Below are 55,482 nucleotides of genomic sequence, written 5' to 3' on the forward strand. Positions count from 1 at the left end.
ATGGGCACTGCGGTGTATCGCCCTTCACATTCTCGAGGTGATCCCCATGTTTCTCATCGCATTCCTGGGCGGCATTTTGACCGTCCTCAGCCCCTGCATCCTCCCGGTCGTGCCGTTTCTGTTTGCCGGTGTTAAACGCACGCGCTCTTCGATCCTGCTCACCCTCGGCGGCATGGCCCTGACCTTCGCCCTGATCTCCAGCCTGGCCGTGGTCAGCAGCGATTGGGTGGTGCAAGCCAACAACACCGGCCGCCATGTGGCGCTGATCGTGATGGTGCTGTTTGCCCTGTCGCTGATCTCCGCTCGCATCGGTGGCTGGCTGGCGCGCCCGTTCGTGCTGTTGGGCAATCGCCTTGATCCCAACACCCGCAAAATGTCTGGCCCGTCAGGCTCGGTGATGATCGGCGTCGCCACGGGTCTGCTCTGGGCGCCGTGTGCCGGGCCGATCCTCGGGGTGATCCTCACTGGCGCCATGCTGCAAGGCGCCAACGCCCAGACCAGTCTGCTGCTGGTGGCGTACGGCCTGGGCAGCGCGTTGTCCCTGGGCACTTTGATCTTCGCCGGTCGCGGCCTGGTCAATCGCTTGAAACCGTCGATTCCGCTGACTGGCTGGCTGCGTCGCGGCACGGGGGCTGCGGTGTTGGTCGCTGCAGCCGTTATCTCCACCGGCGCTGACAACAAGTTGCTCGCCAGCACCTCATCCGAAGGCGTCACCACGGTTGAGCAGCGGGTGCTGGAAACCGTACCGAAAGTGGTCGATTACTTCATCAGCAAGGTCAAGGCCGACTCGACCATGGACGCGGCCAAAGGCGCGATGCCGTCACTTTCCGGCGCAGTCGAATGGCTCAACTCGTCGGCGCTGAGCAACGATTCCCTGCGCGGCAAAGTGGTGCTGGTGGACTTCTGGACGTACGACTGCATCAACTGCCAGCACACCTTGCCCTACGTGAAAGACTGGGCGAAGAAATACGAGAAGGACGGCCTGGTGGTGATCGGCGTACACACCCCTGAATACGGTTACGAACGCATCATCGACAACGTCCGCGATGAAGTGAAAAAACTCGGTATCACCTACCCGGTGGCGATCGACAACAACTATGCGATCTGGCGCGCCTTCAATAACCAATATTGGCCCGCTCACTACCTGATCGATGCCAAGGGCCAGGTGCGTTATACCCACTTTGGCGAGGGACGGTACGAGACTCAGGAACAGATGATTCGGCAACTGCTGGAAGAGGCCAAAGCGCCTGGCGCTTGACCCGTTTTTGGCGACGCAAGCCAATCTGTTAATGCGGCGTTACAGATAGCTGACCACGCATCGGAGAATGCCATATTTCGTGAATTCTCCGGACGATCGGCAGGACGCCGGCGTATCCGGGAGCGATAGTTTGTGGACGACGGGATCATTGCCGACTCTGTCATCACCATCAAGAAAAGGAAGTTGCCATGCCTAAATACATTATTGAACGCGAGCTTCCGGGCGCCGGCGCACTGCCGCAACAAGAACTCAAAGCGATCTCGCAAAAGTCCTGCGATGTGTTGCGCGAGATGGGGCCAGAGGTGCAATGGCTGGAGAGTTACATCACTGGCGACAAGATTTACTGCGTGTACATCGCGCCGAGCGAGGGACTGATCAGGGAGCACGCCAAAAAGGGTGAATTTCCCATCAACAGCGTTTCCCGGGTCATGAACATCATCGATCCCACCACGGCGGAGTGAGCCGGGACGCGTCCCAACCCGCAACGGAGCAGACTTCATGAGCACACCCATTGACCTCACTGCCCTGAAAAACCGCCAGATGGTCACGTGGGCCAGCGGCGACTACGCCGTGATCGGCACCACCTTACAGATCGTCGGCGAACAACTGGCCGAAGCCTGCGACTTGCTCTGTGATGAGCAGGTGCTGGACGTCGCCGCCGGCAACGGTAACGCAACGCTCGCTGCCGCGCGCCGGGGCTGCAAGGTCACGTCCACCGACTACGTGGCCAAGCTGCTTGAACGCGGCGAAGACCGCGCACGGGCGGAACACCTGGACGTGACCTTTCAGGTGGCCGATGCCGAGGACTTGCCGTTCGAGGACGCCAGTTTCGATGCCGTGCTTTCAACCTTTGGCGTGATGTTTACGCCCGATCAGCCCAAGGCTGCAGCGGAACTGGCGCGGGTGTGCCGTCCTGGCGGGCGGATCGGCCTTGCCAACTGGACGCCTGAAGGCTACATCGGCCAGGTCTTCAAGACCCTGGGCCGCCACATGCCGCCACCGCCAGGAGCGCAACCACCTTCGAACTGGGGCACCGAAGCCTGGTTAAACTCGCACTTCGATCAGCGCGACTTTCAGCTCCAAGTGACACGGCGGCTGTTCAACTTCCGCTATCGCTCGGCCGCGCACTGGATCGACACCTTCCGTACCTGGTATGGACCGGTTCACAAGGCCTTTGCGACCCTGCCACCCGAAGGGGGCTCCGCCCTGGAAAACGACCTGACCGAACTGCTGAATCGCCTGAACCGGGCGGGGGAGCGGTCACTGGTGGTGCCCAGTGAATACCTGGAGGTGGTGATTACACGGCGTTGAAACGGCAACACAAATCCCCTGTGGGAGCGGGCTTGCTCGCGAAGGCGGACATTCAGTCAACATCACTGTTGAATGTAAGGTCCTCTTCGCGAGCAAGCCCGCTCCCACAGGGGTATGTGCAGAATTGACTATCTGACTAGCCCGATCACTCATCCAGCCGCTCGGTGTACACAACCCACACACTGCACGGCATTTTGTACAGCAGATGTTCCACCGTGCTGCCGAGCAACCGGCCCATGCCGCGATGGCCGACCCGGCCCATGACAATCACGTCGACATCATAAGTATCGGCATAGCGGGTCAGCACTTTGGTCGGGCTGCCCATGAGCATGTGCCGTTGCTCCGGCGCGATGCCGTTGCGCGCGGCCAACTCGTTAAAGGCATCCTCCTGGAAGTCGAACAGGGTCTTGGCCTTGTCCGAAGCGAAAAACGCCGAACCGTTTTCGAAGCTGAACTCGTCCGAACTGATAGACGAAAGGTCATAGGCGTAGACCACGTCGAGCTCGGCATTGCAGGCGCTCGCCAGTTTTGACGCTTCGTGCAGAATCCGGTCGTTGAAGCTTTTGTAGTGGTCATCACGATGGAAGGGGTCGACCGCCGCAACGATCTTGCGCGGCAACGCATGAATGGCATGGCTGACGAAGTGCAGCGGCACCGGGCATTCGCGCAGCAAATGCACGTCGAGAGGGGTAAACACCAGCCGCGACAGCCGTGATTGGTGCTCCAGCGCCTTGATCAGCACGTCCATCGGCTGCTCTTTGAGGTGAGTCAGGATTTCCTCCAGTGGATTCTCGACCCAAGCCACCTCGGTGGTGACGTGCACACCGATCTTGCGCAGGGGGCGGGCCTGTTCCTCAAGCCATTGGCGGTGGCGCTCGACGTACCCCAGACGCATCTGCTCCAGGGCCTTTTCGTTGACCAAGCCGGCGGTCGCCAGGCCTTCCAGATAGTCGAAAGCCACGATGTGCAAGGCCGCATCTTCAGCCTTGGCCAGCGCCGCGGCACGGTCGAAGGCGGGGCTGTGTTCCATCAAGGGCGAGGCGACCAGCATGAAACGTGCTTGACCAGACATGACAAACCTCCCGTGAGTAAACGAGCAGACGGTGGTCGTTTAATACATCTCAATCCCTTAATTATTGACCATGATCAGTCTCTGGGGGGCTTGGCCGCTCGAACGGGCCGTACAAGGCAGTGCAATGCCCCAATGCAAGTAGCGGAATCGGCGGTGTTCATGCGATGGGGGCACGCCGGAGTTCTAATGTGGGACGGGCTTGCTCGCGATGACGGCCTTCCAGTTGATAAAGGTCCGGTCTGACACACCTCAAGCAGATGCAGCCTTTACGAGTAACCAATGGTCTGCTCCATGACAATCGTGCGCTCGGCACCGTGAAACTCATCGCGAACTTTTCGAAAGCCCAACTTGAAGTAAAAGCCTTCTGCGGTAATCGAGGATGGGACACGTAACACCTCGATTTTCTTATCGATGGCGACGGTTCGAATCATTGCCATCAATTGCCCGCCGATACCGTTGCCTTGATGCTGTGGGTCGACGAAGACGCTACGCACAACGTCGCGATCAAGGCTGGCGGTGGCGACTACACGATGATCGATGGTTGCTACAAAGACCTGGCGTTGAGTGAGTAAGGAAAGAATGGCCTCGGTTGAAAAGCTTTTCTCCACCTGAGTAATCACTTCGGCTGGGTAATCCTGGGCATTGGAGCGGCGTAGCGACTGAATGATGACCCGGCTTATGGCTGGCGCATCCTCGGGGGTTGCGGTTCGAATCTGGGTGTTCACTTGAAGACCTCATTCCTTGTGTCTTGACTGGGCGCTGTGCGTCCGTGGTTGCATTCCTTGGCTGCGAGTGGGAACGACCAAACACCGCAATCGAATGTGGGAGCGGGCTTGCTCGCGAAGACGGAGTATCAGGCAGCATTTCTATCGACTGAAAGACCGCCTTCGCGAGCAAGCCCGCTCCCACAAGGGATTTTGGGTGTTCACCCTATCTAAACAACCTTTGCGCCCCGTGCCTCCAGCAACTCCCGTAATACGGAGCGGTGGCAGTGTGCCTCTTCTTCGCAATAGCACCCCACGGCCAGCGATGTTTGATGGGAGAGGGCGGCCAGCAGGTCGAGCATCTGGCTGGGTGCGGGATGGTTCATCTCGGCCTTGAATTTGCGCTTGAAGGCGTTCCAGGCTTTGGCATCTTCTGCCGCTTTGGCTTCGGCCACCAACTCGGGGCTGGGGGACAGCAGCGGTTGCCACACGTCGTAAAAATTCCGGCTGGCAAATTCGGCCTTTGGTACGCCCCGAGGCGGGCGGCGTACCGTGCCCAGGCGCAGCCCTTCATTCGCGGTGCGGGGTGAGCCGAGTTGCACGATGTGGATGGGCATGATCGCTGTGCCTATTTGAGCCGCGAGCTGTCGAACCATTCCAGCGCCGTGCGCCAGAAGCAGATCCCCAGGAAGTACGCCGACATCAGCAGCCACAGGCCCATCACCAGTGGGTTGATGACCGGGTGGTTGACCACCAGCGACATGCTGCACAACAGCCAAATGGCCGTCACGGCAATGTTGATCGGCATGAACCGCCGCACACGGAATGGGTGCAGGAATTTCATTCGGGTCACGGTCAGCAGCGCCAGGCCGATGACGCTGAGAAAGGTGATCCATGGCGATGGATCGATGATGTACAGGCACAGCGCAACCACGTTCCACGCGGCGGGGAAGCCCTGGAAGTAGTTGTCTTTGCTCTTCATGTTGACGTTGCAGAAGCAAAACAGCGACGACACCAGAATCAGCGACACGGTCAGCAGCAGGGTGTAGTCCGGCAACGGGATGTAACGGTAGATAAACAGTGCCGGGATAAACACATACGTCAGGTAGTCGATTACCAGATCGAGGATCGAACCGTCGAAACTCGGCAGCACCGATTGCACATTGACCTTACGTGCCAGCGCGCCGTCCAGACCGTCGACGATCAGCGCCACGCCCAGCCACAGCAGGCAATTGGTGGGCTGGTTTTCCAACAAGGCGAGGGTCGCGAGGAAGGCTGTGACCACGCCAGTGGCGGTAAAACCATGGGCGCCCCATGCTTTGAGCCTGGCAATGTGTACAGTGGATATCACGGGGGCGTTCTCCAGAAAGTGAAGCAAGCCAGTTATCACCCTCTTGTTGAGGGCGTCGGCAAACCGGGTCGGGTTGCAGGTATCGACCGGATTTTCGGGAATAAGGTTCACCACCTTTGAATCTTAGCCTCCACGCAAAAAAATACCCCGGAAATATCCGGGGCACGTGTTGAGCGCGGCACATCTGTGCCTGACCGATGCCGGGACGAGTGTCAGCGCAGCGAGGGGTGGAACACGCGCAGCCGATGGTTATCCGGGTCAAGCGCGACGAAAGTGCGACCGAAGTCCAGCTCTGTCGGCGCTTGCACCATGGTCAACCCGAGCGCGCTCCAATCGGAAAACAGCGCATCGACCTGCTCGGCAGACTCCACCGGGAACGCCAGCTCGGTCCCACCGCCCGTCACTTGCGCTGCCGGTTCGGCGGTATGCCGTGACCAGAGCCCCAGTTTGTAGCCGCCCTCCAGGACAAATAGCGCGAAGGTCGGCGACTCTTCCACGGGCTTGCGCTCCAGCAGGAACTCATAGAACCGCGCACTGACGGCGGGGTTTTCCACGAAAAGCAAAATATAACGGGGAGTGATCATAGGGCTGCTCCATTCAAGGTGGGCGCAGCATAGAAGGAGGCGGTGTCAGTTTCTGTCAGGAGTGTGAAGGGCGAGGGCAGCACCCATGACGTCAGCCAGACGGAGTTGGCGGAATGTCGGGTGAGGACTATCGTTGCCTGACCGAGTTTCTGCCTATTGATGAGGACGTCGTCATGAACACCAGTGATTTGCTTGAGCAATTACTGCGGGCCAGCCAGGGCTCGCAGTCGCAACAAGGTGGCGGTGCGGCGTCAGCTCCAGGAGGCCTCGGCGGGTTGCTTGGTGGTCTATTGGGGGGCGGTGCGGGTGGCGGCGCAGGCGCCGGAGGCCTGGGTGGTTTGCTCGGTGGTCTGCTGGGTGGCAATTCACCCGTGGGCCGTTCAACCCAGACACGTTCGGGTGGCACCAACTACGCGGCGTTGGCTTCCTTGGGGATGATGGCGTTCCAGGCATATCAGGCTTGGCAACGCAGCCAGGCCTCGGCACCGCAACAGGCACCGCGCACCGTTGACCTGTTGTCTGGTCCGGAAATCGAAGACCACAGCCACGCCATCCTTCGCGCCTTGATCGCCGCCGCCAAGGCCGATGGTCGCATCGATGATGCCGAGAAACAGATGATCAGCACCGAAATCGGCCGCCACACCGACGATCCGCAACTGCAGCAATGGCTCGATGACGAAGTCGCCCGGCCGCTGGATGCCGCCGATGTGGCGCAGTCCGCCCAAGACCCGGGCATGGCCGCCGAGATGTACCTTGCCAGCGTGATGTTGGTGGACGATCAGCAGGACGCCGAACGCAATTATCTGGATGAATTGGCCGCTGCGTTGAAGATCGATCCAGAGTTGCAGGTGCATCTGGAGCAGCAGGCCAAGGGCGGCGCTGCCTGAACGTTCCCCTGTAGGAGCTGGCGAAGCCTGCGATCTTTTGATTTTCAGCGGTTTTGAATATGCCAAAGATCAAGAGATCGCAGGCTGCGACAGCTCCTACAGGGATGGTGTGGCCGGCGTAGGCGCTGGCGTACCGCGGCGCTGCCCCGTCTGTCCGGCCAATTTCAACGCCAATGGAATTTTTTTCAGGCACCGCCGCTCTGCTGATAGAGACGTGCTGATCCAGCGTCCTGCCACTGGCCGCAGAGCGAGACAATTATTCCATGACTGCCCTGACACGACTTGAACCCCGGCCTGCCCACGAACACGCGATGAATGCCGCTGGGGGCGTAAAGTCGCTCTATCAACAGTTGTTGCTGAGCGACGATGATGCGCAAAAACACGCGCTCGCCCAGCGCTTCCTGCAAGAGCAATTGCAGCAAGCGGCGCACCTGCCTGAACAGATGCCACGGGATCTCTCGGCGTTGCAAAACTGGGTCGAACAGCACAGCGTCGACGTGGCCCGGCAATACGCCGATTACCTTCAGCAACGCAAGGCGGGTGGGGCGCGACAGTTCTTCAGTAATAAGGCCCATGCGCTGTTCTTCCTGCAAGCAGTTGCCCCGACCAAACTGGTGGATGGCGCCTGGCTTTATGGCCTGTTGCGGCACTGGCGCGACCCGCGTTTCGACGGTCTTTTGTGCACCTATCTGGAAGAATTGGGCGAGGGCCATCCGGCGCAGAATCATGTGGTGATCTACCGCAAACTGCTGGCCGAACATGGCCTGCAAGACACCGCAGCGATTGCCGATGAGCGCTACCTGCAAGGCGCGATTCAACTGGCGCTCGGCTATTGCGCCGATGAGTATTTGCCGGAAGTGATCGGCTACAACCTCGGCTATGAACAGCTGCCGCTGCATTTGTTGATCAGCGCTTATGAACTCAGCGAACTGGGCATCGATCCGCTTTACTTCACGCTCCACGTGACCATCGACAATGCCAGCACCGGGCATGCCCACAAGGCGGTGCAATCGGTGCTGCAGTTGCTCCCGGTGGAAGGCGATCGTGATGACTTTTTGCGGCGGGTGGCGCTGGGTTATCGGCTCAATGACCTGGGGCTGGGCAGCCGGGCGATCATCGAGTCGTTCGACCTCGACAGTGAAGTACTGAGCATGCTTGAACGCAAACGCCCGTTCGGCCAGCACATGCATTCCGATTACAGCCGCTTTGAAGGCAAGACCGTCAATCAATGGCTGTCTTCACCGGAGCAGTTGCCAGGATTGCTGGCGGCCCTGGAAAACAAGGGCTGGATCAAGCGCCACCAAGACCCGAAGGCCAGTCGTTTCTGGCAATTGATCGACGGCGCTGGCGCGGCAATGTTCGGCGTATTCAGCCCTTACGAAAAACAGTTGCTGCATGACTGGATTGCCGGCGGCTGGAAACCGGAGCATCCGGTCGCTGCGGTACGGCGCGGCAGCAGCGTTACGGCGCAGATGCCAGTGCCTGACAGCGATCCGGATATCCAGCGCCTGCAAACCGCGCTGAACGGTCTGAGCGGGCACGAGCAGATGCCGGTGTTGATGCCGTGGCTCTCGCCCCATCGGCATGCCCATCCTGCCGGTCTGTTGGCGACGCGCCGGTTTATCGAGCTCAAATCCAGCCTTCTCTAAAACGCCTTTTTATCAACGGGAGCGGTTTATGAGTCAGGAAGAACAACTGTCTGCCGCCGACCTGGCGCTGGTGCAACTGGGACGGCGCTTGCAGGCTGACGGTTACCGATTCATCACGCCGACGCCGCTGACGCATCAACGCGTCAATACCCGCGCCGAAGCCCGGCGGGCCGAGACCTTGCGCGATGTTTTTGGCTGGTCGCGGCCATTTGAACCAGGGCTGTTGTCGGCGGATGAACAACGCCAGTTGCAACAGGCGCAGGTGCTGGAGGAGTGCAACGGGCGACTGATAAGTCGGGTGCGTTGGTCCAGCCTCGATGACTTGTTGTTCGTGCATTCGGCGTTTCCGACGGAGGCCGCCGATTCAGTGTTCTTCGGCCCCGACACGTATCGGTTCGCCCAACTGATTCACGCCCATCTGCAGCAGAACTTCGCCCCAATCAGGCGCGTCGTGGACATCGGTTGCGGTGCCGGTGTCGGTGCCATTCTGATTGCCCGCGCCCGTCGCGAAGCCGAGGTGTTGGCGCTGGATATCAACCCGGAGGCGCTGCGCATGACGGCCATCAACGCCGCGCTCGCCGAAGTGGCTAACGTCAGTGTCGAGGCCAGCGATTTGCTGCAGGATGTCGACGGATACTTCGACCTGATCGTCGCCAATCCACCCTACATGGCTGACCCCGCCGAGCGTGCTTACCGGCATGGCGGTGGCGCGTTGGGTGCGGAGCTGTCACTGCGGATTGTCGAGCAGGCACTCGGTCGGCTTGCACCCGGCGGCTCATTGCTGCTGTACACCGGCGCAGCGATGGTCGATGGTCGCGACCCGTTTCTGGAGGCTCTCGCTCCGCGTCTGGAGGCCCCGGGGTTCGGCTGGACGTATCGCGAACTTGATCCCGATGTGTTCGGTGAAGAGTTGTCGTCACCCGGTTATCAACGGGTGGAACGGATCGCCGTCGTCGCGCTGACCGTAACGCGTCTCGGCCCAGGCATTGGGGAAAACGTTGATGAGCAGGCGCCTGAACTTCGGCATTGAAGAAGAATACTTCCTCACCGACCTCGTCACCCGGCGCATGCCGGGGCAGCCCTCGGCCCAAGCGATCGAGGCGTGCAGGGCGGCGCTGGGCCAGTCGTTCGCCTATGAGATGTTCCAGGGGCAGATTGAAGTCGCCTCACCGGTGTTCAGCAGCTTACCGGAGGCCGCCGATTATCTGGCAGCTACCCGCAGTGCCCTGAGACGTGCTCTGGAACCGTTCGGCCTGGGCCTGCTCAGCGCCGGCAGTCACCCCTTGGCGGATTGGCGAATTCAGTACCCGACAGATCAGGCGCATTTCCACCTGCTGTTCGACGACTACCAGCGAGTGGCCCGGCGCAGCCTGTTGTCCGGGTTGCACGTGCACGTCGAAGTGCCCGGTCATCTGGATCGTATTAGGGTCATGAACGAAGTCTTGCCGTGGATGCCACTGTTGTTGGCGCTCAGTACCTCTTCACCGTTTTGGGAGGGTGAGGACAGCGGTTTCATGAGCTATCGCCAAGTCGCCTGCGATGAGTGGCCGCGCATGGGCATTCCGGAGTTTTTCGAGGATCAGGATGCGTTCGACGATTACGTCGCGCTGATGACCCGGACCGGCTCGGTCCGGCAGCCCAGCGACTGTTGGTGGAGCGTGCGCCCGGCCGCGCGGTTTCCCACGCTGGAGCTGCGCATCACCGACGCCTGCCCACGGCTGGACGATGCGCTGTGCATCGCTTCGCTGTTTCGCCTGATGGTCGCTGACGCCATCGCGCAGTCGCTGCCTGGGGCGAACTTCAACCGGACGGCTTACTGGATCCTCAAGGAAAATCGCTGGCGCGCCAAGCGTTACGGCATTCACGGCACCTTCATTGGCCAGGACCACGAACCGACGATCTCGGTCGAGCAATGGCTGGCCCTGGCGCAAGTGACGTTTGCCGAAACCGCGCAGCAGCTGGGCGTGCAAGACGTCTTCAAACAGGCCCGGCGCATGCTGATCGAAGGCACCAGCGCGGATCGGCAACGGTGCGCGGTGGAACAGGCATTGCGCGACGGACGCTCGATGCCCGAGGCGTTGGCGCGAGCTGTCGATCAACTGCTGATGGAAACCGGCGGGCAACCTTGCGCCAGCCCGGTCCCGCAACGGAGCTATGACACCCAGTTGAAATAGTTGATTATCTAGCCACGGCGGTACCGGTGAGGCCGTTGCTAAAGCGTAAGACGATGACACCACCAATCGCCGCCAGAAACGAACCGATCAATACCCCAACTTTAACTTCATCGACCAGATGAGGTGAGCCAGGGAACGCCAAATTGCCAATAAACAGACTCATGGTGAAACCGATTCCGCACAAGAGCGCCACGCCGTATAGCTGCAACCAGTTGCTGTCTGCTGGCATCTTGGCCAGCATCATTTTAGGTTCACAGGGTAACGGTTTCCTGGCGGGAATCTTTCTGGGGTCCGTTGCCACCAAGGTGATTCAGCTCTCTAGCATTCCAATCACTTTAGTAAAATAAGAAATCGTGAATGGCTTGATATCCTGGCGCCGTGCCCGTGATCAAATTGAAGCCGTCCGACGGTCCCATTGCTAGTTGAAGCTATGACGTGGGGCCAATAGTCGAAAATGGACTAATCGTCGCGCCTGAATCGCCCGTGGCTGACTCAACTACGCTTTAGGTGAAGGTTGAAGGCTGTCGAACCCGCAACTGGGAGGATCCCGTGAATAGTCACTGGTGGTGCCGCCTGCTCTTGCTGATGATACTGGTCTGGGTACCGACGGGGGCGACGACGGCTTCGGGCAGTGTCGTGGTCCTGACTGTCAACGATGCTATTGGTCCGGCCAGTGCCGATTACGTGGTGCGCGGCCTGACGCGTGCGGTCACCGAAGGCGCGCAGTTGGTGGTCATCAACCTCGATACCCCCGGCGGGCTGGACACTTCGATGCGCTTGATCATCAAGGCGATTCTGGCCAGTCCCCTGCCAGTGGCCAGTTTCGTCGCCCCCAGTGGCGCACGCGCGGCCAGCGCCGGCACCTATATTTTGTATGCCAGCCACATTGCCGCCATGACCCCCGGCACCAACCTGGGCGCTGCTACGCCGGTGCAGATCGGCGGTCTGCCCGGCACCGCACCCGAACCGCCGGGCCCACCCGACGCACCCACCACCGACAAGAATTCTGCGCCTGAGCCGCGGGACACCTTGACTCGAAAACAGATCCACGATGCGGCGGCTTACATCCGTGGCCTTGCGCAACTGCGCGGACGTAACGCCGACTGGGCCGAAAAAGCGGTACGCGAATCGCTCAGCCTGTCGGCCGACGAAGCACTCAAACTCAAGGTGGTCGACTATGTGGCCAATGACGTGGCCGACCTGCTCAAGCAACTGGACGGCAAGAGCCTCAATGTCGCCGGTCAAACGCTGAAATTGAGCACCGCCGGGGCTGTGCTCATCGACCATGCGCCTGATTGGCGCACGCAACTGCTGGCGGTGATCACCAACCCCAGCGTGGCGTTGCTGCTGATTATGTTCGGGGTCTATGGATTGATATTCGAATTCATGAACCCAGGGTCGGGGGTTGGTGGGGTGCTCGGTGGCATCTGCCTGTTGCTGGGGCTGTATGCCCTGCAACTGTTGCCCGTGAATTACGCCGGGGTCGGACTGATTCTGCTAGGGATCGCCTTCATGATCGCCGAGGCGTTTCTACCAAGTTTCGGTGTGATCGGTTTCGGTGGGGTGGTTGCTTTTGTAGTCGGCGCAGTGATTTTGATGGACACCGATGTACCGGGCTTCGGCATTCCGTTGACGCTGATCATCGGCATGGCACTGATCAGCGCCCTGTTGTTGATGGCTTTGGTCGGCATGGCGCTCAAGGCTCGACGCCGTGCTCTGGTCAGCGGCGATGCAGGCTTGGTCGGCAGTCTGGCCACGGTGACGGGGCTGCTGCCGGGTCTGCCCATGAGCGGCTGGGTGCAACTGCAGGGCGAAAAATGGCAGGTTCAGAGCAACTTGCCCCTGCACTTGGGCCAACAGGTCCGAGTGGTGGCGCGCACCGGGGTGATGCTGGATGTCATTGCGCTGGATGAAACGCCACCGCTAGAAAGTTAATTCAAGTCCTTCGAATCGGATTTTGGCGCGCTGCCAGCCCTGCGCTTGTGTGGGTGTACCCGGCCTTCCGGATTTCGCGCGAATCCGAGCGCGGGTTGGTGTTCCGACTCGGGGGGTGGCGGTCTGGGCGACGGAGAAAAATGCCTGCATGCATCCGCCAAGAGGCGGCGGAACCTTCCCATACCTAACAAGGGTCACAAGCAAATAGCAGATCGAATTTTGTCTTCACTCCCGTGGAGCTCACATGGAAAAGCCACTCGAAAAGTACCGTGACATGAGAGACTTCGACGAAAGTCCCGAACCCGCCGGTATTGCCAAACCTGCGAGAGGCAAACGCAAGGACCAAGCGCACGCGCTACAGTATTGCATTCAAAAGCATGACGCCTCGCACCTGCACTACGACTTTCGCCTGGAACTCGACGGAGCGCTGAAAAGTTGGGCCGTGCCCAAAGGGCCGTCGCTGGACCCCAAGGTCAAGCGCCTGGCCATCCACGTCGAAGACCATCCGCTGGATTACGCCACGTTCGAGGGCACCATTCCCGAAGGGCATTATGGCGCCGGCGATGTGATCGTCTGGGACCGTGGGGTGTGGATTCCCCAGGACGATCCGGCCAAGGCGTACACCAAGGGCCGGCTGAAATTCGAGCTGAAAGGAGAGAAGCTCGGCGGCCTGTGGAACCTCGTGCGCACGCACATGCCGGGCAAGCAGGAGCAATGGTTTCTGATCAAACATCAGGACAGCGCCGCCAGACCTGACAGCGAATACGACGTGGTCGCCGCCGAGCCGGACAGCGTGCTCAGCGACCGCACCATCGTGGAAAAAAAGCACGGTACTGAAAAGCCTAAACCGATAAAGAAAGCGCCGGCCAAGGCGCGTAAGGAAAAGTCGGCACAACTGACGGGCGCTCGCAAAGCCAAGCTGCCGGAGCTGCTCAAACCCGAACTGGCAACGCTGGTCGAATCCGCGCCAAGCGGCGAATGGAGCTATGAGATCAAGTTCGACGGCTACCGGGTCATGGCGCGCATCGACCACGATGAGGTCAAACTCTTCACCCGCAATGGTCACGACTGGACCCACAAATTGCCCGGGCAAGCCGAGGCACTGGCAGCGCTGGGCCTGGAGTCGGCCTGGCTCGACGGCGAAATGGTGGTGGCCAACGAGCAAGGCGTTCCGGATTTTCAGGCGCTGCAAAACGCGTTCGATTCCGGCCGAAGTGCCAGCATCGTTTACTACCTGTTCGACTTGCCCTACCTCAACGGCGTGGACCTGCGCGAAGTGCCTGTCGAGGAGCGCAGGGCGGCGCTGTCGACCGTGCTCAAGCCCAATGAAAATCCGCTGTTGCGATTCTCCGACGCCTTTGGCGAATCCCCGGAGGCCTTGCTCAACAGTGCCTGCGAAATGAAGATGGAAGGGCTGATCGGCAAGCGCCTGGGCTCGCCTTACGTGTCTCGGCGCACCAGTGACTGGATCAAACTCAAGTGCAAGCATCGGCAGGAATTCGTCGTCGTCGGTTTCACTGACCCCAAAGGCGCACGCAGTGCCTTTGGCGCATTGTTGCTGGGATTGCACGACCGCGACAGCGGTGAATTGCGTTATGCCGGCAAGGTTGGCACCGGGTTCAACGAGGCGACTCTCAAGCGTATTTACGAACAATTGAAACCGCTGCAGACGAAAAAGCCGTCGGTGGTCAATCCGCCCAGCGGCTTCGAAGCCAAAGGTGTGCATTGGCTCAAGCCCACACTGCTGGCAGAAGTGGCCTTCGCCGAAATGACCAAGGACGGCTCGGTGCGCCACGCCGTGTTCCATGGTTTGCGTGATGACAAGCCTGCCAAAGAAATCACCGAGGAGTTGCCGACAACCGTGAACACTTCAGCCTCGAAAACATCAGTCTCGAAAACCGCCGCAGCAAAATCCACAGCGAAGAAGAAATCCGCCGCTGAGATACCTGACACCGCCGATCCAAAAGCTGCCCAGTCGACTGTCGCGCCGTCGCAGATCGGCCTGGCCAGCGGCAAGGTGCGCATCACGCACCCGGACCGGGTGATCGACGCCAGCAGCGGCACCACCAAGATGCAACTGGCGGAGTACTATGCCAGCGTCGCCGAATGGATTTTGCCGCAACTCAAGGACCGGCCGGTGGCGCTGGTGCGCGCGCCGGACGGCATCGCCGGCGAACTGTTCTTTCAGAAGAACGCCGAACGCCTGGCCATTCCGGGGATTGTTACCCTGGACAAAGAACTGACAGGCCAACCGGTGATGATCATCAACAACGCCAAAGCACTGATCGGCGCGGTGCAGATGAGCACGGTGGAACTGCACACCTGGAATGCCACGTCAGTCGATCTGGATAAGCCCGATCGCTTTGTTCTCGATCTCGACCCGGATCCGGCGCTGCCCTGGAAAAGCATGATCGAAGCAACCCAGCTAACGCTCACAGTGCTGGATGAGCTGGGGCTCAAGGCGTTTCTCAAAACCAGCGGCGGCAAGGGGATTCACCTGGTGGTACCGCTGACCCGCAAACAGGGTTGGGACGAGGTCAAGGACTTCAGCCATGCCATCGTCAGCCATATGGCCAAATTGCTACCGGATCGCTTTTCTGCGGTGTCCGGACCGAAAAACCGTGTAGGGCGTATCTTCATCGACTACCTGCGCAACGGTCTGGGCGCCACCACTATTTGCGCTTACGCGGTGCGCACCCGCGAAGGGTTGCCGGTATCGGTGCCGATTTTTCGGGAGGAGGTGGCCGAGCTCAAGGGCGGCAATCAATGGAACGTGCACAATGTGCATGAACGCCTGGCCGAGATCGGTGACGAACCTTGGGCCGAGCTGAAGAAAACCCGACAGACGATTACTGCCGAAATGCGTCGGCGGGTCGGGATGAAAAAGTAGGGAATGAGAAGGAAAGTGGCGAGGGGGCTTGTCGGAACGCCGCATCGCCCCGTTTGAGTGCGTAGCACTCACAAGATCTTTGGCACATCAGAGATTTTGGGGCCGCTTCGCAGCCCAACGGGGCGATGCGGCGTTCCGACAAGCCCCCTCACCACAGGCTCGCCGCCTCGACGACTATCGCTTGCCGAGCGCGGCAGCCAGCAGCGGCGCCGCCTGCTCATCGGTCAATGCGGCGTGGACTTCCATGCTCATGAGGTCGCTCCATTCCAGCACCCACTTCTGAATCGACACCGGATCATCGGCTTCTGCAATGCCAAAACCACTCGAGCCACCGACGGCATGCCAGCGCCCCAGCATGTTGACGCCTGCGGGTGGCGCGCCACCGGTCTTGAGAAAACGTTCGATTGCGCTGTTGCGATGTTGCGGACTGATGGACCAACGGACGATGAATAGCATCTGCCACCTCCTGCTACGGATGGGCACCTTTATCTTCGCGCACCTGGCTGGCGCCGGGGCCACGGTCACGCTTGTGTTTCCAGCTCCATCCTGGCAGGCCTGAAACCCTTTCTCCCATGAAAAGGCATAGCAGCGGCCCGCGTTTTGCGTACGACCGCTGATCCTCTTTCAGGCATTTGAAATGAACATATCGGGATAACAGTGCAAACCATCAGGCATCACGCAACAAGTCGTTGGCATTGAGCAGCTCGTAGGCAATCTCCGGGCGCTTCTCCAGCCCTCGACGAATCGCCGCCGGAATCGACTGACGGGTTTTGCGACACAGGCCCGGCAAATCGCCGAGGGTGATGTTGATGCCGCGCATGGTGCGCACTTCATTGAAGCCCGGAACGATCTCCACACGCAGACCCAACTGCTCATACATCCGGCGTTGCAGACGCTCCAGGTCGCTCAGGCTCTGGAGATTTTCCAGGCGTTCGATCAGGCGCTTCTCCTCCGACCGGGTCAGGCTCAGGATGCGCAAATCCGCGCCGGGGGTTTCCAGCAACGGCTCACGCTCGCAGATGCAGGCTCCGGGCGGGCAGGGTTGGCGGATCGGAAGAGAGGTCGTCATGGGGTTCAATCATAGAGCGCTATGATCGGGTTTGCCCATGGGGTTGTTGTGCCGTTGAGCGCGATGTCTACATTCCTCTGCCGATCGCTTCTTCGACGAGCATTGGTAAGTCGAATGTAAACGCTACTCAGCACTAAAGTGACTTGTGATGGTCAATAAAATCCCGCAACGACCATCAGTAGTCGTACTGCTCGGAACCGACCGAATCCGCATCGGTATTTTGATCAAGGACAGTGAAAGCATGTTTGCCGCAATTTAATCAGCAACCGCCTCCATCTGGTTCCGTGAATCGGGACTCGTCGTACGTTTATCCCTCAATCCAATTCGAAGATTTAAAGCATGCACCTACGCAAAATTGCAGTTGGGCTGTCGGCCCTTGTTTTGCTCTCGACCGGGGCAGAAGCCCGCAGTCTGCTGGATCTCATCAAGCCGCCCACCCAGCATCAGGAACAAGTGTCCCGCTCGGGATCGGTCAGCCAGAACGCGGCCCTGGGTCTCTATTCAAACAAACAGAAACAGGCATCGTTTGACGGCTGCGCAGAGCTGTTCCCGGCTGAGAAACCCATCAACATGGCCTCTGTGCCTGCAACAATGAAACCCCTGGCCCTGTGTTCCGACAACTTTGCGGTGCTGTACTCGCAAACCAGCAAGACGCCATTGGTAGTGGTCGAACGCCTTAATGCCGCCCAGTTACAGGATGCCAAAGGCGAGGAGCGCACCAACCAGTTCTACCCGGACCCACGCATCCCCAAGAGTGGACGGGCAGAGTTGAGCGACTACCGTAGCCAACATCCGGCTGTGGACCGCGGCCATCAATCCCCGGCAGCCGATGCTCCGAACCCCAATGCAATGGCCCAATCCTTTGCACTGTCGAACATGGTGCCGCAAGACCCAACCAACAACCGGAAGATCTGGAGTAAGGTCGAGTCCGATGTCAGAAAGTTTGCCAAGCGAGCCGATGGCAATGTTTTTGTCTTTACCGGCCCGCTCTTTGACTCAGGCCACACCACCATCGGCGACAACAAGGTCTGGGTGCCGACGCGCCTGTTCAAGCTGGTTTATGACGCATCGTCCAAGCGTGCCTGGGCCTACGTACTACCCAACGCTGAAACTCGCATTGAGAGACCGATGGACTATGACGCTTTCGTGAAGAGTACCGGGCTCAAATTGCTGGGGAATCTACCGGTCACAGGTTCCGTAGGACGCTCTTGATGGCTTGATGAATTGCACCCCAAAGGCTGGATGCAACCGATGGGGTGTTTCATTCTGGCCCGATATTTTAAGCTGATATCATTCAAGAGCTTACAAACCGAGTAGAAAAATATGAATCGTCGTAAAAAAATAAAGCAGTTATTAAAGGCTCACGCCAAAAAGGCTAGTGCCAAATTGGCACCGCCAAGCAAGTCCAAATACATTAGTAAAGCTGACCGATTGAAGCTGGCTGCTGAATCCAGTCACGACTCAATCATTTCTTCTGAAAGCTGATCTATGTAGCTTGAGCACCATTGCTCGGCTATCGGTCCAGCAGAGGTGCCAGCAATGCACACATGCTGCGCCAGTGCGAACCCTCCCAGTAAATCCGTTGGCAGTTGTCGCAGCGCAGGAAATGCGAATAGAGGACACCAACGCGGGGCGGTACCTGCTGTCGGGCCAGTTCCGTGCTGATCTCGTGCAGCGGCAGGTTGCAATGAAGGCACAGGCTGAATGGCCGCGCGCTACGCGCCAGGTCGAGGCGTTCGTACAATTCGCGCAGCTGCAGCGACGGTTTCAGGGCATGCACGTAACAGCCGTGGCTGATGATCCGCCGCTTGAGCAGTTCGCGATCGCGGGTTAGCACGATGCGTCCTTGCTGCGCTGCGATCTCGGCGATCTCGCTATCCTCGAAGCCATTATCGTAGAGGGTGTCGAAGCCGCTCATGCGCAGCAGATTGGCCAGCCCGCCAAGGTGCGCATCAGCGACGAAGCGCAGCACCCGTAAAGGTTGCGCACGAACCTTTAGCAGCGGGCTGATGTCTAGCGCTTCGAACTTGGGATACACCGCCAACCGGTCACTGTCGAAGATCACGCGCTCGAAGCCCACCGACTCGCCGTTGAGCAGCACCAGCTCGACCTCGGTGTGCGGGATCCCGAGCGCCTCGATCATATGCTTGACCGTCGCCCCTCGCGCGCACTCGCAAGTGAAGGACTGCCGCCGCCGTTCGGCCGGCAGGAAATCGTTGAGCTCCTCGTAGAAGCGGAAGGTTGCACGGGTCATGCTGAACAGTATGGCAGGGCTACAGGATGAGTGAGTCTAGTCCGGACATCTTCTCCGGGAGGCCTTCCACCTGATCCACCATCTCTTTTCTGCCATTCCGTACTGGAACTTCAAGAAGGCCTACAGGATCGCTGCTGAGCGATTCACCGCCAGCAGTGTCGCCGTCATCAAGACCGTACTGGGTTGCGTGCTTCTCTCGATCTTATTGTTTTTCCTCAAGCGCCCGGCGGCGTCGACCAAATGGACTCAGGCGGCTATCTGCGCCTTCTTTGGCATCTTTGTGCTGTTCCACTTCGAAACGTCCGCCTATCGACATTACGCTGCAGCAGGTGTGGTGGTAGTGCTGATGGCCAGTGCCTCAATTTCCTCGATCATTCTGGGGCGCATTTTTCTCAAGGATGCCATTACCGCGAACGCGACCGTGGGCGCCGCACTGGCTATCGCCGGGATCGCGGTGATCTACAAGCTCCAATGACAAAGCTACCATTAGAGTAGCTTCTGCCAGCGACAACCTATTTTTTTGAGGACTTGCTAGGTTTCAAGTCGGGATTATTTCCTTGCGTGTCTTTATTGTCACGACGACGTTTATCAACTTCGCCGGTTGATTTAGCAATTGGCTTTGGGCCTGGTTTAAGCGCCATAAGATTTCTCCTTTATTTTAATATTGATTTTGGTGTTGCAGAATCATCTTATTGGTACTGGCGGATACTTCAATAGACATGAGATGCTTGATTTTAGCCATGTGAAAAATTGAGTTAGCTTTGGCAGCATCTACCGACCTACTGCCGCACAGGTGGATGCCCATCTAACGGTGCAACCTCTGACGGGGCACCGTATCAAGATTTGCCTAGTCGCCCAAATTAACGGCATTACCGTTAATCCGGACATAATAATTATCGAATTCACCGCTTTCGACGAACACAAAGCCATGGCGAGTGTAAAAACGATTTGAAGCGCTTTCCTTGAGAGCACCAACCTTGATGGGGCGCCCGATCTCATCAGCCTCTCTGAAAATCTGAGTAAGAACTTCAGAACCGATTCCTGCTCCTTGAGCACTGGGTATCACATACAAGTGGTCAAGCAGAAGCTCGCTCTGATGGTCTTTGATAACGACAAAACCGACCAGATCACCTGATACTTCTATGCGGCGTGGGCTGTTAGCGTCGAACCCACCAAGAAATCGTTCGCGCGCACGATCTGGGTTAAATCGTCCAAGCCGTTCAAGGCTCTCGCGCATGGCCTCAATCCTGATGGCTACCAGATCTTCCAGGTCGTTATTGGAAGCTGCGCATAAAACGACAGCGGAGTTTTGATCAGCGGAGGCTGGCATAACAAGCACCCTAAACATGGCCGGTCAGTCATTATAGAAAACAGAATCCGCACAACCACTACTGCCTCGGTTCAATGGAGGCGATGGCTCCATATCAGCTTCAGGGGGATGTGTTCGCGGGACGCTTACTGCGTATTTAAGGGGCGTGTTCACGCGACTGCCAATGCAGCGGCCGAGCGAGATTATTGAGTAGCTGCCGCGTAGATGGGCGCCCGTTTAACCACGCAAGGTCTTTTGGGCGGACGCTTACCGTCCAGGGCCTGGCTACAAGGTTTTAGAAAATGCGTAAGTGATGGGCTTGAAACTGGAGGCAGTCTGCAGCTTCCGTTTCCCAGATGCTGACAGTTCAGTTGGAAGAGTTGCTCAGCTGCTGAAGCTCAAGTTGCTTGGCAGCACTGGCTTCGAGGGTTGCACGCTCTTCATCCAGATACCGATAAATGCTTTGGAGGTTGGCGATTTTCTGTTTGATTTCTGCCATCTTCTTTTCAATTAGCTTCGCGCCGTCAGCACAATCGATCAGCTTGTTCCGCTGCGCATCCAGAATCTCGCCTATTTCCCCCAGGGAAAACCCCATGCTTTGCGCGCGCTGGATAAAGTCCAGATCCTGCAGAGTTTGCACTGTGTAAACGCGATAGTTGTTAGTTTGCCGCAGCGGTGAGATCAGGCCGATTTGCTCGTAGTAACGCAGCGTATGGCGGCTGGCGCCGCTGCGGGCCTCAAGTTCGCCGATTTTCATGAAAACACCGCTTGACTATAGAGCTGGGTCGATAGTTTACGCTTGATTTCTCACCTTAAACAAGGAGCAGGGAAATGAGCGTGGAGTGCTTTGTCACGGGGGGTACCGGCTTCGTCGGTCAACATTTGGTGGCGTACCTTAGTGCAAAAGGTCACACCATTCGGGTGTTGATGCGTCGCCCAGAGCGACTAGCTGTACTGCGGGAGCAAGTCGATAATTTGGGAGGGTGCGCAACCCGGGTATTTGCCGTAGCTGGCGATCTGGAACGGGACAACCTCGGGCTGAGTCTTGCTGACCGAGAAGTGCTAAGGCACGCCAGAGTCATATTCCACCTAGGCGCCCACTTCGCATGGGGACTTTCAGTGGAGCATTCTCGTGCGGTGAATGTGGAAGGGGCAAAGCGCGTGGCGCTGTTGGCGGCTGAGCAAAAAAGCCGTTTAGTGATGATCGGCGGCTACATGCTGAAAAATCATGAACATCTGCAACGCATCGGAATTGATCCTCGTCATCCGGAGTTGACGAATTGGCCTGCCGTCTACCGACATGTCGGTGGTTACGAGGGAAGTAAGCTGGAGGCGCATTTTGCGACCCTGGAGGTCATGTCCGCCAAGGGCGGGGAGATTACCGTTGTCCACCCTGCGACTGTCTGTGGCCACAGCCGCACGGGGCATATCCTTGACGGTCAGCCGCTGGTGGAGCTGATACGCAACCTTGTGCAGGGAAAGCTGACTGCAGTGCCCGGTACCGCCGAGCACTGGCTGCCACTGGTCACCGTGGATTACCTGGTTGAGCTGGTGGCAGTTTGTGCTTTTGATCCTGCCATGGTGGGCCAGGAACTGCTGGCGCTTGACGACCAAACTCCAAACTTGCGAGAACTCCTGATACAGGTGGCACAACCTTTGGGCTTAAAGTCTCCCAAGCATCACATTTCACTCCGATTGCTGAAGTTGCTACTGAGTATTCCTCCCGTCGCGTGGTTTTTGAATACAAAACCCGAAGCCTTGGACTTTATCCAGACCACTCGTTTTGATACAGCGGCGGTCGAGCAATTTGCCAACAGGCATGGAATAGCCAAACCGGATATACGTCAGTCTTTGCAGCACACTGCAACGTTCGTCAATTCATATTGCATAGCCAAGCGCTAGGCCCTCTGACCTCTCCCTTGGCGGCGACAAGAAGGCGAATAGCATCCTGCTGGGCGATCCAGCTTATGCCACAATAAATACTGGGGTAGGTGGGATCTTCGTATCCTCAAACTTTGCGCCGTCGATATAGGGCGGCATTCTATCGAACGACAATTCAGCGACAGGGATCGTCATCAATGCAATCTACTTTCAGCAAAGGCGTCATATTTGCACTCTCCGCTGCGGCACTGAACGCAACGATCGGTGTACTCAGCAAAATACTCATGAGTAATGGTTTCACCGCTAGCAGTGTCGCTGTCATCAAGACCGTACTGGGTTGCGTGCTTCTCTCGATCTTATTGTTTTTCCTCAAGCGCCCGGCGGCGTCGACCAAATGGACTCAGGCGGCTATCTGCGCGTTCCTTGGCATCTTTGTGCTGTTCCACTTCGAAACGTCCGCCTATCGACATTACGCTGCAGCAGGTGTGGTGGTGGTGCTGATGGCCAGTGCCTCAATTTCCTCGATCATTCTGGGGCGCATTTTTCTCAAGGATGCCATTACCGCGAACGCGACCGTGGGCGCCGCACTGGCCATCGCCGGGATCGCGGTGATCTTCGGCGCCGACCTGCAGCAGGGCTTTACCCTGCAAGGTGCTGCGCTAGCCTCCATGGCCGGCTGCGGCTATGGGGCCTTTTCGGTAGCCATGAAGCGGATGGGCGTGTCGGGGGGACTGCACTTCACCCGGCAATTGCTGTTCTTTGGCAGCCTGTATCTGCTGATGCCGGCTGCGGCCGATGGTTTCGTGATCGGCGAGCTGTCGCCATTGGCGATCGCCGCACTGCTGGCGCTGGCCGCGCTGCCGACCATCCTCGGCTTCTTTTGCACCACCAAGGCCATCGAGTATCTCAAGCCATCCCAAGTGCAGGCGCTGGAGCTGACCGAGCCGCTGTTCGCCGCGCTGCTGGCGTTTGTGGCGCTCAATGAAGTACCGCGCGAAAGCCTGTACGCGGGGGCGGCACTGATCATCGTCGGGCTGTGTTTCTCCAATGAACTGATCCGCTTGGGCAGCAAAGCGTCCGTCCCGTCGACCGGGTGAGCTATTTTCGGATCCTGATTGCTTTAGCAATCAGTGGTTTTTAAGTGTTTTGAGCGACTGACCGCTTCTGGCCCAGAGTGTGTAAAAACGCTAGATCCCGTTTCGATCTTCAAGGCTGAGCGACTGTCCGGCTTAGTAGCCTGATCAAGGCACGATGTCCCTTCCTGATGAGCTAACCGCCCCAGCAACGCGCCAGATCATCGGGACACGTAAAAACAGGCCGGTTTTTAGGCTGTTGGCGCTTTCATCAAGTGATGGGTACCGATGATTTTCATGACCCGTTTCAAGTTGTAGGCGAGCACATTCAAGCTCATCTCCGTACTCACCCCGGCCAGCTTTCGCGTCAGGAAGTGCGTCGCACCCATCCATTGTTTGAGCGTCCCGAAGGGATGTTCAACTGTCCGTTTTCGGACTCGCATCATCTCTGGCGCTTTGCTCAGCCGAAGCTGCATCTCCTCCAATACGTCTTTATGTTCCCAGCATCGAACTCGTCGTTCCGTGCTCGGGGTGCATTGCGACTTCAACGCGCAATCCTGGCATTTCGAACTCCAGTAACGATGCAACTTCAGGCCTTTTTCAACGTAGGAATAGTGCCAGGTCAGCGCCTCTCCAGCCGGGCAAATGTATTCGTTTTTTGCCGCGTCATAGATGAAGGCATCGTTATTGAAACGCCCGTCAGCCTTGGCTCCAGAGGTCATTGGCTTGGGCACATAGGCGGTGATACCTGCATGGTGACAAGCCAGGATTTGTTCGCTTTTGAAGTAACCTCGGTCAGCCACTACCGACAACGTATCTGACGCCATCGCCTCGCGGGCTTGCTTGGCCATCGAGCTGAGTTGATCGCGGTCGGAACCGACGTTGGTCACCTCATACGCAACGATCAAATGGTGCTGCGTATCGACCGCTGTCTGCACGTTGTAGCCAACGATTCCCGTGCCGCGCGTCATCATGGAGCGGCTGTCTGGATCGGTCAGTGAGACCTGTTTGTCCGGCGATTCATTGAGCTGGATTTCGATCGCCTGAAGCTCCTTCATTTGAGTTTTGAGCTTGGCGATTTTCTCTTCCAGCCGTACGGCGCTGGGCTCGGAAGCTGTTGGTTCTTGCCGATCAGCAGCATCGAGTGCCGTCAGGTAACGGTTGATGCTCGATTCAATTTCTTCCATTCGCCGCTTCAGTTTGGCGCTGGTGAAATTGCGGTCGCGGTTGTTAACCGCTTTGAATTTGCTGCCATCGATGGCGACCGATGTTCACCTTGGATGAAGCGCTTCATGGGCGATCCTTGCGATGAAATCCTCAGAAATCATAGCAAGTGTTCGCGAAGACGTTTTTACACACTCTGGGCCGCTTTCTGCCTAATGCGATGGGCCGCTATGGGTCGTCCTTTGCCGGTGCTGTTTACTGAGCGTTGAAGTTCGATGCAAACGCTGGGTTAGTTAAATGCGAACGGGTGGTCAAGTCAGTGCAATTGATCATTAAGCGATGGCCTCAAAAAGGCGTGTTACCGGACGCTTACAATATTCATGACTGCCTGACGTTTAGGTTAAGGAGCCGCGGTACGCGGTCCCAGAGAGCGAAGCGAACGGCTTGTTATACGTTAACCCTGTAACTCAAGGTTGCCTCATCGCCTGTGATCCCTCGGAATCCCCAGCAATGACTTGGCTGCTCAAATATTGTGATTTCAACGTCAACCGGATTTATAGCCAAGTTTCGCTCAAAGGCTGTAAATATTTGCTTTATGAGCTTCTTTTTTGTTTCTTCCGTTCGCCCAGAAATCATGCTTATTTCGATTACTGTGTATTTTTCAGATCTACCGTCGGGGTAATAAAAATTAGTTTTATCTAGCGGGACGAAACGGTGAGCACGCTTGTCTTCGGGTAACCCAAGAACAGTAGTCATGCAATTATGTAGCACATCGGACATCTGTGCTTTTTTGGCATTTAAATTGTAGTCAATTCCATAGACGGTGATCATTGCGATTCCTTGCAAGCGTATAACTACTAATTAGATGACATGCCATGTCGCGATGGCGTGTCGTATAACGTTCCTTGTCGTCCTGTAAGTCCTTGTCTAGCTTAGAGGTGGTCGCGGTAAATGCGACATTGCTCAGGGAGAAACGCGACATGGATGACGGCAAGCCCTGCTGCCCTCTAGAGTCGAAAGCAGCATCCGTGACACTACTCATTTGCCATCACCATGTCCACCGTCCACTTTTGGCCGATAGCGGTCTGTCATCAGCAGCTCCTTTTACCATCAGGATTTCCGGGGCCGCGATCATCTCGGCGAGCGACGACATTAGTGATGCGCAGAGTAGTGCCGCAGGAACGAATAAGGGGGACTCGGTACCTTTGGCGGTCGTGCCCTTCGCCTATATGTCGACACCGCTTGATAATCGTCTTTCGATAGGTCTGGGTCTCTATGCTCCGAGTGGCCTGATCAATGATTACGAGGGCTCTTTTCAGGGCCGCTACCATGGCTCCTACAGCACGACCAAGGAAATAACCCTGCAGCCCACCATTGCCTATCGAATCAATGATTACGTGTCCATTGGTGGCGGACCGACCATAAACCGTTTCAATGCAAAGCTTCAGAATTACCTGGCCACCGGCGCCCTGAACAACGGCCAGGACACACTGGTTACCATCAAAGGCGATGACACGGCACTTGGTTACAATGTCGGCGTCTTGTTTGACTTGAGTGATGCGACCCGTTGGGGGATTAACTATCACTCGAAGGTGAGCTATGAACTCAAAGGGCATACTGAGGTTTCCGGCTCCCCGAGCGTTATCCCGCTGGACGGAAAGTATGACAACAAGTTAGACCTGACTATGCCCGAATCAGTGGATACGTCCATCACCCATCATTTCAATAGTCGCTGGACGGGTTACCTGGGGACCACTTGGAAACGTTGGAGCCGGATCCAGAAGGTCGAGGCAGTCAACAGCGGTCTTTCCCCCCTGGGTCAGGCGGCTGGCCTGGGACGTGTGACCGAAGAAATGAACTGGCGCGACACTTGGTCCACCGCAGTTGGCGCATCCTGGCAGTTGAACCAACAATGGCTGCTGCGCGCAGGCTACGCCTATGATCCGTCGCCCATCAGAAATGCCGATCGCAGCGTGCGCGTTCCGGTCGGGAATCGCCAGGCCGTGACTTTGGGCGGCGCTTACTCACCGAATTCCGATCTGACGATAGACTTTGCTTACGGTTATCTCTGGGATTCCAAAGCCTCAGTAAAGCAGTCGAACAACTCCGGTCTTCAACCGGAATACAGTGCCAACTACGAAAATAGTGCGCATGGAATTTCAGTGCAGGCAACCTATCGGTACTGATCGCTGGTGACGTTTCTGAAGCGGACAAGAGGCGTGTTTACCAGAACTTGGCGACGGATCTGGCTCGGATAGAAGATGCCTTCGCGACCTACCGTGCCACACCTCTGGCGGTGGATGAGCGAGCAGCGGGGGACAAGTATGAAGATGTAATGACTGCGGCGGTCGAGGACGCCTGAGCGCTGTCTTATGCAGATGTACTAATTTATGATGCTGCATTGATAAATTTGGATACGGCATCATGAGTACACGTTCCGACCTTCTGACCACCGCTGAACTATTGTTGCGTACAAAGGGCTATGCAGCTTTCAGTTACGCCGATCTCGCAGCTGACATCGGCATCAAGAAGGCGAGTATTCACCATCATTTCCCGACCAAGGAAGGTCTGGCAATTGCCATTGTTGAGAGCTACCTGTTCCGATACAAGAAGCAGCTGGAGGTTATCAATGATGAATATTCCGGCATTATTGAACGTCTCGATGCCTTCGCCCTGATGTTTGCGCAAAGCAGTGAGAACGGCATGTTGCCGCTCTGTGGCGCCTTGGCCGCGGAGTTACTGGCATTGCCGCAAAGCCTAAAGGAAATGACGCGGGACTTTTTCGAAATCCATCTCGACTGGCTTCAGGCCAATATCGCTCTAGGCCAAGCGGCAGGGGAGCTCAAAGCTGAGCTGGACGGCGTGAAGATCGCCAGAGTCATCCTGAATACGCTGGAAGGTGGCAGCTTTGTAGCCTGGGCATTGAACGACAAGTACGACCGTTCTTCTGGATTCGATTTCATTTTAGATGGACTTCGGGTGGCCGAACCGCACCACTAATGCCCGATCCGCTTTTTTTGCTTTATGAGACGACCGATTCTGCCATCGCCAGCTCGGTCTGCTGTTCCTGCCAAGTAAGTAGCTCCATCCGCTTATCGCTCACCTCCTGAATTTTATTCCCGCGTACTGGACTGACGAGAGCCTATCTCGTCTCCCGGTTGTGCTGCGGATATCTGGCCATGCCTATGGCCTGAGGTGGAAAGGCTATAACCAATAAGATGGCAAGCCCTACATTTTAATAATGATGTCTGCGTATTCCAGACAGGCCGGGTCGCGGGTGCATTTGTTCGGCAGCTGGGGGATGGGTTTAAAGATCTCTTGAATGGCTGCCTACTAGTTGGTAGGGTTGTATCTCTTTCGGGCGGCCAAACGCCCTGTCCACAAAGAGGATTGAATAAATGAGCAACAACCTGAATGGTATCGACGTAGCCGCACTCCAGCAGTTTGCCCAAGGCGTTGCTGAGGATGTGACCAAGCGCAAGGCAAGTTTCAACGTCAAGACCCAATGGGAGTACCAGACTCGCTCAGTCGCGAAAGTCAGCCGTTACAGCTTGGCAGGTGAAACCTACTCACGCGATTTTGAAATCGTGGCCGATGAACCAAATGAATTGCTGGGCCAGAACACCGCGCCTAACCCCCAGGAACTGTTGATGGCAGCACTCAATGCCTGCATGTCGGTCGGTTATGCCGCCAACGCCGCAATGATGGGTATCAAGATTCATAGCTTGGAAATCGAGACGGATGGCACCCTCGACTTGCGCGGTTTTCTGGGGATTGAAGAGAGTGTCAACCCGGGCTACGACGAGGTAAGTGTGGTTATTCGCCTGCACACCGATGCTTCCCGTGAGCGCGTTGAAGAGCTGCACAAAGTGGTGCTCAAGACGTCGGTCAACTACGCAAACTTCTCGAAAGCCATCCGTATGGTGCCCACCCTCGAAGTTCGTGAAGGCTGATTTCGACTCTCCACGCACCAGCAGGCGATGAGTCGTCTTGGTGCCAAGTTTTAAATCTTGATCAGAAGGACTGATGAAATGAGCGATTTCTTTAAAGGTCAGAAACTGTTAGTCGTCGGTGGTACCAGCGGAATGGGCTTGGAAACGGCCCGCATGGTTCTCAAGGCGGGCGGTAGCGTGGTGCTTACCGGAAGCAAGCAGGATAAGGCCGAGGCTGCACGCCGTGAATTGAGCCCGCTGGGTTCTGTGTCCGTAATCGTCGCCAACCTGATGACTGAAGAGGGCATGAATTCCGTTCGGCAGGAAATCAATACCCACCACAGCGATATCAGCCTGATGGTGAACTCTGCCGGGATTTTTGTTCCCAAGCCGTTCACTGAGCACGACGAAGCTGAGTACGACATGTACCTGTCGCTCAACCGGGCGACCTTTTTCATTACGCAAGCGGTGGTCAAGAACATGCTTGCCGCCAAGCGCGAAGGGGCGATAGTCAACGTCGGCTCCATTGGTGCACAGGCAGCATTGGCCGGTTCACCGGCATCGGCCTATTCCATGGCCAAAGCGGGGCTGCATGCATTGACCCGCAACCTGGCCATTGAATTGGCCCACTCCGGAATCCGGGTCAATGCAGTCTCGCCAGGGATCGTCCATACCTCGATCTACGAGGGTTTCATGGACAAAGAGGCGATCCCGGAGGCAATGAAGTCGCTTAACGCTTTCCACCCACTCGGGCGAGTCGGTGTTCCCGAAGATGTGGCTAATACCATCCTGTTCCTGCTTTCCGACAAGGCGTCCTGGGTGACCGGTGCTATCTGGGATGTGGACGCCGGTGTCATGGCGGTACGTGCCTGACCACATCAGCAAGCGCGACCTTATGAAAGTCCCCCGTTGGGGGGGCTTTCTGTCGTCACTCCAACTATTTGCTTGAAACGCCGGCAACGCGGTCTCTATTAATTTTGGTGCAGGATGAATTATGCAAACCCCTTCAAAAAAATATGCAGTGGATATCTGGTCTGATTTTGTCTGCCCCTGGTGCTGGATTGCCAAGCGCCGCTTCGAAAAAGCGCTGGAGCGTTTTCCTGAAAAAGACAGTGTGCAGGTCAATGTCAGGGCCTATCGTCTGGCGGCGAATCACGCGCCAGAGCCTATGGTTGCGGCTCTTAAGCGCAAGCTTGGAAACCCGGACTCCGCCGACGCGATGATGAGCACCGTCAGTAAATATGGCAAAGCCGATGAGCTGAATTACCGTTTTGACACCATGCTGTTTGGCGACACCGCTGATGCCCACGTATTGGTCAAGGCGGTTGAAGATCCGACAGCGAAGAAGCGGCTGGTAGAGGCGCTGTATGAGCAGAGTACGACCCATGGTAAGTCGCTGTTTGATCGCAGCAGCCTGAAGACCATTGCCAAGGCAGTAGGTGTATCGGATGAGTCAATTCAACTGGCGTGGTCATCCGTTGAATTGCGCGCAGAGATGGAGGAGGACGAACATATCGCCACGCAACTGGGTTCGGGTGTTCCTTTGTTTGTATTCGACAATGCCTTCTCATTATCCGGCGCTCAGCCTGAGGCCGCGTTTCTTGAAGCGCTGAACAAGCTGCAAACGAAGTCAAAGACTGAGGATGACGCGTTCATCGGCCAGATCTGCGGTATAGATGGCTGCAAGACTTGATCGGCAGAAGGTGTGCGGCACTGAGTAGTGCCGCTTTCCAGTAGCATAGAAAACGAGGCAAAAATGAGCCGTATCGTTGAGTTGAGTGCCCCACAGTTCGCCCGTTTTGTTGCCAAAGGCAGCAGCGTCGTGCTGTTTTCCGCGTCGTGGTGCAAGCCTTGTCAGGAGATGAAGCCGGTCTTTCATGCCTTGGAAGAAAAGCTCCACGCCTTGGCGGTTTTTGGAAAGATCGATGTGGCGGTGTCTCCGACGATCTCGCAGATGTACGGCATCCGTGCAGTGCCATCCTTGGCGGTGTTTCACGAGGGTCGGTTGCTCCGGGTCATGCCCGGATCCCGTTCAGTTGCAGCGCTGAAAAAAGCGGTTCTTGCGGAGTTGGAAGAGGCCGTGTAACCAGGCTCCTCTGTTCAGCATTGAACGCCACTTTCTGGATATCAGGCTTCGCCCGCGGCATATGCCGGATAGTCGGTATAGCCCTTGGCAATCGTTTCGCTCACCCCGTAGTAGGTCGCGCGATCACCCTCAGCCAATGGCCAGCCGTACTGCATGCGTTCCGCCAGATCGGGGTTGGCGATATAGGCGGTGCCGAAGGCGATCAAATCGAGCTCGCCCTTAGCAAGTTCCGATTCAGCGAGCGCTTGGGTAAACCCGCCGGCCGCCATCAACGTACCTTTGTAGGCTTCACGGAACGCTGCACCGAAACCAGGCGGCGTCTGGGCAGCGAGGATGGTCGGTTGATAGTTCAGGTGAACGTACGCCAGCTCACGTTCGTTGAGCGCTGCCGCCATGCTCATCCAGGTTTCTTCTTCGCCTTCGTACACACCAAAGTCATAAAGGCGGCCAAATGGCGAAAAGCGCACGGCAACGTTCGAACTGCCGATTTCATCAGCAATCGCGTCAATGGTTTCGAGCAGGAAACGCTGGCGATTGGCGATTGAGCCACCGTACTGGTCAGTGCGGGTGTTCAGGGTGCTGCTGAGGAACTGGTCGAACAGAAAGCCGTTGGCCGCCATGATTTCGATGCCGTCAAAACCTGCTTCCATCGCCAGCCGCGCAGACTTCACAAAGTCGGCGGTGACGCGTTTTACTTCGTTCGTCTCCAACGCACGTGGCACGCTGGGTGGCACGTGGCCGGACTTGCCCGGTTCGATCCATGCGTAAACCGTGGTGTCGACCGCCGACTGCGTACCTGAAGAAACCGGGACCGCGTTATCCGGGTGTACCGATACATGGGACATACGGCCGACGTGCCACAACTGCGCGAAAATCTTCCCACCCTTGGCATGCACGGCATCGGTGACCTGACGCCAGCCTGGCAAATGTTCATTGGCGTAAATACCCGGGGTGTACAGATAGCCGCGGGCTTCTTCGGAAATCGGCAGACCTTCGGTGATGATCAGGCCGGCGGTTGCGCGCTGAGCGTAATACAGCGCGGTGAATTCATCAGGGATGTTTTCCAGGGTTCGAGTGCGGGTCATCGGAGCCATGACAACACGGTTGGCCAATGCGGTACCGGACAGATCGTAAGGGGTGAACAACTTATTCATGATTAAACTCGACGTCGTTGACAGGTTGAAAGCCAGCGTTTGATTTATGACTTATCGAATGCGTCCAGCACGTGTGTGCTGTAGACCAGCGCGGCGCCGGCGTTCATGTTGATGGCTACGCCAAGCGCTTCACCGATTTCCTCGCTGGTAACACCGACTTTCTTCGCTTCGGCGGCGTGGAAGGCGATGCAACCGTCGCAGCGAGTGGTCACGGCCACGGCCAGGGAAATCAATTCGCGGGTCTTTGCGTCTAGATGATTGGTCTTGGCGCCTGCGGCGCCGAGTGACGCCATGCCTTTCATTGTTTCCGGAGAAAGGCCGTTAAGCTCTACCAGACGAGTGTTGATGTCTTTACGAGTTTGCTTCCAGTCTTGCATGGGATTCTCACATGGATATGGATGGTGGTGGTTACAGTGATGTTTGAAACTCGATAACAAGCTACCATCCAGTTGGTAGGCTAACAATGAGTTCGTGTTGATTGTTACTATCAACACAATCGAAGAAAGGGGGCGGCCTCGTCTTTGGCAGCAGAACGCGGCCAATACCGCGCCGTCGACAGGCGACAAGGCTGCAGCGGCTAGGTCTGCTAGCCTTGAGGGCTTTGGGGGCTATAGAAGGGCTGATAAAGTTGCAAGGTGGGAAAGGGCTGGGCAAAGCTGAGCTGTCTGAGCTGGAACGATATGCTGCCTCCCAGGGGCGCGTCGGTGCACTTGTTAACTCAAAGCGCTACTGGATTTTTTACAACCACTGGGTATGAAATTTTCGATAGGGATGAAGCGCCGCTCGCTATTCGTCAAACCGCCCAGTTCAAGCATTTGTGTCCTGCGTCGGCAACCTATTTACGAAAGTCGTTAGGCACCTCGGTGGTTTCGGAGTAACCCGTTCAGGGAAATGACTTCGTCCCCTTTACCACGGCATCAAACCAAGATTTCCGCGAGAGCGGAGCCTATGTGTGTTCCGAATGGAATTGCGCACAAAGGTGCAGTACCTTGTATTTGTAGCATCCTCGTGTCCCAGTCCTGTCCAGGTTGAGAGGTGGCCTTCATGAACAACATCATCTACATCGTTGGAGTAGTTGTGATCGTCGTGGTTATTCTGTCGTTCCTCGGGTTTGCATAGCTTCGAAGACCCACTGAACGATTGCCCGGCACCGAAAGCAGTCAAGCTTTGACCCAGCGTTGACGGCTCCAGCTGCTCAACGTATCGACGGCGAGTACCAGTAACAGCATGGCCAGAATAACCGTGCTGGCTTGCGCTTCCTGGAACAGGCTGAGGCTGACATAGAGCATTTGCCCCAAACCACCTGCGCCGACGAAACCGAGCACACTGGCCATGCGGATATTGTTTTCCCAGCGATACAGGATGTAGGCCAGTAGCTGTGGCAACAGGTTGGGCAGGGTGCCGTAACAGAAAGCCGATACGGCGTTGCCGCCTTGCAGGCGGATGGCTTCGGCCGGCTCTGGTGGGGTGTTTTCCAGCGCTTCGGCGAACAACCGACCAAGTACGCCGGTGGTGTGCAGGGCTAATGCCAGGGTGCCGGCATTGGGGCCGAGACCGGCAGCAAGGACCATTAGCGCAGCCCACACCAGTTCCGGAACCGCGCGCAAGGCGTTGAGCGCCAGGCGCGACGCACTCTGCAATGGCCAGCCGAAGCGCCCGGCCGCAGGCAATGCCAATAACAGACCGAATACCGCCGCGAGCAGGGTGCCCAGGGCCGACATGGCAATGGTTTCCAAGGCGCCGTGGCCGATGGCTTGCAGATGGCCCGAACTCAGGTCCGGGCTGAGAAAACGCTGCGCATAAGCGCCCATCTGCTTCAGGTTGCCGGTGCCGCCGAGCTCGCCGAGGTCGATGCCCAGGTAGATGAACGAGGCGATCACCGCTGCGCCGATGCAGAGCAGCAGTGCCAGGTTGATCAGGCGATTCATGCCAGCCTCCAGCGCAACAGGCGGCTGAGTTGATCGGCGAGCAGTACCAGCACGAGAAACGTCAGTAACAAACTGGCCACTTCACCACCGGCGAACATGCGCAACGACAGATCCATTTGCTGGCCCAGACCGCCGGCACCAACAAAGCCCATCACCACCGAGGCGCGGATGGCGCATTCCCAGCGGTACACCGTGTACGACAGCAGCTCCGCCGCGACATTGGGCAGAATCCCGTAGAAAAAGGCTGCGAGCCGACCGCTGCCCGATTGCAGTAGCGCGTGGGCAGGGCGCTGGTCGACCGACTCGAAAATTTCCGCGTAAACCTTACCCAACATGCCGCTGTAGGTAATGGCAATGGCCAGCACCCCGGCCGTCGGGCCGAGGCCGACGGCGCGCACGAACAATAGAGCCCAGACGATTTCCGGCACGCTGCGCAGGAAGATCAGTAAACCGCGTACCGGCCAGCGCAGCAGTTGGCCCCAATAGCTCGGGTGGCCGGCACGGGAAGCAGCAGACAGCGACAGAGCACGGCTGGCCAGCAGGCTGGCGGGTACTGCCAACAGCAACGCCAGGGCCATGCCGGCCGTGGCGATGGCCAGGGTCTGCAGGGTGGCTTGCAACAGCAGTTCAATGAACGCCTCGCCATGGGCCGGTGGCCAGAAGGCGGATACAAACCGGCCTATCTCGCTCTGACTGTCACTCGCCACCAGCACGCTGAGGTCCAACTCGCTGAAGTGGATGCCCGGCCACAGCAAGGCAAGGGCCAGCAAGGTGAGCAGCAGGCGGGGCCGGGTGGCCGGATCTCGGGTATCACGGGTCAGCATCGGGGAATCTGCACACTCAAGGGCGCCGGAGCAATCGGTGGGGACAGCAGTTGTTCGTTGGCGTAGAGCTTGTCGAGCAACTCACGGTCGACTTCGCTGGCCTGAAGGTCGAACAGGATCTGTCCGTCACGCAAGCCGATGATGCGCGAAAAGTGCGCCAGGGCCAGCTCCACCGCATGCAGGCTGGCGACCAGGGTGACGTTGTGCTGCCGGGCATGGCTACAGAGCACCGAAAGCGTGTGTTGGGCCAACACGGGGTCCATGGCCGATACCGGCTCATCGGCCAGCAACACCTCGGGCGCTTGGTACAACACGCGGGCAATGCCCACGCGCTGCAACTGTCCACCGGACAGTTGCTGGCATTGCGCGAACAACTTGTCACTCAGGTCCAGTCTGGCCAATGCCGCGCGTGCGCCCGGAATATCCAGTGGATGCACCAGGTTCAACAGGCTCCTGCCCAAACCCCACTGACCCAGCTTTCCGGCCAGAACCGCAGTGATCACGCGCTGGCGCGGTGGCAGGGGAGGCGACTGATGGATCAGGCCGATGCGAGCGCGCAGACGTTGACGCTGACGGGCAGAAAGCTGCCAGGCTCGCTCGCCGAGCACCTGCAGCTCGCCGTTGCCCGGTCGCAGGGCGGTGGCCAGCAGGTTGAGTAGACTCGACTTACCCGCGCCGGACGGGCCAATGATGGCGACCTGTTCGCTGGCGCCAATGTGCAGGTCCACGCCACGCAGCGCTTGAACGCCGTTGGCGTGGGTAAGGCTGACCTGGGTCAGACGCAATGTCATTTGAGCAGTTCGGCGGCGAGGGCGGCTTCCTCGATGCCCTTGTAGTTCTCAGGCTTGGTTTCGATGAATCGGCTGGCGGCCTGCAGATCCAGAATCTCCTTGTCCGCAGGCTTCGCCGGATCGAGCGCCAGGAAGGCTGCCTTTATCTTGGCCGCCAGCGCTGGGTCGAGGGTCCCGCGCACCGTCCAGTTGTAGTCGAAGTAGGCCGGGGTAGTCGCAAACACTTTGACCTTGGTGGTGTCGACCTTGCCGGCGGCGACCAGTTTTTCCCACACACTGGCGTTCAGTACGCCGGCGTCGACCTTGCCGGCCTGGACCCAGGCGACAGTGGCGTCATGGGCGCCGGAGTAGCCTACGCGACTGAAGTAGGTTTCAGGCTTGATGCCGTCCTTGAGCATAAAGTAGCGCGGCATAAGACTGCCCGACGTGGAGGACACCGAGCCGAATGCAAAGGTCTTGCCCTTGAGATCGGCGAGGGACTTGACGGCAGGGTCGGCGGTGATGAATTTGCTAGTGAATTGGGCGTCCTGTTCGCGCTGTACCAGCGGAATGGCATTGCCGGTTTTCAGGCGTGCCTGCACGAACGTGAAGCCGCCCAGCCAAGCCAGGTCGATGCGGTCGGTGGCCAGCGCTTCGACCACGGCTGGATAGTCACTCACCGGCACAAACTCGACTTTCATGCCCAACTGTTGTTCCAGATAGGCGCCAAGCGGCTTGAACTTGCGGAGCAGTTCGGTCGGGGCTTCATCGGGAATTGCGCTGACTTTCAGCGTATCGGCGGCCTGCGCCAACAGGGTGCAAAATGACAGGGTCAAGCCGATGGCCAATGCCAGGGTACGCTTGAGCATGGAAGATCTCCGGTGTATTAACGAAAGAATGTCGAGGCGCCTGGCACAAGTGGATCCAGCCTGGTGCTTTGTGAGGGTAGACGAAATGGAGCGAAATTGACTGCTTTTGGTTGAAGAGCGCAGATCGAAAAGGCTCCCTTCTGCTCAGCCAATTGAATCAAGCCATCGCAAAACAATCAGCACCCGTTTTTTCGGCTGTTCAAGTGGGCCAGATTCATCCACCACATTCAAGCCAGCGCCTGGAATCAGGTCAGTGGTTCGAAAAAATTACCGAATTGCCATGTGCGGCTATAGTCATTTACCGAGGCCCTATGAAGGGTTCATACCCACCTCGGCAAGCGCCCCCATTGACCGGCAGCACCGAGCCCATGCGCAAGGAGATACCCATGAAGCATTCTGCGATTGCTGGATTGTTCGTCACGGCCGCAATGTTAGCCTCACCGGTGTTTGCTGCAGACAAAGATCTTTGTACGTCAAACATACAACAAATCAAACAAGTGCTGGACAGTGAGCCGACGACATCAGAGAACGCCAAGGACAACATCAAAGCCTCGCTGAAACGTGCAGAAGATGCGCAGAAAGCTGGCGATGACAAGGCGTGCATCAGTGAAACAACCAAGACGCTGGAAAAAATCCAGACCCGAAATCCTGCCGACAAGGGCTGACGGGCCTTTGGGTTGGTTTGATGACCCGCGTTGGCGTACACGACACCGGCTTGCTGCTCGAGTTGATTCAAAGAGCAGTGAGTTCGGGGCCGTTCAGAATTCGATGCCAGTTGCGAAATTCGCGCCGCGGCCCTCCGGCGCGTTGCTAGTTACCGTCCGCCACTTTACGTTCTATCTCCGCTATTTTTCGCCTGAGCTCTTCAGCCTCCCGCTCCTGGTTTCGCGCTTCCTCCAGACTTTCGGCGTCACTGTCGCTGTCCTCAAGTTCTCTTTCGACCACATCGTCGGGTTTGCCAGATGTATCGGTAGGCGGGGTCGCTTCTGCTTTGTCGTCATTAACACGGTCATCATTGTTCATGTCGCTCACCTCCATTGGCCTACACATTGGATTCAGCGGTATGGAAGGAGTTCGGGTTTTTCAGCCTTTATGACACGATTCAATGGTTCCGTTTTCAGTGACGTCTCTCCCTTGCCTCAATGGCATGTCGCAAACGCTTCCTCGCGTGTCGTCCCCGGCCAACCGCGCGCTACAACACGATTTTCGTCGATGATAAAGACCCACTTCGTCACGGCTTTCAACTGGCCTGATCGGTCGCATAATGGTGCTAGTTTGAGCTTCTGCAGGTAGCATGACGCTGCGCACCAAATGACAGATTGGCTAACGTAACCGAGTGGGTCGAACATTGATCGAACGACGTCAATTCAGCGGAGGCATGAAAGGAAAAAACCTCCGCTATCTGAATGAAAACACTGGCGAGCCTGCTCGAATGACTCGGGCGGGCTTTTTGCTGCTCGAGCATTTCTCGCTGCCTGCGTTCACGCAAGCGCTGGACACGATTGTCACCGCAAATCTTTTGCGCCCCGGGTTGTTCTCTTCCCGAACGTTCGGTTTGAATGAGGGGGAGGTCGTCAGCGATCTGGGCCTGGTCATTCGTCCGGATGCGCGTATCGACTCTTCAGCCATTCACGACCTGGACCTGCTGGTTATTTGCGGCGGCTACAGGACAGAACTGAAGGCGACTGATGAGCTCATCAGCCTGTTGCGAGCGGCGGCAGACCAAGGTGTCATTCTGGCCGGGTTGTGGAACGGTGCATGGTTCCTGGGCAGCGCAGGCTTGCTCGATGGATACCGTTGCGCCATTCACCCCGAACATCGTCCCGCACTTGCAGAAATCTCCAAGGCGACGCATGTCACCAGTGAGCCCTATGTCATCGATCGGGACCGGCTCACCGCGTCCAGTCCCTCTGGCGCATTTCATATGGCGTTGGACTGGATCAAAGAACTGCACGATAAAGCCCTGGTCGAGGGTATCGAGGACATTCTTGCTTTCGAGGAGTCTCGTTATCGACGCATCAAACCGGCTGAAAATATCTGTGTGAGCGCGCCGTTGCGAGAGGTGGTCAAGCTGATGGATGCCAACCTCGAAGAACCGCTGGAGTTGGAGCAACTGGCCGTCTACGCCGGCCGTTCCCGGCGACAACTCGAACGCTTGTTCAAGGAGCAGCTCGGGACAACGCCGCAGCGATATTACATGGAGCTGCGCATTACCGAAGCGCGTCGACTCCTTCAGCACACAGAGTTGTCACAGGTAGACGTGCTGGTTGCCTGCGGCTTTGTGTCGCCCAGTCATTTCAGCAAGTGCTATAGCTCGTACTTCGGCTACAGGCCTTCCAAGGAAAAACGGCTGGTCAAATAGCCGCTTTTTGAGTCCCGACGAAGATCTCCCGACGGTGCAAATCTGCCGTCGGGAACGACCCGGTGACGGCCGCTCGCTGGAGCAGTGCCACCGGACAAGTCCGCGAATTCAGCCCTTGGACGCCATCGCGGTGACTTCCACACGCATACCTTCGACGGCCAGAGAGGCCACGCCAACGGCGGCGCGAACCGGCCAGGGCTTGGCGAAGAAGCGCTTGTAGACTTCGTTGAAAGCGGCGCGGTCGGCCATGTCAGTGAGGTAGATGGTCAGATGCAGCACCCGATCCATGGAACTGCCGGCAAGCTCCAACGCCACCTTGAGCGCTTGCAGGGTGCACTCGCTCTGCTCGGCGATGCCACCCAGCTCCAGACTGCCGTCGGCACGGGTGGGGATCTGGGTGGAGACCAACAGGCCGCCGAAACCGGCGACGTCGGAGGAGATGGATTCCGGATCTGGGTCGGGGAGAAAGGTGATGTCGTGGTTTGCCATGGGGGATCTCTTGAGGTGGTGAAGGGCGGTTGTGTATGGGACGGCTGGCCTGACATCGTCAGCGGGCTCAGTCCCGAGGTATTCAATTGAGGCAATGCGTTCTGAAGGGCCAGTTTACAGCGTCATCGTCGTGCCGTTCGTGCATCAGCTCGAAAACACGGAAGGGCGCTCCATGTGGCGCGGGATGGAGAGACTGTCAGCTGCTCCATGCTTCGCGCAATCCGTAATCCGATGACATGGACCTCGTTTCCGAACTGCAATAATCAAATAAAAAACCAAGGACTCGGATAACTTCCGGCATCTGATAACTACAGGGAAAAAAGATCAATGCCTCATGCGGTTTTTGTCAGCAGAACCATTCTGTTTGGAGATTGTGATCCGGCGGGAGTGGTGTACACCCCGCGATTTTCATATTTTGCAGTGGAAGCTATTTATGGAGCGCTTGATAAGTGGTTGGGAGCGCCCGGGCTTAGAACGCTGATGGGTTTTGATGTGTTGCCACCTGTACGCGCCATGTCATTGGAGTTACTGACTCCCCTGACTTGGGATGATGAGTTGAACATCAAGGTTAGCGTCGCCAAGTTAGGGGTTCACTCCTTCACGTTTTTGGTTGAAGGATTTGTCAGCAACGAGACATTATCGTTTGTCGCGAATATCACTCATGTTTGTGTCTCGCCTGAAACCAAAGACATTGTTGCCATTCCAGCACCGCTGAGAGCGCTTCTTTCATAATTCGCAGGCTCGACAGCTCCTACGGGTCGCATGACTCTTCAGCCGGTATTGAACAACTGACGGATCAGGTTGGGCGTACTGCCAGTCCAGCGTTTGAACGAGCGGCGGAAGTTTGCCGCATCGTTGAAACTCAGGTACTCGGCCACTGCTTCATTGCTGAACCCCTTGATCTGGTACAGGTACAGGGCCACGTGCTTGCGCACCAGGTCCACCTGTTGCTGGAAACCGGTGTCGTGTTTTTGCAGTTTGCGCTTGAGGGTGGCGGGGCTCATGGCGAAGGCCTGGGCGGCTTGTTCCAGGCTTGGGGTGTGGCGCACGTGGCGCTGTAAATAGCGGTACATGCAGCCGAGAAAACTCGACGTGCAGCCCAACTGTTGCAGTTGCCCCTGAGCTTCCTGACGGGCGACCTGGCCAGCAATGGCCGACGCATCGGGCCATCGCTGGGCGAGAAATTCCCGGGGGATGCGCATCAGGTCCAGAGGCCGGTTGAATTGAGTGTGCTCGCCCAAATGCACCCAATACTGCTCGACATAACGGGGCTCGGCATGGCTGAAACTGCATTCCCACGGCAGACGCTGGCCGCTCAGCGCGCGACTCATGGCTACCAGCGAGGTCATGCTCGCTTCCAGCAGAAAACGCCATTGCTCGCCGGACCCGCAACTGTCCAGCCAATAGAGATAGGCGTGTTTTTCATCCAGCACCAATCGCGGCGTCATTAACGGGCTGAGCAGCGCCTGTTGCTGCACCAGGGTGTCGAGTGCCTGGTGCAGATTTTGTGCATGGCGCAGGGCGTGGCTGGCGGCGCCGTAGTGTCCGGGCAGCAGGCGCTGACCGAACAGAAAACTGCTGTCGTCGGCATCCAGCAGACGTCGGCTGTTGCCGATCAGCGCGAAAAACTGCAGGGGGCTGAGGCGGGTCTGGCCAGCCAGAATGTCTTCATGAAACAGCCCCGTGCCGCGCAGCAGACGATGACTGTCGATGTCCCGGGACAGCGCCAGATCGATCAGGGTTGCCGGTTGATAATGCCCGGGGATGAAACGGCTGTCGGTTTCGTACCACGTGGTTTTCAGGGTCATGGCCGGGCCTCAGGCCGTTCTGGCCAGAGGCTGCTTGGCCCGGGCCAACGCCAGGTTAAGGCGCTTGAGCAGGGCGTCTGGCGACTCGTTCAGCGCCATCACCACCGCCGTGCTCGCCGACAGTTGCAAGCGTTCGCCGTGCTGTCGGGTTTTGTGCGCCAGGCCCTGAACCGCCTGTTGCAGTTCCAGCGCCAGCAGCCGTGCCTGGCTCTCGCCGGTGTTGGGCAGCAGCACCACGAAACGATCGCCGGCCAGTCGGCAGAGCAAGTCCTGGCGCCGCAGATTGAGCAACAGCAAATGACTGAGCGCTTGCAGCACGGCGTCGCCTTCGGCATGCCCGAAAGCCTGATTGATGGCCGAGAAGTTGTCCAGGTCCAGCGCCAACAACGACAGCGGCTGTTGTTGGCCGTGGCTTTCCTCAAGGCTGCCGGCCAGTTGCCGCTTGAGGTAATCGGCGCCGCCCAAGGGCGTGAGTTTGTCGAACAACCGATGTTCGCGGAACAGCCGCTCGCGTTTCTCCATCTGCGCGCTGATTGCCAGTTGTTCGCGGTGCCAGTGATAGATGCCGATGGTCAGCAGGATCATGCCGACCGGCATCGGCCCGGACTCGAGCCAGTGATCCCAGGTGATGCTGTCGGGCAGGCGGATGAACTCGTCGAGGCTGTCGATCCACCAGGAAAAAAAGATCCCGCTCAAACCCAGCGCCAGGTAATTGGTGACGCGCCCGGCCGGCCGACTCTTGAGTACCAATCCCAGCCAGACCAACGCCAGCAACGCCGATCCACCTTCACCGACGATGTCCAGCCAGACCCATTCGCTGACCGGTTTCACCTCGCCGCAGGCCAGATGCAGAAGCAACCCCAGGTTGGCGGCCAACAGCAGCAGGGCGAGTTTCCAACGGTGGGGTTTGAGCACTGAGAACATGGCCGTGATCCTTTGGCGAAGAAGCAATGCGCGCCAGCACAGCAGATGTTTGTGACAGTCGGGTGACTGGGGTGTGAGGGAGGGGTGAGGTCGAATCAGCTCATGGTGCAGCAAAGTTTTCTGGCTGGCGCAGAACCTGTGGGAGCGGGCTTGCTCGCGAAAGCGGTGTGTCAGTCGACATCAATGTTGATTGTGCCGCCGTCTTCGCGAGCAAGCCCGCTCCCACATGGATTGCGCTTAGCTGACTGACAGTTGGGCAAGCCTCCTCACCACAGAAGCATTGTCAGCCAAAACAAGTCATTTCAGCTCACTTCCCTCCCCGAAACCCCACAAACCCCCCGGTTTACCGCACCTCCCGCCAACCCCTGTCACAGAACCGTCATTCCCCGGCCCTAGCGTGCCCTCCCAGTTGCCGGGCCTCTTGCCTGGCGTTAACGGACTCTTGGGGGAGGACATTCATGTACAAGCGCAGCAGCACCGCAGGAGTGGTCGGTTTCACGCTCACCGCCCTGGCCATGGCGATCGCCAGTGAACGCCTGAGCGCCGCCGAAACCGTGGCGAATACCGAACACGTCGAAGTAGTGGGCCAGGCGGCGAGCATTGATCAGGCGCTCAAGGAGCAGCGCAGTTCCGACAGCATCAAGAGCGTGGTGCATGCCGACGGCGTGGCGCAGTTGCCGGACGAAAACGTTGCCGAAGCGGTGCAGCGCTTGCCGGGCGTCAGCGTCGAGCGCGACCAGGGCGAAGGGCGATTTGTCAGCGTGCGCGGCCTCGGTCCGGATCTGAACAGCGTGACCATCAACGGCACACTGGTGCCATCGCCGGAAAGCGAACGCCGGGCCGTGGCCCTCGATGTGCTGCCCTCGGAATTGGTGCAGTCCTTGTCGGTAATCAAAACCCTGACCCCGGACATGGACGCCAACTCCCTGGGCGGTACCGTGGATGTGAAAAGCCTCTCGGCCTTCGATCACAAAGGGCTGTTCTACACCGGCAGCAGCGAAGCCAGTTACGACAAGAATACCCACCAGACCAGTCCGAAATTTTCCGGCGCCATCAGTGATCGCTTCAGCCTTGGCGACGGCATCGACAACTTCGGCGTCGCTGCGGCGCTGAGCTGGCAGAAGCGCGACTTCGGCTCGGACAACGTCGAAACCGGCGGCGCCTGGGACTTCGAGCAAGGCGCCAAATTGCAGGAGTTCGAGCAACGCGATTACGACATCAGCCGTGAACGCTCCGGTGGTGGCCTGAACTTCGATTACAAACCCGACGACCTCAGCAGCTATTACCTGCGCACCCTGTACAGCCGCTACAAGGACAGCGAGACGCGCAATTCCACCAGCCTCGAATTCGCCGACCCACTGACGGCGGGGGAGTTGGGCGACGCCGAAGGCTCACGCAAACTCAAACAGCGGGAAGAGACCCAGGAAATCCAGTCCTACGTATTGGGCGGCGAGCGTATGTTCGGCCTCTGGACCCTCAGCGGCCAGGCCGGCTACAGCCGCTCCAGCGAAGACAGCCCGGGCCACATCGCCAACGCCGCGTTCAATGGTACCGACGATTTCACTGACAGCGGTTTCTACGACAACGACAAGCCGCGGCCCATCATCGGTCAGAGCTTCTACAACCCGGACAACTTCAGCCTCGACAAGGTCGACTGGGAAAAACAGAAAACCACCGACACCGAGAAAAACCTGCGCCTGGACCTGGCCCGCGATTACGACTTCAGCGGCTATGCGTCCCAGGTCAAATTCGGCGGCAAGGTCAGCCGCCGCAACAAAGACAACAACCTCGACGCCTGGGTCTATGAAGATTTCGACGATCTGGGTTTCAGCGATGAACAGCTCAACCTCAGCCGATTCAAGAAAGGCACCGTGGATTACCGCCTCGGCCAATTCGGCCCGGGCATCAGCGGCAGCGCCATCAAGCAGTTGATCGGTGGCCTGAATCAGGCGGACTTCTATGACGAGACCGAATCGCGGGTCAACGACTTCAAGATCAGCGAAGACATCAACGCCGGCTACCTGATGAACACCATCGATATCGATGACTGGCGTTTCATTGCCGGCATGCGCTACGAAGGCACCGAGTTCGAAGCCAAAGGCACGGGCGCCACCGACGGCGAGTTCCAGTCCACCGAAACCAAACGCCGTTATCACCACTGGTTGCCGGGCCTGCATGCGCGCTATCAACTGGACAAGAACACCCAGGTGCGCGCGGCCTGGACCAAGTCCGTGGTGCGCCCGACTTTCGGCCAACTGGCGCCGGGTTTTGTCATCGACGATGACGAGGCGACCTTCGGCAACCCGGACCTCAAGCCGCTGGAATCCAGCAACCTCGACCTGGGCATCGAGCACTACATGGGCCATGCCGGCACGGTCTCGGCGTTCGTGTTCTACAAAGACATCAAGAACTTCGTTTACAACACTGACCTGGCCGGCACCGGTGCCTGGGCCGATTTCTCCGAGGCTCATACGTTCGCCAACGGCGACAGCGCCAAGCTATATGGCCTGGAACTGGCCTACTCGCAGAAATTCGACTGGCTGCCGGCGCCCTGGAACGGTCTGCTGCTCGGCGCCAACACCACCTTCAGCCGCTCCGATGCCGAGATCGAAGGCTTTGACGCCGCCAGTGGTATCAACCGCAAGCGCAGCATCGATTTGCCCAACCAATCGGACACCGTCGGCAACCTGATGCTTGGCTGGGAAGACGACAAGCTGAGCCTGCGTCTGTCGGCCAACTACAAATCCGATTACCTCTTTGAGTTGGCCTCGATCAACGACAAGGCCCACGACCTGCACGTCGACGCCCAGACCTTCGTCGATTTCAGCGCGCGGTATTCGCTGACCAAAAATCTGCAAGTCAGCTTCGAGGCGCAGAACCTCACCGACGAGCCGTACTTCGTCTACACCGGCAACCGTTCCTACAACGGTCAATACGAAGAATACGGCCCGACCTACAAGCTCGGCCTGACCTTTACCCACTTCTAAGCCCCGGGGCGGCAGCCCGGTGTTGCCGCCGTGATGGATGCACGACAAGGACTTTGCCTGTTCATGAGTATTTCGTGGTTACCCAAACACGGTCTGCTGACCACCCTGATCAGCTTGACCATCGGCCAGGCCATGGCGGCCGCGCCGAACCTGAGCCTCTCACCCTGGGCACCGAATCTGGCAGTCGACGCGGTGGCGTTTTTGCCCGCCGACTTCGGCACCGAACGCCTGGCCGCCAGCGAGCGTGACGGCTTGCTGCTGCTCGACACGCAAGGCAAAGAGCTGGCACGCCTGAAAGGTTCGTTCAGTAGCCTCGACAGCCGCGCCGCCGGCCAACATGTCTTGGTGGCCAGCCTCGACAACGCTCGACAACAAGCGTTGCTGGTCAGCCTCGATCCGGCCAAGCGCAGTTGGGGGCAACCGGTGTATCTGCCGACGCGGGATTACCCGGTGAACGGCCTGTGCCTGTACCGCGACGAAGCCAGCAATCTGTTCCTGTTTCTGGTGGGCGAGGAGGGCAAGGGTGAGCAATGGCTGGTGGGCAACGGCGTCACTTTGAACCCACAACCGCAACGGGTGCGCGGTCTGCCGCTACCGCCATCGGCACAGTTCTGTCAGGTCGACGATGGCGCCAATCAATTGGTGGTCAATGAGGAGAACGTCGGTTGGTGGGCCTACCCGGCGCATGCCGAAGCCGATGTAACGCGCACACCGGTGGCCATGCGCGAACCGTTCGGCGAGATCAAACAGGCAGCGGGTGCGATGGCGCTGGAGCCGGGTGGCATCGTCGCACTCGATCCGAAAGCCGCGCAGTTGCATCTCTATCAGCAGCAGGGCGAACGCTGGACGGCTCAGGCCACCTTGGCGCTGCCAGGCTTGAACGAGCCGGAAAACCTCGCTCTGCGCCCGACGGCCAAAGGCTTGGAAGTACTGCTGCGCGACGATGATGACGGCCGTCTGTATCAGGGCGAACTCGACTGGCAAGCCACGCCGGTGCCCTTGGCGCCGGCGCTGGCGAACGTAAAAGCAATCAGCCAAAGCGACCCGGTAGGGCGCCAGGGCGATGCCGCGGATGATCCGGCGATCTGGATTCATCCGCAGCAAGCAGCCCTGAGTCGGGTGCTGGGCACCAATAAAAAGCAGGGGCTGATGGCGTACGACCTGCAAGGCAAGCTGCTACAGGAGTTGCCGGTGGGGCGGCTGAACAACGTCGATATACGGCCGAATTTCAAGCTCGGTCAGCAGACCGTCGACCTCGCGGTGGCGAGCAATCGCGATTACAACAGCCTCAGCCTGTTCAGCATCGACCGCACCAGCGGTGAGTTGCGCGAAGCCGGTGAGATTCCCACGCCGCTCAAGGACATCTACGGCCTCTGCCTGTTTCAACCGGCCAGCGGCGAAATCTACGCGATCGCTAACGGCAAGGACGGCACCTTCCTGCAATACCGCTTGAGCGCGCCGAACGGCAACGTACAGGGCGAGCTGGTGCGCCAGTTCAAGGTCAACAGCCAGCCCGAAGGCTGTGTTGCCGACGACCAGCACCAGCGCCTGTTTCTCGGTGAAGAGGACGTCGGCGTCTGGGCGGTGGACGCCCGCGCCGATCAACCGGCGACGCTCAGCAGCGTGATCAAAGTCGGTGCGCAGTTGCAGGCGGATGTGGAAGGGCTGGCGCTCTATCAAAGCGCGGCGCAGGACTATTTAGTGATCTCCAGCCAGGGCAACGACAGCTATGTGGTGCTCGATGCTGAACCGCCGTTCGCGTCTCGCGGCGCATTCCGCGTCGGGCTGAACGCGGCGGCGGGGATCGACGGTGCTTCGGAAACCGATGGCCTGGAAGTCACCTCGGCCAACCTCGGCGGTCCCTGGAGCCACGGCATGCTGGTGGTGCAGGACGGCCGCAAACGCATGCCCGAGCAAACCCAGAACTTCAAATTCGTGCCCTGGGCCGAGGTCACCAAAGCGTTGAAATTGCCCTGACCCGGCCAGTCATCAACCTGTCATCACTATTTCATCGAATAGCTCAACGGCCGTCGCGCATCGACAGCCCGAGAGCGCCAGACAAGGAGTTTCACCATGCAAGCGACACTGGAACACATGACCATCTGGGGCCTGATCAGTGATGCCAGCCTGCTGGTCAAAGCCGTCATGCTCATCCTGTTGTTGGCGTCGGTGCTCAGCTGGTACCTGATCATCCAGCGCAGCGGCGTGCTGCAACGTCGCGAGCGGCAGCTGAACAACTTCATGCAGCGCTTTCGCAGCACTGCGGACCTGTTGCCGCTGTACCGCGAAACTGCACAGAGCGCTGACAGCGAAGCCGGTGTCGAGCCGATTTTCCACGCCGGGTTTCAGGAATTCAGCCACCTCAAACAGCACTCGGGCAATGCGGCCGACGTGGTGCTCGAAGGTGTTGAACGGGCGTTGTACGTGGCCATCAGCGAGCAAGAAGTCCGCCTGGAGAAGGGCTTGCAGTTCCTCGCCACGGTCGGTTCCGTCAGCCCCTATATCGGCCTGTTCGGCACGGTGTGGGGGATCATGAATTCCTTCCTCGGCCTGTCCCAGGTGCAGCAGGCGACGCTGTCCACCGTGGCCCCGGGCATCGCCGAAGCGCTGATCGCCACGGCCATCGGCCTGTTTGCCGCCATCCCGGCAGTGATCGCCTACAACCGCTTTTCGGCGCGCAGCCAGACCCTGCTGACTCGCTACTACGCCTTCGGCAATGAATTGCAGGTGCGCTTGCATCGCACCTTGCATGGCACGCCGATGAACCTGGCCGTCGCAGCCTGAGAGGAGAATACAGATGCTCGTCAGACCGCAACGCAAGCACGGGCCCAAGGCCGAAATGAACGTGGTGCCGTACATCGACGTGATGCTGGTGCTGCTGGTGATTTTCATGGTCACCGCGCCGATGCTGACCCAGGGCGTGAAGATCGAACTGCCCAAAGTCGCCAGTGAAGCGTTGGCCACCGATACTCGCCAGCAAATCCTTACCCTGTCGGTGAAGGCCGAGGGTGGTTATTACTGGAACCTCGGCGGTGAACTGGATACGCAGCACCAGACTGACAGTGCGGTGGCGCTCGACGAGATGCGCGCCAAGGTCGCGCAGATTGTTGCCGAACGCCGTGACACTCAGGTTTACATTCGCGCCGACAAGGACGCCGGTTACGGCAGTGTGGTCGCAGCCATGGCGGCGTTGCAGCAGGGCGGTGTGAGCAACCTCGGGCTGGTGACCGAGGCCCCGCAATGACGGCGATGATCATGCCCAGTCCATCCATGACATTGCGGGATGCTGCCCGCAACGGGTTCTGGAAAAACAGTCTGGCGGCGAGCCTGGCGGTAGGGCTGCATGCCATTGTGCTGGCGTTGTTGGTGCACGGCTGGACCCTGGAGAAACCACCGCTCGAACAGCCGGCGGTGTTGAGAACGCAACTGGTGATGCTGCCACCGGCGCCGAAGGCGACTGAACCGGTAGCGGCGCCGACGCCGCTACCGGAGCCAGTGGCCGAGGCGCTCATCCAGCCCGTCAAACCTGCGATCGATCCGCAGATCCAGGCGCAAAAACTTGAACAGGCCGTTCTTGCGCGCAAACGCGTCGAAGACAAAAAACGCGAACTTCAGGCCGAGCAACAACGCCAGCGTCAGGAGACAGAAAAACGCACTCATGACCTCGAGCAGCAACGCCAGGCCCAAGAGCAGGCCCAAGAGCAGGCACAACGCGCCGAACAATCGCGCCTGGCCGCCGAACGCGCGCGTCAGCAGGCCACCCAAGTAGCTGCCGACAGCCGCCAATACCTGCCCCTCAGCAAGGACGCGCCGGACTATCCGCAACGGGCGCTGGATAAAAACATCGAAGGCGATTGCACCGTGGAATACACCGTCAATCCCCAAGGAAAAATCGAAAACCCCAAGGTGCTGGACGGCTGCCATCCGTTGTTCATGCGTCCGTCGCTGGCCGCCGCCAACACCTTTCGTTACCAGCCGAGAATCGTCGACGGCCACGCGGTGGCAGTGCCGGCCGTGCGCAATACCTTTCACTACCGGATCAAGTGAGCGGCACCCCTAGTGGATAGGCGTGCGGCTATGCGGTCGTGAGATAGACTGATCAGCGGGCATCGGACGGTGGGGGTGACAGGTGGCGCGCTTCAGATGGATTCGCTGATCACGGCGGCGGCCCGTGCGCTTGCGGCGGGTGATCCCCTCGGCGCGCTGAACCGCATCGCCTTGCGCGACGATGCGCCTGCGCTCGCGCTTCGCGGCATCGCGATGGCGCAGTTGGGCGACCTTGTGCGCGCGAAGGCGCTGGTGCGCAGCGCCGCACGTGCTTTCGGGCCGAAAGAGGCGTTGGCCCGGGCGCGATGTGTCGTCGCCGAGGCCGAAATCGCGCTCGCCTCGCGGGATCTGAACTGGCCAACTAAGGCACTCGACGCCGCGCGGGCAACGCTTCAGGCGCATGGCGACTGGGTCAACGCCGCCCATGCGCGGTACCTCGAGATCCGCCGCTTGCTGCTGATCGGGCACCTCGACGAGGCCGAACACCGGCTCGCCGAGCTTGATCCGACGCCGTTACCGCCCGCATCGAGGGCAGCCTACGAACTGGTCGTGGCGGGCATCGCGATGCGCCGCCTGCAAACAAAAGCGGCGCGCGCTGCACTTGAACGAGCCGAGCTTGCTGCACAACACGCCGCTATTCCCGCGTTGACGGCAGAGGTCGAAAGCGCCGCCCGCATCCTCGATACACCGGCGGCGCGACTGATTGTCGGTGGCCAGGAACGGCCGCTGCTGCTCGATGAAATTGAAACGTTATTGACATCCCCCACACTGGTCGTCGACGCCTGCCGGTATGTCGTGCGCGACGCAGGCTCGGCGGTTTCACTCGCCCGGCGGCCGGTGCTATTCGCGCTCGCCCGGGCGTTGGGCGAAGCGTGGCCCGCTGACGTGCCGAGGGAGACGCTGATTGCGCGAGCCTTTCGGATGAAGTTCGCGGATGACTCCCATCGCGCGCGGTTACGCGTCGAACTCGGGCGGTTGCGCGCGGCGTTGCACCTGATCGCCGATGTCGTCGCGACCCCGCGAGGGTTTGCGCTGGTGCCGCACGATGCGCGTGACGTCGTGGTGCTGGCGCGACCTGTCGAAGAGCAGCATGCGACGCTGCTCGCCTTCCTCGCCGACGGCGAATCGTGGTCGAGTTCGGCCCTGGCGTTGGCGCTTGGCGCCAGTCAGCGCACCGTGCAACGAGCCCTCGACACGCTGGCGGCTGTCGGCAAGGTGCAGTCATTCGGTCATGGCCGCGCCCGGCGCTGGATGACCCCGCCGGTTCCAGGATTCGCGACGGTATTGTTACTCACAGGGTTGCTGCCGAGTGACTAGCATCGACTTCACCAGCCCAGTGAAAGAGGAGCAAAACATGAAACATTCAGCAGCCGAAATCATCCGCGAATACGGGCCTTTTCCAGGCGTCGACAGCGTGCATGGCGTCACCCATGACGGCCAGCAGGTCTGGTTTGCCTCCGGCGACAAACTCAACGCCCTCGATCCTGCGAGCGGCAAGACGCTGCGCTCGATCGATGTCGCCGCCCATGCCGGGACAGCCTTCGACGGTCAGCACCTGTTTCAGATCGCCGAGGATCGCATCCAGAAAATCGACCCACAGACCGGCCGTGTGCTCTCCACCATCCCCGCGCCCGGCGGCGGTGGGGACTCGGGGCTCGCCTGGGCCGAAGGGACGCTTTGGGTGGGTGAGTATCGCGAGCGCAAGATTCATCAGGTCGATCCCCAGACCGGGGCAGTGCTGCGCACGCTCGAATCCAACCGCTTCGTCACCGGTGTGACCTGGGTCGAGGGCGATCTGTGGCACGGAACGTGGGAGGGGGACGAGAGCGAGTTGCGGCGAGTCGATCCGGCAACGGGCGAGGTGCTGGAGAGCGTCCAGATGCCGGCTGGCGTCGGCGTGTCGGGACTTGAGTTCGATGGTCACGACCGGTTTTTCTGTGGCGGCGGCAACAGCGGGAAGGTAAGGGCAGTGCGCCGTCCTGAATAAGCCTTTGCGGCGCAAGTCTCGGGTCGTACCGCGGTGCGCGAATGGAACTAATCTACAGTGGCCGAGCGAGACCTTTTGAGGGGCTCAAGCCATGCAACCTATTGAACATCCGCGATACGACCTGGCGCTGTTGATTGCATTTCTTCTCATCGTCGCAGCGCTGGGGATTTCACCCCATAGTCGAGTGGATTGGGTCCTGGAAAATCTGCTGGCCCTGCTGCTGGTGATGGTCCTGGTGGGCGTCTCCCGACGGTTCCGTCTGTCTGCCGTTTCCATCACTCTGGTATTCGTATTTCTCTGTATCCATGAACTGGGCTCGCACTACACCTATGCGCTGGTGCCCTACGACCGCTGGTGCTCAGCCTTGACCGGGGTCAGTCTGAACAAAACCCTTGGGTTGGAACGCAATCATTACGATCGACTGGTCCATCTGACGTATGGACTCTTGATGGTGTATCCGATTCGGGAAGTGCTTGTGCGAATCACGCCGCTACGGGGGGGCTGGGTCGGGTTTATCGCGCTGAATATCATTCTGTCGACCTCAGCTGTCTATGAAATCGTGGAATGGATAGGTGGGCAGTTCCTGGGAAAAGACACGGCGAAGGCATTTGTCGCTGCACAAAATGACCCATGGGACTCTCAGGCCGACATGGCACTGGCAGTGGCAGGTGCGTTCTTCACGTTATTGGTTGTCTGGTTCCGGCGACGGTTGTTTCATCAAAACACTCAATTAAATGCCCTCGAAAAAAATTCATAAAATTTATAGAGTGTTCTAATTGAATGATGTCGATAAGCCGCTAATGTAAAGTTGATGTAACACTTGGGGTGTCCGCGCAGTAGTTGTTTTCCGACGAGTTACGTTGAACTTATTTGATTCTGGATAGTATCAATATTATTGCAATGCGCCTGCAATTTGGCAGGTGTTTTTATCTGATAACAAGACGCATTAAGGCACGGTTGAATTTCGCTGTATATTCATACAAATGGCCTTTTTGTTTGGCTTTTTATAGTCGTAATGTATTGAAATTAAATGATATTATTTTGGTTATTTGCTTGGTGTTTTATGCCATTGATAATGGCGAGTTATCCTGTTTGGTGGCAATATTTTGGCAGTGGTAGTGTCAAAAAATAACTTTATAATTAGTCGGGCATTTTTCTGGCGGGGTGCTAGTGTTGGTAGTCTTGTGTTGGATCACACTTGGCTCGCTTCTTAGGGGGAGTGCATTATGTCGACTCCAAATCCTCGTATTGCGGTTCTTGGTAATAGAGTTGCCAGTTCTAACATTCCTGAACTCGAACACTTTTCGGATCTAAGCAGCTTATTGGCTGCGCCTGTATTTGATGTTCTGTTGCTTGATATGCCCGCGGCTTATGCCGGGCGAGTTCTGCGCAAATTGCGCTCAACTACGGCCTATCGCTATCAGCTCGTTTACTGCTGTCGGGATCAGGATGGCTGGTGTGAAGCGCTGGGCGATGGCCCATGCCCGGCCGAAACAAGCGAAATAAAAACACTGTGGGATATTTGGCGAGGGCGCTTCAACCTGTTCCGGCAGGGGTCTGCGCCCGAACGGTTTGAAGGTCGGGTGCTGTCGTGGCTGTGGTTACGCGCCGACGCCCATGTGTTTGCTCTGCGCGACCCCGAAGTCCCCCAACATTATCGCTATCCGCTGCTCGAAGCACTGGCAGATGCCGAGCAGGTCAACCCGTTTGTCTGGCTCAGTCTGATGGTGCAGCACGACTGGCTGGAAGAGGGCGTGCTGGTCGATCGGGTACGTCTGTGTTCGGACTGTGGTTCGGGGCGCCTCAATTACATTGATGTGTGCGCCGAATGCCAGGCGATGGACATTTCACGGCAACCTTCATTGCACTGTTTCACCTGTGGTCACGTGGGTCATCAGGAGTCGTTTCTCAAGGATGGCCTGTTGCTCTGCCCCAACTGCCTGAACCGTTTGCGGCACATTGGCAGTGACTACGATCGCCCTTTGGAAAACTACCGTTGCCGCTCATGCCAGGCGTTTTTTGTCGACGCCGATGTGCAGGCGCGCTGCCTGGATTGCGGCTTGTCACACGCGCCCGACAAGTTGCGCATACGTGAAGTTCGAGACTTTCATCTGACGGAAGCGGGGCGCTTCCGTTGTCGCCAGGATTTCAACGATCGATCGATCAACCATTTCGGTCGCCTCAATTTGTTGGGCGGCAAGGATTTCTACGAGCTTTTGACCTGGCAGCTCCAAGTGGTGCGTCGTTACCAGCAGCCGGCGTTCTCGTTGATCGGCCTGCGCTTCGTCAATCTGGCCGGTACGCTGGCGCGTCTTGGCGAGCACCGCGGGCATGCCTTTATCGATAGCCTGACGGATCGGCTGAAAGAATCCGTCAGGGAAACCGATCGCTGCTCGCGAAGCACCGAAGAGTTCTTCTGGATCATGCTGCCGCACACGGATGGCAAAGGGCTGGAGTTCGTCACCCAGCGCTTGAGCCGGGTCGCCGAATTGTTTTCCGCGCCGGAGGTCAGTGACATTTCCCTGCGCGTCGTCAGTTTCACGGCCCCCGGAGATTTGCTCGAGAAAGAAGACGGTGAGCTGTTGCTGGCCCGTCTTGCCAGTGAGTTGATTTAAGCCATGAGCCCGTTGATGGAGCAACTCTACAGCATGCTTAGCGCAATCATGGGGACGGACGGTTTGAGCCGGTTGTTCTACATGCTCTTTCCGTTGTTTCTGGTGTTTGAGTTGCCGCTGACGATCATGGTGCTGCTCGGCGTATTGCGCTGGTTTACCCGTCGGCGCAGCAGCGTGCCGAAGACCAGCCTCTATCGGCCCAAGGTCTCTTGCATCATCACCTGCTACAGCGAAGGGATGGATGTCCAGACCACGCTGTTAAGCCTGTGCGAGCAGACCTACCCCGGCCACATCGAGATGATTCCGGTGGTGGACGGCGCCACGATCAATCAACCGACGCTCAGCGCCGTTCGCAGTTTTTACGTGGACCCGCTGTTGTACCCCCGGCGCCATTTGCGCCCGATCGCCAAATGGCAGAGGGGCGGACGGGTGTCGTCATTGAACGCCGGTTTGTCCCATGCCAGCGGCGACATCGTCATGGCGCTCGACGGTGATACGTCCTTCGACAACAACATGGTCAGTGCCATCGTGCGCAATTTCGAAGACCCCTCGGTGCCTGCAGTCGCTGGCAGCCTGCGGGTGCGCAATGTCTGGGGTTCCTGGGTCACGGCGATGCAGGCGCTTGAATACGTGTTGTCGATTCACATGTCGAAAATCGGCCTGGCCGAATGGAACCTGGTGAATAACGTCTCGGGTGCCTTCGGCGCTTTTCGCCGCAGTTTCCTGGTGAAAATCGGTGGCTGGAACACCCATACCGCGGAAGATCTGGACCTGACGCTGCGCATCAAAAGTTACTTCAAGCGACATGACTTGAGGATTCCCTTCGAGCCGGAAGCCATCGGGCATACCGATGCACCCGCGACGCTCAGGCAGTTTCTGATGCAGCGTTTGCGCTGGGACGGCGACCTGTTTTTTCTGTACGTCAGAAAGCACAACCACAACATCAACCCGGATTTACTGGGCTGGCCAACCTTCCTGATGATCCTGCTCAGTGGCTTCTTTTTCCAGTTGGTGCTGCCGTTCATCATCTTCATCTACACCTTGCTGGCGCTGTTCATTCTGCCGGGCAAGACGCTGTTGTTTCTGTTTGCGCTGATCTACCTGCTGTACCTGTTAATCACCATGCTGCTGTTTGGCGCCATGTTGTCGATGGTGTCCGATCGACCTCGACAGGACGTGACCCTGGGGTTGTTGGTGCCTGTCTTCCCTCTGTTCATGCTACTCATTCGGTGCTGGAGCGCAGTGGCCATGCTCAACGAGATGTTTCGTCGAGGCCATGAAGAAACCTCTATGGCGCCGTGGTGGGTTCTTAAACGAGCCACGAGGTTTTGATATGCGATCCGTACTTCTAGCCTTGACACTGTCGCTGCCCCCCGCGGCGCTCGTTGCACAACCGCTGCCCCTTCAGGATTTGATCGACAAGCAGCAATCGGACCCCATGTTTCGCACCGGCGAGGCCGACCTGCGGCAACCGCGTTTCTTGCTGGCGTCCACATCAGCGGCAGCGCCGAAAGCAGGGGCAGAGGCGGGGACGAGTTCGGGCAAATGGTCCCAGGCCAGTTATGTCTGGGACAGCGAAGCGTTGCTCGATCCCGATCGGCGCGAGGCGGAGCTTCAGGCGCTGCGCAAGGCCGGGATGGACAAGATCTACCTCGGCCTCAAGGCTGCACAGGTCAATGACTTGGTCACGACTCGCCGACGGCTGGAGCAATTGCTTCAGGACGCGGCCCGAGAAGATCTGCAAGTGAGTCTGTTGCTCGGCGATTCGAGCTGGATCGAGCCGACGGACCGTCACCAGCTCAGCGATTTATTGAAGAAGTTGAAGGGGCTTGCATTCAGCAGCCTGCATCTGGACCTCGAGGTCGAACAACTGGGCATGCCCGTCCCCGATCAGCGCCTGAAAAACTGGCTCGATACCTTGCGCATGGCGTCCAGCGAGAGCCCATGGCCGGTGGAAATATCCAGCCATCATCGCTGGTTCGCTGAACCGAAACCCGGGCAAACCTGTGTGCCGTGTGCGCTTCCCGACGCTGGTGTGCGTCAGGTCAGCCTGATGATCTACACCCGCAACCCGAAAAACAGCGCACGCATGACGGAGCAGATCGCCCAGCGCTGGCCGGCTCTGCAATTTCGTT

The 55,482-nt window shown here is 58.2% G+C and carries 56 protein-coding genes and 3 pseudogenes (1 of these 59 only partly in view); 35 read left to right on the forward strand and 24 right to left on the reverse strand.

The genetic code is table 11. The features are described from left to right. Positions 1 to 46 precede the first annotated feature (46 nt). The 3 genes from KVG95_RS03215 (at position 47) to KVG95_RS03225 (ending at position 2,569) form a co-directional block, all read left to right on the forward strand. Positions 47 to 1,258 carry a cytochrome c biogenesis protein DipZ gene (locus KVG95_RS03215; protein ID WP_217854480.1) on the forward strand — a complete coding sequence of 404 codons (1,212 nt, stop codon included), beginning with the start codon at positions 47 to 49 and terminating at the stop codon, positions 1,256 to 1,258. Positions 1,259 to 1,446: 188 nt separating this feature from the next. Further along, positions 1,447 to 1,719 (forward strand): DUF4242 domain-containing protein, encoded by a 273-nt coding sequence (locus KVG95_RS03220; protein ID WP_217854481.1) that lies wholly within the window; start codon positions 1,447 to 1,449, stop codon positions 1,717 to 1,719. A gap of 37 nt (positions 1,720 to 1,756) precedes the next feature. After that, complete coding sequence (locus tag KVG95_RS03225) at positions 1,757 to 2,569, forward strand: class I SAM-dependent methyltransferase (protein WP_217854482.1); 813 nt, start codon at positions 1,757 to 1,759, stop codon at positions 2,567 to 2,569. A gap of 145 nt (positions 2,570 to 2,714) precedes the next feature. Here KVG95_RS03225 and KVG95_RS03230 read toward each other — a convergent pair whose 3' ends face one another. The 5 genes from KVG95_RS03230 to KVG95_RS03250 form a co-directional block, all read right to left on the reverse strand. Continuing rightward, the gene (locus KVG95_RS03230) at positions 2,715 to 3,641 is read right to left on the reverse strand and encodes a universal stress protein (RefSeq protein WP_217854483.1); all 927 of its coding nucleotides are present in this window, start codon (positions 3,639 to 3,641) and stop codon (positions 2,715 to 2,717) included. A gap of 266 nt (positions 3,642 to 3,907) precedes the next feature. Next, complete coding sequence (locus KVG95_RS03235; protein WP_217854484.1) at positions 3,908 to 4,366, reverse strand: GNAT family N-acetyltransferase; 459 nt, start codon at positions 4,364 to 4,366, stop codon at positions 3,908 to 3,910. 209 nt (positions 4,367 to 4,575) lie between these two features. Further along, positions 4,576 to 4,962 (reverse strand): DUF488 domain-containing protein, encoded by a 387-nt coding sequence (locus KVG95_RS03240; RefSeq protein ID WP_217854485.1) that lies wholly within the window; start codon positions 4,960 to 4,962, stop codon positions 4,576 to 4,578. A gap of 11 nt (positions 4,963 to 4,973) precedes the next feature. After that, positions 4,974 to 5,696 (reverse strand): phosphatidylcholine synthase, encoded by a 723-nt coding sequence (gene pcsA / locus KVG95_RS03245; RefSeq protein ID WP_217854486.1) that lies wholly within the window; start codon positions 5,694 to 5,696, stop codon positions 4,974 to 4,976. A gap of 212 nt (positions 5,697 to 5,908) precedes the next feature. Continuing rightward, positions 5,909 to 6,280 carry a VOC family protein gene (locus KVG95_RS03250; RefSeq protein WP_217854487.1) on the reverse strand — a complete coding sequence of 124 codons (372 nt, stop codon included), beginning with the start codon at positions 6,278 to 6,280 and terminating at the stop codon, positions 5,909 to 5,911. A 113-nt stretch (positions 6,281 to 6,393) separates the two neighbouring features. On the opposite strand from KVG95_RS03250, the gene KVG95_RS03255 reads away from it, so the two are divergent. The 4 genes from KVG95_RS03255 (at position 6,394) to KVG95_RS03270 (ending at position 10,990) form a co-directional block, all read left to right on the forward strand. Beyond that, a complete protein-coding gene (locus KVG95_RS03255) occupies positions 6,394 to 7,167 on the forward strand; it encodes a tellurite resistance TerB family protein (protein ID WP_217854488.1) in 774 nt (257 codons plus the stop codon). Between the two features lie 263 nt (positions 7,168 to 7,430). Beyond that, positions 7,431 to 8,816: an iron-containing redox enzyme family protein gene (locus tag KVG95_RS03260; RefSeq protein WP_217854489.1), complete on the forward strand. Its 1,386-nt coding sequence runs from the start codon at positions 7,431 to 7,433 to the stop codon at positions 8,814 to 8,816. 28 nt (positions 8,817 to 8,844) lie between these two features. Continuing rightward, a complete protein-coding gene (locus KVG95_RS03265) occupies positions 8,845 to 9,846 on the forward strand; it encodes a methyltransferase (protein ID WP_217854490.1) in 1,002 nt (333 codons plus the stop codon). Then, entirely contained in the window at positions 9,818 to 10,990 is a 1,173-nt protein-coding gene (locus KVG95_RS03270) for a carboxylate-amine ligase (RefSeq protein ID WP_217854491.1), read from the forward strand. Before KVG95_RS03265 ends, KVG95_RS03270 begins: the two co-directional genes overlap by 29 nt. A gap of 4 nt (positions 10,991 to 10,994) precedes the next feature. Here the strand turns inward: KVG95_RS03270 and KVG95_RS03275 are convergent. Next, positions 10,995 to 11,228: pseudogene (locus tag KVG95_RS03275) on the reverse strand (Na+/H+ antiporter NhaA); the annotation flags it as partial. On the opposite strand from KVG95_RS03275, the gene KVG95_RS30085 reads away from it, so the two are divergent. From KVG95_RS30085 to ligD, 3 genes are all read left to right on the forward strand, one after another. Continuing rightward, positions 11,152 to 11,337 (forward strand): universal stress protein, encoded by a 186-nt coding sequence (locus tag KVG95_RS30085; protein WP_225922894.1) that lies wholly within the window; start codon positions 11,152 to 11,154, stop codon positions 11,335 to 11,337. The pseudogene KVG95_RS03275 and the gene KVG95_RS30085 overlap by 77 nt on opposite strands. 202 nt (positions 11,338 to 11,539) lie before the next feature. Beyond that, positions 11,540 to 12,925 carry an NfeD family protein gene (locus KVG95_RS03285; protein WP_217854493.1) on the forward strand — a complete coding sequence of 462 codons (1,386 nt, stop codon included), beginning with the start codon at positions 11,540 to 11,542 and terminating at the stop codon, positions 12,923 to 12,925. Between the two features lie 244 nt (positions 12,926 to 13,169). Then, positions 13,170 to 15,815 (forward strand): DNA ligase D, encoded by a 2,646-nt coding sequence (ligD, locus tag KVG95_RS03290; protein WP_217854494.1) that lies wholly within the window; start codon positions 13,170 to 13,172, stop codon positions 15,813 to 15,815. A 174-nt stretch (positions 15,816 to 15,989) separates the two neighbouring features. On the opposite strand, the gene KVG95_RS03295 is transcribed toward ligD, so the two are convergent. Together KVG95_RS03295 and KVG95_RS03300 are read right to left on the reverse strand one after the other, a co-directional pair. Then, positions 15,990 to 16,271: a DUF3303 domain-containing protein gene (locus KVG95_RS03295; RefSeq protein WP_217854495.1), complete on the reverse strand. Its 282-nt coding sequence runs from the start codon at positions 16,269 to 16,271 to the stop codon at positions 15,990 to 15,992. A 211-nt stretch (positions 16,272 to 16,482) separates the two neighbouring features. Continuing rightward, positions 16,483 to 16,884 (reverse strand): hypothetical protein, encoded by a 402-nt coding sequence (locus KVG95_RS03300; protein WP_217854496.1) that lies wholly within the window; start codon positions 16,882 to 16,884, stop codon positions 16,483 to 16,485. Positions 16,885 to 17,223: 339 nt separating this feature from the next. Between KVG95_RS03300 and KVG95_RS03305 the strand changes: the two genes are divergently transcribed. Both KVG95_RS03305 and KVG95_RS03310 read left to right on the forward strand, forming a co-directional pair. Beyond that, positions 17,224 to 18,096: a DNA/RNA non-specific endonuclease gene (locus tag KVG95_RS03305; protein ID WP_217854497.1), complete on the forward strand. Its 873-nt coding sequence runs from the start codon at positions 17,224 to 17,226 to the stop codon at positions 18,094 to 18,096. A 111-nt stretch (positions 18,097 to 18,207) separates the two neighbouring features. Beyond that, positions 18,208 to 18,369, forward strand: a complete 162-nt coding sequence (locus KVG95_RS03310) for a DUF2986 domain-containing protein (protein WP_081729292.1) — start codon at positions 18,208 to 18,210, stop codon at positions 18,367 to 18,369. 28 nt (positions 18,370 to 18,397) lie between these two features. Here the strand turns inward: KVG95_RS03310 and KVG95_RS03315 are convergent, their stop codons facing one another. Next, positions 18,398 to 19,138, reverse strand: coding sequence for a Mut7-C RNAse domain-containing protein (locus KVG95_RS03315; protein ID WP_217854498.1), 741 nt, complete (start codon positions 19,136 to 19,138; stop codon positions 18,398 to 18,400). A 94-nt stretch (positions 19,139 to 19,232) separates the two neighbouring features. Here KVG95_RS03315 and KVG95_RS03320 point away from each other — a divergent pair. Then, positions 19,233 to 19,601 (forward strand): annotated as a pseudogene (locus KVG95_RS03320) (EamA family transporter); the annotation flags it as partial. A gap of 49 nt (positions 19,602 to 19,650) precedes the next feature. Here KVG95_RS03320 and KVG95_RS29995 read toward each other — a convergent pair. From KVG95_RS29995 to KVG95_RS03330, 3 genes are all read right to left on the reverse strand, one after another. Then, a complete protein-coding gene (locus KVG95_RS29995) occupies positions 19,651 to 19,779 on the reverse strand; it encodes a hypothetical protein (RefSeq protein WP_256214295.1) in 129 nt (42 codons plus the stop codon). 206 nt (positions 19,780 to 19,985) lie between these two features. Continuing rightward, complete coding sequence (locus KVG95_RS03325) at positions 19,986 to 20,468, reverse strand: GNAT family N-acetyltransferase (RefSeq protein ID WP_217854499.1); 483 nt, start codon at positions 20,466 to 20,468, stop codon at positions 19,986 to 19,988. Between the two features lie 346 nt (positions 20,469 to 20,814). Next, complete coding sequence (locus KVG95_RS03330; protein WP_056725146.1) at positions 20,815 to 21,204, reverse strand: MerR family transcriptional regulator; 390 nt, start codon at positions 21,202 to 21,204, stop codon at positions 20,815 to 20,817. A gap of 74 nt (positions 21,205 to 21,278) precedes the next feature. On the opposite strand from KVG95_RS03330, the gene KVG95_RS03335 reads away from it, so the two are divergent. Together KVG95_RS03335 and KVG95_RS03340 are read left to right on the forward strand one after the other, a co-directional pair. Further along, the gene (locus tag KVG95_RS03335; protein ID WP_217854500.1) at positions 21,279 to 22,349 is read left to right on the forward strand and encodes an SDR family oxidoreductase; all 1,071 of its coding nucleotides are present in this window, start codon (positions 21,279 to 21,281) and stop codon (positions 22,347 to 22,349) included. Positions 22,350 to 22,525: 176 nt separating this feature from the next. Continuing rightward, the gene (locus tag KVG95_RS03340; RefSeq protein WP_217854501.1) at positions 22,526 to 23,425 is read left to right on the forward strand and encodes a DMT family transporter; all 900 of its coding nucleotides are present in this window, start codon (positions 22,526 to 22,528) and stop codon (positions 23,423 to 23,425) included. A gap of 227 nt (positions 23,426 to 23,652) precedes the next feature. Here the strand turns inward: KVG95_RS03340 and KVG95_RS03345 are convergent. Together KVG95_RS03345 and KVG95_RS03350 are read right to left on the reverse strand one after the other, a co-directional pair. Then, positions 23,653 to 24,666 (reverse strand): annotated as a pseudogene (locus tag KVG95_RS03345) (IS1182 family transposase); the annotation flags it as partial. 346 nt (positions 24,667 to 25,012) lie between these two features. Next, entirely contained in the window at positions 25,013 to 25,396 is a 384-nt protein-coding gene (locus tag KVG95_RS03350; RefSeq protein WP_217854502.1) for a tautomerase family protein, read from the reverse strand. 149 nt (positions 25,397 to 25,545) lie between these two features. Between KVG95_RS03350 and KVG95_RS03355 the strand changes: the two genes are divergently transcribed. From KVG95_RS03355 to KVG95_RS03380, 6 genes are all read left to right on the forward strand, one after another. After that, positions 25,546 to 26,751: an outer membrane protein transport protein gene (locus KVG95_RS03355; RefSeq protein WP_225922895.1), complete on the forward strand. Its 1,206-nt coding sequence runs from the start codon at positions 25,546 to 25,548 to the stop codon at positions 26,749 to 26,751. Between the two features lie 238 nt (positions 26,752 to 26,989). Then, a complete protein-coding gene (locus tag KVG95_RS03360; protein ID WP_050682931.1) occupies positions 26,990 to 27,565 on the forward strand; it encodes a TetR/AcrR family transcriptional regulator in 576 nt (191 codons plus the stop codon). A gap of 398 nt (positions 27,566 to 27,963) precedes the next feature. Beyond that, positions 27,964 to 28,518 (forward strand): OsmC family protein, encoded by a 555-nt coding sequence (locus tag KVG95_RS03365; protein ID WP_050682930.1) that lies wholly within the window; start codon positions 27,964 to 27,966, stop codon positions 28,516 to 28,518. A 78-nt stretch (positions 28,519 to 28,596) separates the two neighbouring features. Continuing rightward, positions 28,597 to 29,370 carry an SDR family NAD(P)-dependent oxidoreductase gene (locus KVG95_RS03370; protein ID WP_050682929.1) on the forward strand — a complete coding sequence of 258 codons (774 nt, stop codon included), beginning with the start codon at positions 28,597 to 28,599 and terminating at the stop codon, positions 29,368 to 29,370. Between the two features lie 121 nt (positions 29,371 to 29,491). Next, positions 29,492 to 30,190, forward strand: a complete 699-nt coding sequence (locus tag KVG95_RS03375) for a DsbA family oxidoreductase (protein ID WP_217854503.1) — start codon at positions 29,492 to 29,494, stop codon at positions 30,188 to 30,190. 63 nt (positions 30,191 to 30,253) lie between these two features. After that, complete coding sequence (locus tag KVG95_RS03380; RefSeq protein ID WP_217854504.1) at positions 30,254 to 30,583, forward strand: thioredoxin family protein; 330 nt, start codon at positions 30,254 to 30,256, stop codon at positions 30,581 to 30,583. A gap of 41 nt (positions 30,584 to 30,624) precedes the next feature. Here the strand turns inward: KVG95_RS03380 and KVG95_RS03385 are convergent, their stop codons facing one another. From KVG95_RS03385 to KVG95_RS03410, 6 genes are all read right to left on the reverse strand, one after another. Beyond that, on the reverse strand, positions 30,625 to 31,737 hold the full coding sequence (locus KVG95_RS03385; RefSeq protein WP_217854505.1) for an alkene reductase: 1,113 nt from the start codon (positions 31,735 to 31,737) through the stop codon (positions 30,625 to 30,627). A 44-nt stretch (positions 31,738 to 31,781) separates the two neighbouring features. Then, on the reverse strand, positions 31,782 to 32,114 hold the full coding sequence (locus KVG95_RS03390) for a carboxymuconolactone decarboxylase family protein (protein WP_123721201.1): 333 nt from the start codon (positions 32,112 to 32,114) through the stop codon (positions 31,782 to 31,784). Between the two features lie 783 nt (positions 32,115 to 32,897). Next, on the reverse strand, positions 32,898 to 33,665 hold the full coding sequence (gene phnE / locus KVG95_RS03395; RefSeq protein ID WP_217854506.1) for a phosphonate ABC transporter, permease protein PhnE: 768 nt from the start codon (positions 33,663 to 33,665) through the stop codon (positions 32,898 to 32,900). After that, complete coding sequence (locus KVG95_RS03400; RefSeq protein WP_217854507.1) at positions 33,662 to 34,489, reverse strand: PhnE/PtxC family ABC transporter permease; 828 nt, start codon at positions 34,487 to 34,489, stop codon at positions 33,662 to 33,664. The genes phnE and KVG95_RS03400 overlap by 4 nt, the downstream gene beginning before the upstream one ends. Continuing rightward, on the reverse strand, positions 34,483 to 35,280 hold the full coding sequence (locus tag KVG95_RS03405; protein ID WP_217854508.1) for a phosphonate ABC transporter ATP-binding protein: 798 nt from the start codon (positions 35,278 to 35,280) through the stop codon (positions 34,483 to 34,485). The genes KVG95_RS03400 and KVG95_RS03405 overlap by 7 nt, the downstream gene beginning before the upstream one ends. Next, entirely contained in the window at positions 35,277 to 36,128 is an 852-nt protein-coding gene (locus KVG95_RS03410) for a putative selenate ABC transporter substrate-binding protein (RefSeq protein ID WP_052963062.1), read from the reverse strand. The genes KVG95_RS03405 and KVG95_RS03410 overlap by 4 nt, the downstream gene beginning before the upstream one ends. Before the next feature lie 386 nt (positions 36,129 to 36,514). On the opposite strand from KVG95_RS03410, the gene KVG95_RS03415 reads away from it, so the two are divergent. Beyond that, positions 36,515 to 36,793 carry a PA2433 domain-containing protein gene (locus KVG95_RS03415; RefSeq protein ID WP_217854509.1) on the forward strand — a complete coding sequence of 93 codons (279 nt, stop codon included), beginning with the start codon at positions 36,515 to 36,517 and terminating at the stop codon, positions 36,791 to 36,793. Between the two features lie 145 nt (positions 36,794 to 36,938). Here KVG95_RS03415 and KVG95_RS03420 read toward each other — a convergent pair whose 3' ends face one another. Further along, positions 36,939 to 37,151 carry a hypothetical protein gene (locus tag KVG95_RS03420; RefSeq protein WP_052963077.1) on the reverse strand — a complete coding sequence of 71 codons (213 nt, stop codon included), beginning with the start codon at positions 37,149 to 37,151 and terminating at the stop codon, positions 36,939 to 36,941. 325 nt (positions 37,152 to 37,476) lie between these two features. Here KVG95_RS03420 and KVG95_RS03425 point away from each other — a divergent pair, with 325 nt between their 5' ends. Further along, positions 37,477 to 38,490, forward strand: a complete 1,014-nt coding sequence (locus tag KVG95_RS03425) for a GlxA family transcriptional regulator (RefSeq protein ID WP_201060143.1) — start codon at positions 37,477 to 37,479, stop codon at positions 38,488 to 38,490. 108 nt (positions 38,491 to 38,598) lie between these two features. Here the strand turns inward: KVG95_RS03425 and KVG95_RS03430 are convergent, their stop codons facing one another. Continuing rightward, the gene (locus tag KVG95_RS03430; protein ID WP_217854510.1) at positions 38,599 to 38,979 is read right to left on the reverse strand and encodes a RidA family protein; all 381 of its coding nucleotides are present in this window, start codon (positions 38,977 to 38,979) and stop codon (positions 38,599 to 38,601) included. A gap of 327 nt (positions 38,980 to 39,306) precedes the next feature. Between KVG95_RS03430 and KVG95_RS03435 the strand changes: the two genes are divergently transcribed. Further along, positions 39,307 to 39,711, forward strand: coding sequence for an acyl-CoA thioesterase (locus KVG95_RS03435; RefSeq protein WP_217854511.1), 405 nt, complete (start codon positions 39,307 to 39,309; stop codon positions 39,709 to 39,711). Positions 39,712 to 39,749: 38 nt separating this feature from the next. Here KVG95_RS03435 and KVG95_RS03440 read toward each other — a convergent pair whose 3' ends face one another. Continuing rightward, the gene (locus KVG95_RS03440) at positions 39,750 to 40,787 is read right to left on the reverse strand and encodes an AraC family transcriptional regulator (RefSeq protein ID WP_217854512.1); all 1,038 of its coding nucleotides are present in this window, start codon (positions 40,785 to 40,787) and stop codon (positions 39,750 to 39,752) included. 9 nt (positions 40,788 to 40,796) lie between these two features. Then, positions 40,797 to 41,711: a GGDEF domain-containing protein gene (locus tag KVG95_RS03445; RefSeq protein WP_052963047.1), complete on the reverse strand. Its 915-nt coding sequence runs from the start codon at positions 41,709 to 41,711 to the stop codon at positions 40,797 to 40,799. 458 nt (positions 41,712 to 42,169) lie between these two features. Between KVG95_RS03445 and KVG95_RS03450 the strand changes: the two genes are divergently transcribed. From KVG95_RS03450 to KVG95_RS03500, 11 genes are all read left to right on the forward strand, one after another. Then, positions 42,170 to 44,698 (forward strand): TonB-dependent receptor, encoded by a 2,529-nt coding sequence (locus KVG95_RS03450; protein WP_217854513.1) that lies wholly within the window; start codon positions 42,170 to 42,172, stop codon positions 44,696 to 44,698. Positions 44,699 to 44,761: 63 nt separating this feature from the next. After that, a complete protein-coding gene (locus KVG95_RS03455) occupies positions 44,762 to 46,675 on the forward strand; it encodes a phytase (RefSeq protein ID WP_217854514.1) in 1,914 nt (637 codons plus the stop codon). Between the two features lie 96 nt (positions 46,676 to 46,771). Then, a complete protein-coding gene (gene tolQ / locus KVG95_RS03460; protein WP_217854515.1) occupies positions 46,772 to 47,482 on the forward strand; it encodes a protein TolQ in 711 nt (236 codons plus the stop codon). Positions 47,483 to 47,495: 13 nt separating this feature from the next. Continuing rightward, a complete protein-coding gene (gene tolR / locus KVG95_RS03465) occupies positions 47,496 to 47,942 on the forward strand; it encodes a protein TolR (RefSeq protein ID WP_052963043.1) in 447 nt (148 codons plus the stop codon). Continuing rightward, on the forward strand, positions 47,939 to 48,745 hold the full coding sequence (locus KVG95_RS03470; protein ID WP_217854516.1) for an energy transducer TonB: 807 nt from the start codon (positions 47,939 to 47,941) through the stop codon (positions 48,743 to 48,745). Before tolR ends, KVG95_RS03470 begins: the two co-directional genes overlap by 4 nt. 96 nt (positions 48,746 to 48,841) lie before the next feature. After that, on the forward strand, positions 48,842 to 50,062 hold the full coding sequence (locus KVG95_RS03475; RefSeq protein WP_217854517.1) for a helix-turn-helix domain-containing protein: 1,221 nt from the start codon (positions 48,842 to 48,844) through the stop codon (positions 50,060 to 50,062). A gap of 37 nt (positions 50,063 to 50,099) precedes the next feature. Next, the gene (locus KVG95_RS03480; RefSeq protein ID WP_217854518.1) at positions 50,100 to 50,732 is read left to right on the forward strand and encodes a Vgb family protein; all 633 of its coding nucleotides are present in this window, start codon (positions 50,100 to 50,102) and stop codon (positions 50,730 to 50,732) included. A gap of 91 nt (positions 50,733 to 50,823) precedes the next feature. Next, the gene (locus KVG95_RS03485; protein ID WP_217854519.1) at positions 50,824 to 51,489 is read left to right on the forward strand and encodes a DUF2238 domain-containing protein; all 666 of its coding nucleotides are present in this window, start codon (positions 50,824 to 50,826) and stop codon (positions 51,487 to 51,489) included. Between the two features lie 601 nt (positions 51,490 to 52,090). After that, positions 52,091 to 53,347 carry a TackOD1 domain-containing metal-binding protein gene (locus tag KVG95_RS03490; protein ID WP_454248714.1) on the forward strand — a complete coding sequence of 419 codons (1,257 nt, stop codon included), beginning with the start codon at positions 52,091 to 52,093 and terminating at the stop codon, positions 53,345 to 53,347. Between the two features lie 3 nt (positions 53,348 to 53,350). Beyond that, the gene (locus tag KVG95_RS03495; RefSeq protein ID WP_217854521.1) at positions 53,351 to 54,679 is read left to right on the forward strand and encodes a glycosyltransferase family 2 protein; all 1,329 of its coding nucleotides are present in this window, start codon (positions 53,351 to 53,353) and stop codon (positions 54,677 to 54,679) included. A 1-nt stretch (position 54,680) separates the two neighbouring features. Next, a protein-coding gene (locus KVG95_RS03500; protein ID WP_217854522.1) for a hypothetical protein crosses the window boundary here: on the forward strand, positions 54,681 to 55,482 show its 5' portion. The gene runs 161 nt beyond the window's last position; 802 of the gene's 963 nt are visible here — the first part of the coding sequence; it begins with the start codon at positions 54,681 to 54,683; its stop codon lies off the right edge, out of view.

This window comes from Pseudomonas farris (assembly GCF_019145235.1).
GTDB classification, from domain to species: Bacteria; Pseudomonadota; Gammaproteobacteria; order Pseudomonadales; family Pseudomonadaceae; genus Aquipseudomonas; species Aquipseudomonas farris.

Bases quoted from the DNA above. Each gene is read 5' to 3' on its own strand.
- KVG95_RS03310 (WP_081729292.1), top strand. From the start codon at position 18,208: ATGAATCGTCGTAAAAAAATAAAGCAGTTATTAAAGGCTCACGCCAAA.
- KVG95_RS03485 (WP_217854519.1), top strand. From the start codon at position 50,824: ATGCAACCTATTGAACATCCGCGATACGACCTGGCGCTGTTGATTGCA.
- KVG95_RS03495 (WP_217854521.1), top strand. From the start codon at position 53,351: ATGAGCCCGTTGATGGAGCAACTCTACAGCATGCTTAGCGCAATCATG.
- KVG95_RS03340 (WP_217854501.1), top strand. From the start codon at position 22,526: ATGCAATCTACTTTCAGCAAAGGCGTCATATTTGCACTCTCCGCTGCG.
- KVG95_RS03430 (WP_217854510.1), bottom strand. From the start codon at position 38,979: ATGGCAAACCACGACATCACCTTTCTCCCCGACCCAGATCCGGAATCC.
- KVG95_RS03365 (WP_050682930.1), top strand. From the start codon at position 27,964: ATGAGCAACAACCTGAATGGTATCGACGTAGCCGCACTCCAGCAGTTT.
- KVG95_RS03295 (WP_217854495.1), bottom strand. From the start codon at position 16,271: ATGCTATTCATCGTCCGTTGGTCCATCAGTCCGCAACATCGCAACAGC.
- KVG95_RS03470 (WP_217854516.1), top strand. From the start codon at position 47,939: ATGACGGCGATGATCATGCCCAGTCCATCCATGACATTGCGGGATGCT.
- KVG95_RS03370 (WP_050682929.1), top strand. From the start codon at position 28,597: ATGAGCGATTTCTTTAAAGGTCAGAAACTGTTAGTCGTCGGTGGTACC.
- KVG95_RS03255 (WP_217854488.1), top strand. From the start codon at position 6,394: ATGTCGGGTGAGGACTATCGTTGCCTGACCGAGTTTCTGCCTATTGAT.
- KVG95_RS03400 (WP_217854507.1), bottom strand. From the start codon at position 34,489: ATGCTGACCCGTGATACCCGAGATCCGGCCACCCGGCCCCGCCTGCTG.
- KVG95_RS03410 (WP_052963062.1), bottom strand. From the start codon at position 36,128: ATGCTCAAGCGTACCCTGGCATTGGCCATCGGCTTGACCCTGTCATTT.
- tolQ (WP_217854515.1), top strand. From the start codon at position 46,772: ATGCAAGCGACACTGGAACACATGACCATCTGGGGCCTGATCAGTGAT.
- KVG95_RS03325 (WP_217854499.1), bottom strand. From the start codon at position 20,468: ATGCCAGCCTCCGCTGATCAAAACTCCGCTGTCGTTTTATGCGCAGCT.
- KVG95_RS03450 (WP_217854513.1), top strand. From the start codon at position 42,170: ATGTACAAGCGCAGCAGCACCGCAGGAGTGGTCGGTTTCACGCTCACC.
- KVG95_RS03455 (WP_217854514.1), top strand. From the start codon at position 44,762: ATGAGTATTTCGTGGTTACCCAAACACGGTCTGCTGACCACCCTGATC.
- KVG95_RS03355 (WP_225922895.1), top strand. From the start codon at position 25,546: ATGGATGACGGCAAGCCCTGCTGCCCTCTAGAGTCGAAAGCAGCATCC.
- KVG95_RS03360 (WP_050682931.1), top strand. From the start codon at position 26,990: ATGAGTACACGTTCCGACCTTCTGACCACCGCTGAACTATTGTTGCGT.
- KVG95_RS03225 (WP_217854482.1), top strand. From the start codon at position 1,757: ATGAGCACACCCATTGACCTCACTGCCCTGAAAAACCGCCAGATGGTC.
- KVG95_RS03435 (WP_217854511.1), top strand. From the start codon at position 39,307: ATGCCTCATGCGGTTTTTGTCAGCAGAACCATTCTGTTTGGAGATTGT.
- KVG95_RS03420 (WP_052963077.1), bottom strand. From the start codon at position 37,151: ATGAACAATGATGACCGTGTTAATGACGACAAAGCAGAAGCGACCCCG.
- KVG95_RS03375 (WP_217854503.1), top strand. From the start codon at position 29,492: ATGCAAACCCCTTCAAAAAAATATGCAGTGGATATCTGGTCTGATTTT.
- KVG95_RS03240 (WP_217854485.1), bottom strand. From the start codon at position 4,962: ATGCCCATCCACATCGTGCAACTCGGCTCACCCCGCACCGCGAATGAA.
- ligD (WP_217854494.1), top strand. From the start codon at position 13,170: ATGGAAAAGCCACTCGAAAAGTACCGTGACATGAGAGACTTCGACGAA.
- KVG95_RS03315 (WP_217854498.1), bottom strand. From the start codon at position 19,138: ATGACCCGTGCAACCTTCCGCTTCTACGAGGAGCTCAACGATTTCCTG.
- KVG95_RS03415 (WP_217854509.1), top strand. From the start codon at position 36,515: ATGAAGCATTCTGCGATTGCTGGATTGTTCGTCACGGCCGCAATGTTA.
- KVG95_RS03250 (WP_217854487.1), bottom strand. From the start codon at position 6,280: ATGATCACTCCCCGTTATATTTTGCTTTTCGTGGAAAACCCCGCCGTC.
- KVG95_RS03380 (WP_217854504.1), top strand. From the start codon at position 30,254: ATGAGCCGTATCGTTGAGTTGAGTGCCCCACAGTTCGCCCGTTTTGTT.
- KVG95_RS03265 (WP_217854490.1), top strand. From the start codon at position 8,845: ATGAGTCAGGAAGAACAACTGTCTGCCGCCGACCTGGCGCTGGTGCAA.
- KVG95_RS03215 (WP_217854480.1), top strand. From the start codon at position 47: ATGTTTCTCATCGCATTCCTGGGCGGCATTTTGACCGTCCTCAGCCCC.
- KVG95_RS30085 (WP_225922894.1), top strand. From the start codon at position 11,152: ATGGTGAAACCGATTCCGCACAAGAGCGCCACGCCGTATAGCTGCAAC.
- KVG95_RS03305 (WP_217854497.1), top strand. From the start codon at position 17,224: ATGCACCTACGCAAAATTGCAGTTGGGCTGTCGGCCCTTGTTTTGCTC.
- KVG95_RS03480 (WP_217854518.1), top strand. From the start codon at position 50,100: ATGAAACATTCAGCAGCCGAAATCATCCGCGAATACGGGCCTTTTCCA.
- KVG95_RS03475 (WP_217854517.1), top strand. From the start codon at position 48,842: ATGGATTCGCTGATCACGGCGGCGGCCCGTGCGCTTGCGGCGGGTGAT.
- KVG95_RS03350 (WP_217854502.1), bottom strand. From the start codon at position 25,396: ATGATCACCGTCTATGGAATTGACTACAATTTAAATGCCAAAAAAGCA.
- KVG95_RS03390 (WP_123721201.1), bottom strand. From the start codon at position 32,114: ATGCAAGACTGGAAGCAAACTCGTAAAGACATCAACACTCGTCTGGTA.
- KVG95_RS29995 (WP_256214295.1), bottom strand. From the start codon at position 19,779: ATGGCGCTTAAACCAGGCCCAAAGCCAATTGCTAAATCAACCGGCGAA.
- KVG95_RS03405 (WP_217854508.1), bottom strand. From the start codon at position 35,280: ATGACATTGCGTCTGACCCAGGTCAGCCTTACCCACGCCAACGGCGTT.
- KVG95_RS03445 (WP_052963047.1), bottom strand. From the start codon at position 41,711: ATGTTCTCAGTGCTCAAACCCCACCGTTGGAAACTCGCCCTGCTGCTG.
- KVG95_RS03220 (WP_217854481.1), top strand. From the start codon at position 1,447: ATGCCTAAATACATTATTGAACGCGAGCTTCCGGGCGCCGGCGCACTG.
- tolR (WP_052963043.1), top strand. From the start codon at position 47,496: ATGCTCGTCAGACCGCAACGCAAGCACGGGCCCAAGGCCGAAATGAAC.
- KVG95_RS03490 (WP_454248714.1), top strand. From the start codon at position 52,091: ATGCCCGCGGCTTATGCCGGGCGAGTTCTGCGCAAATTGCGCTCAACT.
- KVG95_RS03260 (WP_217854489.1), top strand. From the start codon at position 7,431: ATGACTGCCCTGACACGACTTGAACCCCGGCCTGCCCACGAACACGCG.
- KVG95_RS03230 (WP_217854483.1), bottom strand. From the start codon at position 3,641: ATGTCTGGTCAAGCACGTTTCATGCTGGTCGCCTCGCCCTTGATGGAA.
- KVG95_RS03335 (WP_217854500.1), top strand. From the start codon at position 21,279: ATGAGCGTGGAGTGCTTTGTCACGGGGGGTACCGGCTTCGTCGGTCAA.
- KVG95_RS03300 (WP_217854496.1), bottom strand. From the start codon at position 16,884: ATGACGACCTCTCTTCCGATCCGCCAACCCTGCCCGCCCGGAGCCTGC.
- KVG95_RS03440 (WP_217854512.1), bottom strand. From the start codon at position 40,787: ATGACCCTGAAAACCACGTGGTACGAAACCGACAGCCGTTTCATCCCC.
- KVG95_RS03330 (WP_056725146.1), bottom strand. From the start codon at position 21,204: ATGAAAATCGGCGAACTTGAGGCCCGCAGCGGCGCCAGCCGCCATACG.
- phnE (WP_217854506.1), bottom strand. From the start codon at position 33,665: ATGAATCGCCTGATCAACCTGGCACTGCTGCTCTGCATCGGCGCAGCG.
- KVG95_RS03385 (WP_217854505.1), bottom strand. From the start codon at position 31,737: ATGAATAAGTTGTTCACCCCTTACGATCTGTCCGGTACCGCATTGGCC.
- KVG95_RS03270 (WP_217854491.1), top strand. From the start codon at position 9,818: ATGAGCAGGCGCCTGAACTTCGGCATTGAAGAAGAATACTTCCTCACC.